At 55.6% G+C, this 57,671-nt stretch carries 48 protein-coding genes and 1 riboswitch (2 of these 49 cut by a window edge); of the genes, 21 read left to right on the plus strand and 27 right to left on the minus strand.

Translation table 11 applies throughout. From position 1 onward, the window contains the following. From gltB to QPL95_RS14850, 9 genes are all read right to left on the minus strand, one after another. On the minus strand, positions 1–2,444 hold the 5' portion of the coding sequence (gltB, locus tag QPL95_RS14810) for a glutamate synthase large subunit (protein WP_303291769.1). The gene continues 2,005 nt to the left of window position 1, outside the view; only the first 2,444 of its 4,449 coding nucleotides appear in the window; it begins with the start codon at positions 2,442–2,444; its stop codon lies beyond the left edge, outside the window. Between the two features lie 186 nt (positions 2,445–2,630). Continuing rightward, complete coding sequence (locus tag QPL95_RS14815) at positions 2,631–4,136, minus strand: AAA family ATPase (protein WP_303291770.1); 1,506 nt, start codon at positions 4,134–4,136, stop codon at positions 2,631–2,633. Positions 4,137–4,176: 40 nt separating this feature from the next. Then, positions 4,177–5,265: a 3-dehydroquinate synthase gene (gene aroB, locus QPL95_RS14820; RefSeq protein WP_303291771.1), complete on the minus strand. Its 1,089-nt coding sequence runs from the start codon at positions 5,263–5,265 to the stop codon at positions 4,177–4,179. Then, the gene (gene aroK / locus QPL95_RS14825) at positions 5,234–5,824 is read right to left on the minus strand and encodes a shikimate kinase AroK (RefSeq protein WP_303291772.1); all 591 of its coding nucleotides are present in this window, start codon (positions 5,822–5,824) and stop codon (positions 5,234–5,236) included. The genes aroB and aroK overlap by 32 nt, the downstream gene beginning before the upstream one ends. A 125-nt stretch (positions 5,825–5,949) precedes the next feature. Next, positions 5,950–8,061: a type IV pilus secretin PilQ family protein gene (gene pilQ, locus QPL95_RS14830; RefSeq protein ID WP_303291773.1), complete on the minus strand. Its 2,112-nt coding sequence runs from the start codon at positions 8,059–8,061 to the stop codon at positions 5,950–5,952. Positions 8,062–8,081: 20 nt separating this feature from the next. Continuing rightward, a complete protein-coding gene (locus tag QPL95_RS14835) occupies positions 8,082–8,624 on the minus strand; it encodes a pilus assembly protein PilP (RefSeq protein WP_303291774.1) in 543 nt (180 codons plus the stop codon). A 2-nt stretch (positions 8,625–8,626) separates the two neighbouring features. Next, positions 8,627–9,238 carry a type 4a pilus biogenesis protein PilO gene (locus QPL95_RS14840; RefSeq protein WP_303291775.1) on the minus strand — a complete coding sequence of 204 codons (612 nt, stop codon included), beginning with the start codon at positions 9,236–9,238 and terminating at the stop codon, positions 8,627–8,629. Further along, complete coding sequence (locus tag QPL95_RS14845; RefSeq protein ID WP_303291776.1) at positions 9,238–9,801, minus strand: PilN domain-containing protein; 564 nt, start codon at positions 9,799–9,801, stop codon at positions 9,238–9,240. The genes QPL95_RS14840 and QPL95_RS14845 overlap by 1 nt, the downstream gene beginning before the upstream one ends. Next, positions 9,801–10,865 carry a pilus assembly protein PilM gene (locus tag QPL95_RS14850; protein WP_303291777.1) on the minus strand — a complete coding sequence of 355 codons (1,065 nt, stop codon included), beginning with the start codon at positions 10,863–10,865 and terminating at the stop codon, positions 9,801–9,803. The genes QPL95_RS14845 and QPL95_RS14850 overlap by 1 nt, the downstream gene beginning before the upstream one ends. Positions 10,866–11,132: 267 nt before the next feature. Between QPL95_RS14850 and QPL95_RS14855 the strand changes: the two genes are divergently transcribed. Continuing rightward, a complete protein-coding gene (locus QPL95_RS14855; RefSeq protein WP_303291778.1) occupies positions 11,133–13,658 on the plus strand; it encodes a penicillin-binding protein 1A in 2,526 nt (841 codons plus the stop codon). Positions 13,659–13,737: 79 nt separating this feature from the next. On the opposite strand, the gene QPL95_RS14860 is transcribed toward QPL95_RS14855, so the two are convergent. Beyond that, positions 13,738–15,003, minus strand: coding sequence for a malic enzyme-like NAD(P)-binding protein (locus QPL95_RS14860; RefSeq protein ID WP_303291779.1), 1,266 nt, complete (start codon positions 15,001–15,003; stop codon positions 13,738–13,740). Positions 15,004–15,216: 213 nt separating this feature from the next. Next, positions 15,217–15,438: a 50S ribosomal protein L31 gene (rpmE, locus tag QPL95_RS14865; protein ID WP_303291780.1), complete on the minus strand. Its 222-nt coding sequence runs from the start codon at positions 15,436–15,438 to the stop codon at positions 15,217–15,219. Between the two features lie 230 nt (positions 15,439–15,668). On the opposite strand from rpmE, the gene QPL95_RS14870 reads away from it, so the two are divergent. From QPL95_RS14870 to hslU, 6 genes are all read left to right on the plus strand, one after another. After that, the gene (locus QPL95_RS14870) at positions 15,669–17,840 is read left to right on the plus strand and encodes a primosomal protein N' (RefSeq protein WP_303291781.1); all 2,172 of its coding nucleotides are present in this window, start codon (positions 15,669–15,671) and stop codon (positions 17,838–17,840) included. 209 nt (positions 17,841–18,049) lie between these two features. Continuing rightward, the gene (locus QPL95_RS14875) at positions 18,050–19,792 is read left to right on the plus strand and encodes a hypothetical protein (RefSeq protein ID WP_303291782.1); all 1,743 of its coding nucleotides are present in this window, start codon (positions 18,050–18,052) and stop codon (positions 19,790–19,792) included. 140 nt (positions 19,793–19,932) lie between these two features. Next, complete coding sequence (argS, locus tag QPL95_RS14880; RefSeq protein ID WP_303291783.1) at positions 19,933–21,618, plus strand: arginine--tRNA ligase; 1,686 nt, start codon at positions 19,933–19,935, stop codon at positions 21,616–21,618. A 7-nt stretch (positions 21,619–21,625) separates the two neighbouring features. Continuing rightward, entirely contained in the window at positions 21,626–22,267 is a 642-nt protein-coding gene (locus QPL95_RS14885; RefSeq protein ID WP_303291784.1) for an SPOR domain-containing protein, read from the plus strand. Between the two features lie 62 nt (positions 22,268–22,329). Continuing rightward, positions 22,330–22,860, plus strand: coding sequence for an ATP-dependent protease subunit HslV (gene hslV / locus QPL95_RS14890; protein ID WP_303291785.1), 531 nt, complete (start codon positions 22,330–22,332; stop codon positions 22,858–22,860). An 11-nt stretch (positions 22,861–22,871) separates the two neighbouring features. Next, the gene (gene hslU / locus QPL95_RS14895; RefSeq protein ID WP_303291786.1) at positions 22,872–24,200 is read left to right on the plus strand and encodes an HslU--HslV peptidase ATPase subunit; all 1,329 of its coding nucleotides are present in this window, start codon (positions 22,872–22,874) and stop codon (positions 24,198–24,200) included. Between the two features lie 78 nt (positions 24,201–24,278). Here the strand turns inward: hslU and QPL95_RS14900 are convergent, their stop codons facing one another. From QPL95_RS14900 to QPL95_RS14910, 3 genes are all read right to left on the minus strand, one after another. Next, positions 24,279–25,520: a patatin-like phospholipase family protein gene (locus QPL95_RS14900; RefSeq protein WP_303291787.1), complete on the minus strand. Its 1,242-nt coding sequence runs from the start codon at positions 25,518–25,520 to the stop codon at positions 24,279–24,281. Between the two features lie 90 nt (positions 25,521–25,610). Further along, a complete protein-coding gene (ptsP, locus tag QPL95_RS14905) occupies positions 25,611–27,917 on the minus strand; it encodes a phosphoenolpyruvate--protein phosphotransferase (RefSeq protein ID WP_303291788.1) in 2,307 nt (768 codons plus the stop codon). A gap of 12 nt (positions 27,918–27,929) precedes the next feature. After that, positions 27,930–28,460 (minus strand): RNA pyrophosphohydrolase, encoded by a 531-nt coding sequence (locus tag QPL95_RS14910; protein WP_303291789.1) that lies wholly within the window; start codon positions 28,458–28,460, stop codon positions 27,930–27,932. Between the two features lie 195 nt (positions 28,461–28,655). Between QPL95_RS14910 and QPL95_RS14915 the strand changes: the two genes are divergently transcribed. Further along, positions 28,656–29,312, plus strand: a complete 657-nt coding sequence (locus QPL95_RS14915) for an HAD family phosphatase (protein WP_303291790.1) — start codon at positions 28,656–28,658, stop codon at positions 29,310–29,312. 85 nt (positions 29,313–29,397) lie between these two features. Here the strand turns inward: QPL95_RS14915 and QPL95_RS14920 are convergent, their stop codons facing one another. From QPL95_RS14920 to QPL95_RS14930, 3 genes are all read right to left on the minus strand, one after another. Further along, positions 29,398–30,594, minus strand: coding sequence for a class I SAM-dependent rRNA methyltransferase (locus tag QPL95_RS14920; RefSeq protein WP_303291791.1), 1,197 nt, complete (start codon positions 30,592–30,594; stop codon positions 29,398–29,400). Between the two features lie 186 nt (positions 30,595–30,780). After that, the gene (gene gcvH, locus QPL95_RS14925) at positions 30,781–31,173 is read right to left on the minus strand and encodes a glycine cleavage system protein GcvH (RefSeq protein WP_303291792.1); all 393 of its coding nucleotides are present in this window, start codon (positions 31,171–31,173) and stop codon (positions 30,781–30,783) included. A gap of 47 nt (positions 31,174–31,220) precedes the next feature. Next, positions 31,221–32,111, minus strand: coding sequence for a LysR family transcriptional regulator (locus tag QPL95_RS14930; protein WP_303291793.1), 891 nt, complete (start codon positions 32,109–32,111; stop codon positions 31,221–31,223). A gap of 114 nt (positions 32,112–32,225) precedes the next feature. On the opposite strand from QPL95_RS14930, the gene metE reads away from it, so the two are divergent. Further along, positions 32,226–34,496: a 5-methyltetrahydropteroyltriglutamate--homocysteine S-methyltransferase gene (gene metE / locus QPL95_RS14935; protein ID WP_303291794.1), complete on the plus strand. Its 2,271-nt coding sequence runs from the start codon at positions 32,226–32,228 to the stop codon at positions 34,494–34,496. A gap of 180 nt (positions 34,497–34,676) precedes the next feature. Here metE and QPL95_RS14940 read toward each other — a convergent pair whose 3' ends face one another. The 5 genes from QPL95_RS14940 to QPL95_RS14960 all read right to left on the minus strand — a co-directional run bounded on the left by QPL95_RS14940 (position 34,677) and on the right by QPL95_RS14960 (position 39,501). After that, the gene (locus QPL95_RS14940) at positions 34,677–35,282 is read right to left on the minus strand and encodes a DUF2931 family protein (protein ID WP_303291795.1); all 606 of its coding nucleotides are present in this window, start codon (positions 35,280–35,282) and stop codon (positions 34,677–34,679) included. Then, the gene (locus QPL95_RS14945) at positions 35,282–37,366 is read right to left on the minus strand and encodes a DUF2235 domain-containing protein (RefSeq protein ID WP_303291796.1); all 2,085 of its coding nucleotides are present in this window, start codon (positions 37,364–37,366) and stop codon (positions 35,282–35,284) included. The genes QPL95_RS14940 and QPL95_RS14945 overlap by 1 nt, the downstream gene beginning before the upstream one ends. Before the next feature lie 47 nt (positions 37,367–37,413). Then, positions 37,414–38,220 (minus strand): 3',5'-cyclic-AMP phosphodiesterase, encoded by an 807-nt coding sequence (gene cpdA / locus QPL95_RS14950; RefSeq protein WP_303291797.1) that lies wholly within the window; start codon positions 38,218–38,220, stop codon positions 37,414–37,416. A gap of 178 nt (positions 38,221–38,398) precedes the next feature. After that, positions 38,399–38,884: a DUF1249 domain-containing protein gene (locus tag QPL95_RS14955; RefSeq protein WP_303291798.1), complete on the minus strand. Its 486-nt coding sequence runs from the start codon at positions 38,882–38,884 to the stop codon at positions 38,399–38,401. Then, the gene (locus QPL95_RS14960) at positions 38,881–39,501 is read right to left on the minus strand and encodes an NUDIX domain-containing protein (RefSeq protein ID WP_303291799.1); all 621 of its coding nucleotides are present in this window, start codon (positions 39,499–39,501) and stop codon (positions 38,881–38,883) included. Before QPL95_RS14960 ends, QPL95_RS14955 begins: the two co-directional genes overlap by 4 nt. 419 nt (positions 39,502–39,920) lie before the next feature. Here QPL95_RS14960 and QPL95_RS18555 point away from each other — a divergent pair, with 419 nt between their 5' ends. Together QPL95_RS18555 and QPL95_RS14970 are read left to right on the plus strand one after the other, a co-directional pair. Then, entirely contained in the window at positions 39,921–40,196 is a 276-nt protein-coding gene (locus QPL95_RS18555) for a DUF6516 family protein (RefSeq protein WP_368389757.1), read from the plus strand. Then, positions 40,193–40,594 carry a MarR family transcriptional regulator gene (locus QPL95_RS14970; RefSeq protein WP_303291801.1) on the plus strand — a complete coding sequence of 134 codons (402 nt, stop codon included), beginning with the start codon at positions 40,193–40,195 and terminating at the stop codon, positions 40,592–40,594. Before QPL95_RS18555 ends, QPL95_RS14970 begins: the two co-directional genes overlap by 4 nt. Positions 40,595–40,768: 174 nt before the next feature. On the opposite strand, the gene thiC is transcribed toward QPL95_RS14970, so the two are convergent. Then, complete coding sequence (gene thiC / locus QPL95_RS14975) at positions 40,769–42,646, minus strand: phosphomethylpyrimidine synthase ThiC (RefSeq protein ID WP_303291802.1); 1,878 nt, start codon at positions 42,644–42,646, stop codon at positions 40,769–40,771. Between the two features lie 80 nt (positions 42,647–42,726). After that, positions 42,727–42,840: riboswitch (TPP riboswitch) on the minus strand. A 186-nt stretch (positions 42,841–43,026) separates the two neighbouring features. On the opposite strand from thiC, the gene QPL95_RS14980 reads away from it, so the two are divergent. Continuing rightward, positions 43,027–44,430, plus strand: a complete 1,404-nt coding sequence (locus QPL95_RS14980; protein WP_303291803.1) for a TolC family outer membrane protein — start codon at positions 43,027–43,029, stop codon at positions 44,428–44,430. Positions 44,431–44,484: 54 nt separating this feature from the next. On the opposite strand, the gene waaA is transcribed toward QPL95_RS14980, so the two are convergent. Beyond that, positions 44,485–45,738, minus strand: a complete 1,254-nt coding sequence (gene waaA / locus QPL95_RS14985; protein ID WP_303291804.1) for a lipid IV(A) 3-deoxy-D-manno-octulosonic acid transferase — start codon at positions 45,736–45,738, stop codon at positions 44,485–44,487. A 102-nt stretch (positions 45,739–45,840) separates the two neighbouring features. Here waaA and lpxL point away from each other — a divergent pair, with 102 nt between their 5' ends. From lpxL to QPL95_RS15005, 4 genes are read left to right on the plus strand one after another with little or no spacing between them, the layout of a single operon-like run. Continuing rightward, positions 45,841–46,803 carry an LpxL/LpxP family Kdo(2)-lipid IV(A) lauroyl/palmitoleoyl acyltransferase gene (gene lpxL, locus QPL95_RS14990; protein ID WP_303291805.1) on the plus strand — a complete coding sequence of 321 codons (963 nt, stop codon included), beginning with the start codon at positions 45,841–45,843 and terminating at the stop codon, positions 46,801–46,803. Positions 46,804–46,806: 3 nt separating this feature from the next. Next, positions 46,807–47,769 (plus strand): mitochondrial fission ELM1 family protein, encoded by a 963-nt coding sequence (locus QPL95_RS14995; protein ID WP_303291806.1) that lies wholly within the window; start codon positions 46,807–46,809, stop codon positions 47,767–47,769. Further along, complete coding sequence (locus tag QPL95_RS15000; protein WP_303291807.1) at positions 47,766–48,875, plus strand: glycosyltransferase family 4 protein; 1,110 nt, start codon at positions 47,766–47,768, stop codon at positions 48,873–48,875. Before QPL95_RS14995 ends, QPL95_RS15000 begins: the two co-directional genes overlap by 4 nt. After that, entirely contained in the window at positions 48,872–49,873 is a 1,002-nt protein-coding gene (locus QPL95_RS15005) for a glycosyltransferase (protein ID WP_303291808.1), read from the plus strand. Before QPL95_RS15000 ends, QPL95_RS15005 begins: the two co-directional genes overlap by 4 nt. On the opposite strand, the gene QPL95_RS15010 is transcribed toward QPL95_RS15005, so the two are convergent. Next, on the minus strand, positions 49,848–50,531 hold the full coding sequence (locus tag QPL95_RS15010) for a GDSL-type esterase/lipase family protein (protein WP_303291809.1): 684 nt from the start codon (positions 50,529–50,531) through the stop codon (positions 49,848–49,850). The genes QPL95_RS15005 and QPL95_RS15010 overlap by 26 nt on opposite strands. Positions 50,532–50,609: 78 nt before the next feature. Between QPL95_RS15010 and QPL95_RS15015 the strand changes: the two genes are divergently transcribed. From QPL95_RS15015 to QPL95_RS15035, 5 genes are all read left to right on the plus strand, one after another. Then, entirely contained in the window at positions 50,610–51,287 is a 678-nt protein-coding gene (locus QPL95_RS15015) for a YrbL family protein (RefSeq protein WP_303291810.1), read from the plus strand. A gap of 79 nt (positions 51,288–51,366) precedes the next feature. Further along, positions 51,367–52,788: a mannose-1-phosphate guanylyltransferase/mannose-6-phosphate isomerase gene (locus QPL95_RS15020; protein ID WP_303291811.1), complete on the plus strand. Its 1,422-nt coding sequence runs from the start codon at positions 51,367–51,369 to the stop codon at positions 52,786–52,788. A 142-nt stretch (positions 52,789–52,930) separates the two neighbouring features. After that, the gene (locus QPL95_RS15025) at positions 52,931–54,781 is read left to right on the plus strand and encodes a DUF3413 domain-containing protein (RefSeq protein ID WP_303291812.1); all 1,851 of its coding nucleotides are present in this window, start codon (positions 52,931–52,933) and stop codon (positions 54,779–54,781) included. A gap of 42 nt (positions 54,782–54,823) precedes the next feature. Next, positions 54,824–55,654 (plus strand): glycosyltransferase family 2 protein, encoded by an 831-nt coding sequence (locus tag QPL95_RS15030; RefSeq protein WP_303291813.1) that lies wholly within the window; start codon positions 54,824–54,826, stop codon positions 55,652–55,654. Further along, positions 55,651–56,565 carry a glycosyltransferase family A protein gene (locus tag QPL95_RS15035; RefSeq protein WP_303291814.1) on the plus strand — a complete coding sequence of 305 codons (915 nt, stop codon included), beginning with the start codon at positions 55,651–55,653 and terminating at the stop codon, positions 56,563–56,565. Before QPL95_RS15030 ends, QPL95_RS15035 begins: the two co-directional genes overlap by 4 nt. Here QPL95_RS15035 and QPL95_RS15040 read toward each other — a convergent pair. Together QPL95_RS15040 and QPL95_RS15045 are read right to left on the minus strand one after the other, a co-directional pair. Then, a complete protein-coding gene (locus tag QPL95_RS15040; RefSeq protein WP_303291815.1) occupies positions 56,562–57,290 on the minus strand; it encodes a glycosyltransferase family 32 protein in 729 nt (242 codons plus the stop codon). The genes QPL95_RS15035 and QPL95_RS15040 overlap by 4 nt on opposite strands. Before the next feature lie 35 nt (positions 57,291–57,325). Next, positions 57,326–57,671, minus strand: partial view of a glycosyltransferase family 25 protein gene (locus QPL95_RS15045; protein WP_303291816.1) — the final stretch only. Its footprint extends 425 nt past the window's final position; the window shows 346 of its 771 coding nt (coding positions 426–771); its start codon lies beyond the right edge, outside the window; the stop codon is at positions 57,326–57,328.

Consider the following 57,671-nt stretch of genomic DNA (forward strand, 5'->3'; position numbering starts at 1 on the left):
TAGTGACCATAGTCACCGCTGGTTACCGCCTCCTGAAGCTTACCGACCACATCCGGATTGAAAGCGTGGTATTCCTGGCCGTGCATGTATTTCAGCAGACCACCAGGGGACAGCGGCTTACGGGGCTTCCAGGCCAGGGCTGCAAGCAGTTCCTGGTCCTGCTGGAAATCGTAGAAATCAGCCCCCTGAATTCGGCTGGGCACGCCTTTGAAACACAGATCCACCACGTTATCCGCCAAGCCTATGGCCTCGAAAAGCTGAGCACCGCGGTAAGAGGTGATGGTTGAAATGCCCATCTTGGACAGGATTTTTAACAACCCTTTGTTGATGCCCTTACGGTAGTTGTTTTTGGCTTCGATCGGATCCATCAACAGCTCACCGGTGCGGATCAGATCGTTGAGCACCTGGTATGCCAGGTACGGATACACAGCCGTAGCGCCAAACCCGAACAGCACCGCAAACTGGTGTGGATCACGAACCCAGCCACTTTCAACAATGATGTTGGAATCGCAGCGCAAGCCATTAGCAACCAGATGGTGATGCACAGCCGCTGTCGCCATGACCGCATTTACCGGAAGATCACCTTCGGTCAGGTCTTTATCGCTGAGAATCAGCAGTACCTTGCCGGCACGCACAGCATTGGCCGCCTCGTCACAAACCCGGCGCACCGCCTGCTCCAGCCCTTCTTCAGGACGATAACTCAGGGCAATTCGGGCAACCTCAAATCCGGGGCGCGTGTTGTTCGCCAGTTTCAAATATTTGGCAGGTGACAGAACCGGGGTCGTCAGAATAATCCGGTCAGCGTGCTCTGGCGTTTCCTCGAAAACGTTCTTCTCGGCGCCCAGGCAGGTTTCGAGAGACATCACGATAGTCTCGCGCAGCGGATCAATCGGCGGGTTGGTCACCTGCGCGAACTTCTGACGGAAGTAGTCAGCTACGTGGCGCACCTTGCTGGAAAGCACCGCCATGGGCGTGTCATCACCCATTGAGCCAACCGCTTCCTGAGCACCTTCGGCCAGCGGCCGCAGGACCTGATCACGCTCCTCGAACGAAACGTTGAACATTTTCTGGTGCACCAACAGCTCGTCGGCATCCATCAGCTTGAACTCAGGGGTCTCCTGGTTCAGCGTGGTTTCCACCCGCAGCGCGTTCTCTCTCAACCAGCGCTTATAGGGCTGAGCGGTTTTCAGGCGCTTGTCGATATCCTGAGTGTGCAAAACCTCTGCCGTTTCCGTATCGATCGCCAGCATCTGGCCGGGCCCTACCCGACCCTTCGCCACCACGTCATCCGGGGTATAGCTGTAGGTACCCACCTCAGATGCCAGGGTGATGAAGTCATCCTTGGTGATCACCCACCGCGCTGGCCGCAAGCCGTTTCTGTCGAGCATACAAAGGGCATAACGACCATCCGACATGACCAGGCCTGCCGGCCCATCCCAGGGCTCCATGTGCATGGAGTTGAACTCGTAGAAAGCACGGAGTTCCGAATCCATGGTGTCGACGTTTTGCCACGCTGGCGGAACCATCATTCTGACCGCCCGGAAAAGATCAACGCCACCGGCCAGCAGTATTTCCAGCATGTTATCCATACTGGAAGAGTCGGAACCGGTCAGGTTTACCAGCGGTTGAAGAGTTTGCAGATCTGGCAGGTCCGGGGAGCTGAACTTTGCTGCACGGGCGATTGCCCAGTTCCGGTTGCCATCAACGGTGTTGATTTCACCGTTGTGCGCCATAAAGCGAAACGGCTGAGCCAGCGGCCACTTGGGCATGGTGTTGGTTGAGAAGCGCTGGTGGAAAACACAAATGGCCGTTTGCAGATCAGGGTCACCGAGATCCTTGTAAAAATTGGCCAGGTCCGCCGGCATCATAAGGCCTTTATAAGCCAGAGTGCGGTGAGACAAGCTGCAGATATAGAATTCTGAATCGTCCGCCATGTCCCGCTCGGCATAACGCCGCCCCAGGAAAAGACCGATTGCGAACTCTCTTTCGCTCTTCCCGGCAGGCTCAACAAACACCTGTTCAATACGCGGCATACAGTCCTTGGCCATGGGCCCAAGACAGCTGTCGTCGACGGGCACTTCACGCCAGCCCATGACTTCCAGCCCCTGCTCGACCAATCTTTGCTCTATCGCAGCCCGGCCTGTCGCCGCCCGGGCTTCGTCCGGAGCTAAAAAAACCTGGCCAACTGCAAATAAGTCGCCAGGTTTTTTTCCAAACGCTGCTTCAGCAGCTTTGACCAGAAAGGCCTTTGGGCTCTGCAGCAGCAGACCACAACCATCACCTGTCTTTCCGTCAGCCGCAATGCCGCCCCGGTGAGTCATGCAGGTAAGTGATTCAATGGCCGTTTTCAACAGCTTATGGCTGGCCTCGCCCTTCATATGGGCAATCAGGCCAAAACCGCAGTTGTCCCTGAATTCATCGGGATGATACAAGCCTGTAGTCATAAGCGTTCTCTCACGTAGAAATGCTTTCCTGCTAGCGCATTCCGCACCAAGATAGTGCACAAAACGTGCTAACACCGAAAAAAAGGGGGAAGGGATTCTACGGACGTATAAATACCTATGCAAGATCTTTTTGAAATTCGCAGGTATTTATCCAATTCGGCGCACCAATTCGGTGCGCATGCCCGCTCAAAAGCTGTCGTATGCCCTGATCCAGGGCTGGTCGATCCTCAGCGCACCCGGAAGGGTCAAGGCGGCGGACTCCGCAGCCTCCCGAGTTGCATAAGTTCCGAAGACAAGCATGAACCAGGGCTCACCTTTACGCTCTCCAAGGCTGTAGCTCAGGTTTTCATTGCCCGGCAACCGATCAAGCACGTTAAGCACTGTCTGCTCCTGATTACCTGCGACCAGCTGCAGCGTCCAGCCCGTTCTCTGTCGCAGCCGCTCAATCGCAACAAAGCGCTCTGGCCGCACCGGCTTAAACGCGGGTTCTGGATCCGGCTCTGGCTCTGGCTCTGGCTCTGGCTCTGGCTCTGGCTCTGGCTCTGGCTCTGGCTCTGGCTCTGGCTCTGGCTCTGGCTCTGGCTCTGGCTCTGGCTCTGGCTCTGGCTCTGGCTCTGGCTCTTCAGCAATTGGACCGGGTTCCGGCAACGGTTCCAACTCTTTCAGCGGCTCAGGCTCCAGCTCAACCGGCGAAGCATTGGCGTCAGCTCCCGCGACCGCGCCAGGCTCCAAGTCCGGGCCAATAGTGATGCTTTTTCGAACGGGTTCAGGCGCCTGAGCAGAGCCCGGCTGATTCTGCACTGCCGCATCATACTGACTGGACACCAACCACCAGGACGCGCCCAACAGCACAACCGCAAGTGCGGGCCAGCGCATACTCTCCAGTGATGGCATGCTAATCCGGGCAGCCGAGCGAGGCGGAGCTACCATGTCGAGCCAAATTCCCGGTGTGACTCGCTTGAGCCGACCAAAACTGCCCTGGCTCAGCACATGAATCTGTTTCAGACGAAAAGTCGACAAGAGCTCATCCTTTGAGCCACCAGCCCGGTGCACGCGAGGCTCAAGATAGGCGGCAATGTCATTGCGGGTCAGAGGAGGAAGCAAAAAATGATGAAGGTACCCGGAATCCGCATCCCGGGAAAACGCCTGATTCACTGTATCCGAGCCTGCAAACACGGGCACGGCAGCAACCGCCCGGTTGGCCGAAACAAACGCCGACAGCAACAGGTTCAGCACGTCAGGCGCAACACGCTCAGCATCGTCAATCAGCAGAACTTGCCGCTGGCCACGCTGAGCACGGGATTCTGACCACTTGAAATACCGATACACCGCTTCACGCGGCTCAAGCCCTTCGGGTGTGCCCGAACGAGAGAATCGCCTCAGGTCACGAGCGAGCGCGGCTGAGCTGGTCAGAGCTGACGTTGGAATCCTGTGAAATTCCAGCCTCGCCGACTCACTGCGAACCAGCTCCGCCAGCAACCTGGTTTTTCCAGAACCCGGTGCGCCAGTTACAAGCAAGGCCATATCGCCAAAGCCACAAAGATGGCGCAAAGATTCCAGGACGTGCTGGCGCATTGCATCCGGAAAGAACGGCGCATCCATCTCTAACGGATTTTCCCGCAAACCGTAGCGCTGCTGCAGCCTGGGGAACAGCCCACCGCCCTCGAGACTGTTTAAAGTGTCCTCAGCCACACATCGTCCCTGTATCTAATGTTTCAACAAACCCAATACATCAGCGGATAAACGCCGTTAATGTCGCCCGGAGATTGTCCGGGCGCGCGCCTGCGGTCACCCAGGCATCCCCCAAGGCCCGCAACAGCACCAGTCGAAGCCTGCCATCCACGTTCTTTTTATCAACAGCCATCAAGTTCATGAAGTCGGCTTCTGTCATCCCTTCCGGCGCCCGCTCAGGCAATCCACCACGTTGGATAAGACGGTCTGCCCGATCTTTGTCTGCCTGGCTAATTGCACCCTCACGAAACGACAGATCTGCCGCCATCATCATTCCGGTGCCGACCGCCTCACCGTGTAACCAGTTGCCGTAGCCCGCATAGGTCTCGATGGCATGTCCGAAGGTATGGCCGAGGTTAAGGATGGCTCGCAAGCCGCCTTCCTTTTCATCCAGGGAAACCACCTCGGCCTTGCACAGGCAGGAACGGTAAATTGCCTCACCCAGCGCCGCGGCATCCAGATCCCGCAGGGCATCGATGTGCTGCTCCAACCAATCCAAAAACGACTCATCGCGGATCAGCCCGTATTTGATGACCTCGGCAAGCCCGGCAGACACTTCGCGAGCGGGAAGCGTTGACAGGGTGTCGGTATCAATAAGAACGGCCTGGGGCTGATGGAAGGCCCCAACCATATTCTTGCCCAGCGGGTGATTAATGCCCGTTTTACCACCAACAGAAGAATCTACCTGGGAAAGCAGTGTCGTGGGCAACTGGATAAACGGTACGCCACGCTGATAACAGGCAGCCGCAAAACCAGCCATATCACCGACTACACCGCCTCCCAACGCTGCAATTGTCGTTTGGCGGGTGTGGCGATTTTCCAATAGACCATCAAATATGAGGTTCAGTGTCTGCCAGTTTTTGTACTGCTCACCGTCCGGTAAGGTAACGACATCAACAACTTTACCCGGAAAGCATGCCCTGGCCTTTTCCAGGTAGATTGGTGCGACCGTCTCGTTGGTCACAATCATCACCTGACTGCCACTCACCCACGGGGTCAGATCGAAAGAACCCAGCAACCCCTGGCCGATAATGATGGGGTAGCTACGCTCACCCAGGTCAACTTTGAGCTCTTTGAGTACCTTGTACATGCTGACGACCTTCCTTCCGCCTTTGCCTTCTGTGTCTCGGGGTTTTGGGAGTTATTCTGTTTACCAGCTGACGCACAACCAGCCTGGGGCTCTTTCGATCGGTAAACATCACGATATCGGCCAGCCTGGTATACAGCGGATCTCTTATCGCAAACAACCTTCGAAGCACCCCTTCCGGATCATCGTTCTGCAGCAAAGGCCGGTTGCGATCTTTTCGAGTACGTTCAACCTGCTGTTCTATGGATGTTTTCAGATAAACAACCACCGCATTCTTACGCAGTAATGGATGATTTTCCGGGCGCATCACGGCACCGCCGCCGGTTGCCAGCACCAGGTCGGCCTCAACCGTCATTTCGTCAAGAATTGCCGTTTCCCGCTGCCGGAAGCCGTCCTCACCTTCCACATCAAAAATCCACGGAATGTTTGCCCCGCAACGCTCCTCGATCACCCGGTCAGAATCAAGAAAACGATAACCGAGTTCTCTGGCAAGCAGCCGGCCGATAGTGCTTTTTCCGGCCCCCATGGGCCCAACCAGAACAACACGTTTGGGCAAAGACATAATTTCCGCTCAACAAATTTTCAGGCGGGTGAGAATAGCACAGGGCGAACCAATCCATAAGCTTGCCATGCCCCGGACACAAAAAAGCCGCCGGAGTCAGCGGCGGCTTTTTTGATCAGAACCCGTTACTGAATAAGATCGTTCTTGATGATCTTCGGGGTAATGAAGATCAACAACTCGCTGCGCTCATCGATCTTCTCGGTGCGCTTGAACAGCCGGCCAAGGTAAGGAATATCACCAAGGAAGGGTGTTTTGGTTGTTTGAGTAGCCACTTCTGACTGGAAGATACCGCCCAGAACAACGGTTTCACCGTTCGCGACCAACACCTGAGTTGTAACCTGGTTGGTGTTGATTGAAGGGATACCCGCTGTCACTTCGCCACGGGAGTCCTGATTCACAACGAGATCCATGATGATCTTGTCGTCAGGGGTAATCTGCGGTGTTACTTCCAGAGAAAGTACAGCTTCTTTGAAAGACACGGAGGTTGCACCGCTTGAGGAGGCTTCCTGGTAAGGAATTTCTTCACCCGATTTGATGGATGCACTCTGGCGGTCCGCTGTGACGACACGCGGCTGTGAAACTACCTCAGCACGACCGTCACTTTCGAGAGCGGAAAGCTCCAGATCAACCAGGAAGTCATCACTGCCCCAACCAATCGCGAACGAAGACGCGCCTTCACCGGAGACACCAAGATCCACACCCAGTGCACCCGGGAATGAAATGGTGTTACTGCCGCCGCTGGCTGCCTCTCTGGCCTCGCCCAGCGTGCCCAGGGACCCACCAATGGTGACGACGTCGTTACCATTTACATCGTAGGCTGCGCCACCCCAACGAACACCCAGGTTCTCAGCGACGTTGGTCTGAGCACGAACAATGCGTGCTTCAATAGAAACCTGACGCACAGGAACGTCCCAGGTGCTAACCAGCCGACGAATCTCTTCGAGCTTGTCGGCACTTTCGCGAACGGTAATCGTATTCGTGCGCTTGTCCGAAGAGACAAAGCCCCGCGAAGAAATCAGCTCGGCATCCGCCTGAATCAGACTGACGATCTCATCCGCTTTGGCATAGTTCACCTGAATGATGTCCAGGCGCACCGGTGCCAGTTCGGCGATCTGCTTGTTGGTTTCAAGCTCCAGCTTCTCGCGGGCTGCTATTTCTTCAGCGGGCGCTACCAGCAAAACGTTACCGATCTGACGCTTGTCCAAACCCTTGGTTTTCAGGATCAGGTCCAGGGCCTGATCCCAGGGCACATTCTGCAGGCGCAAGGTGATGCTGCCGCCGACGGTATCACTGGCCACCAGATTAAGGCCGGTGAAATCTGCAATCAGCTGAAGCACAGAGCGCACTTCAATGTCCTGGAAGTTGAGAGACAGCTTTTCACCCGTGTACGGGAACTTCTCTTCACGGCGCGTTTCAGCCTCTTCCTGGGAAAGCTCTTCAACGCTGACCGTGAACTCCCGGCCAGACTGGTAAGCGATGTAGTCATATTCACCCTGGGGGCGAATTTCCACCACGGCATTACCATCTTCAACGAAGGTATCGATGCGGGTAACCGGTGTAGCAAAGTCCGTTACATCCAAGCGACGACGAAGGTCCGCCGGGACATCCAGATCCGGCATGGTCAGGCGAATACGCCCACCAAGCTCAGTCAGGTTAACCGCTGACGAGCTGCTACCCAGATCAACAATAACGCGACCTTCCCCGGCTTTCCCTCTGCGGAAATCAACACCCGCCAGCGCATTTGCTGCCGCAGACGTTGAGGCTGCAGTTTGCGGCGCATTGGTTGTACCCACTGCCGAAGCCGCTGCATTGCCACCGATTGTCATAACCAGAGAGTTGTTATTGCGTACCGTTTCATGGGGCACCAACTCCACCAGATTGAAGATCAGGCGCGTGCGGTCTTTCGTCTCAACCACAGTCACGCTCTGGGCGTTGCCGGTGCCCAGCGGAATGCTCCGCTGGTTAATCGCACTGGTCGCGCCTTTCAGATCGACGGTAATCCTGGCCGGTCGCTCGATGGTGTAGCCCGTTGGTTCTGGCGGGGTACCATCGAATTTCATGGTGACTTCCAGGCGCTCACCTGGTAGCGACGAAAACGATACGTCTTGCAGCGTGACCGCGCTGGCCAGGCTGCTCCATAACCCTATGGCAATCACGCCTACGCAGACATTGAGTTTTTTGAACATCGCTAGCCTCGACCCTAAAACTGTTTGTTCGTGCATGTTTCTAGTCTTCATCCTTCTGCCGCTCCCCAGCCTTAGCCTTCATCCAAAGACAGGGAACGCGGGCGTTCAACCCATCCACCCCGGCCATTCGGAACGATTTCGATCAGCTCGATGCGGGTTTCGCTGACACCCACAATACGGCCGTAGTTCTGACCCATATAATTCCCGGTACGCACTCTGTGAATACCACCGGCATCATCCCGCACCAGGGCGAAAAGATTTCCGCCAACGCCCTCCAGCGTGCCTACCATGGCCAGAGACTTCAGATCAAAGTTCTCAAGCACTTCTCTCGGTCGGTCCAGGTCAGGCTCAACATCCGTTACTGGCTCTTCATCTACCATCGTAAGCTGGACATCAATGGGCGGTTCGAACGGCGCTCTGCGATCAGCCGCTGAATAACTGAATGCCTCGTATGCCTTGAATTCCGGCAAGGGTTCAACGTGCCCACGGGGCTTTGCCCGTGTATCCGCCATAAACTTGTCCAGGTCTGCAAAACCGTCTCCCTGGGAACAAGCCGTCAACAAAGACGCCAGACACACACCCAGCCAGGCTCTTCCTGCATGCTTTCCTGCCATGCTCACTCTCCAGCCCGGTAGCGGTAGGTGCGGGCAACAACTTGCATATCAAGCTGATCCCCATCCCCGCCGATTGGTTTAATAGTTAAATCATGCAGCGTAACGATTCGTGGAAGACTCGCCACACTGCTCACAAAAGACGCCAACTCGTGGTAGGAACCGGAAACCCGGATATTGATCGGCAGCTCGGAGTAGAAATCCCGGCGCTGCTCGGGCTGAAGCGCCACTTCCTGCAGACTAAGACCGTTACCCAGCGCCGTGTTGGTGATGTCTTCCAGCAAACCAGGCACTTCGGTTTCACTTGGCAACTGACGTACCAGAGCCCCGAAGGTTTCTTCCATTTCGATCATCTGAGCCTTGAAAACATCAAGATTGGCGACTTGATAGGCTTTCTGCTCGTATTTCTGCTTGAGCTCCTGCTCCTGCTGGGCCACCCGGTCAAGCTGGGTGTACTGATCCTTGATGAAGAACCAGTAGCCGCCACCAAGAATCAGGCCAAATACGATCAGAGCCACGATGGCTTTTATCGGTGTCGGCCAGATGCCTGCGTTATTGATATCAAGATCATTGATATCGAATTCATTAAGGCTTTTGAGTGAGTCCGCGAGGCTCATTATTTATCCTCCCCTTCGGGCTCTGGCGTTTTCTGCTGTACAGAGAGATTGAACTGACTGTACCCGGCACGACGATTGTCTGCGGCCGCCACATTGGTGAGATTGGGGCTGGTGAACCATTCCGACTCTTCAAACTGACGCATCAAATTGGAAATACGGCTGTTGGATTCCGCCATACCCACAATATCGATCCGTTCGCCGGTCTTCTTGAGATCCGAATAGAACAAGCCATCTGGCAGTGTCCGAACCAACTCATCAAACACCCGCACAATCACCGGGCGTTTGCCCTGAAGGTCCTGAATAACCTGCATGCGCGCCAGCAGTTCGTCACGCTGGCGCTTGAGGCTTTCAATCTCGGTGATCTGCTTATCGAGCTGTTTGGTCGCCGTCTCAATGTAGGCGTTACGGGACTGCTGATACGCAATTCGGCTGTCGGTATCTGATTTCCACAAGAACACCAGACCACCAGCAACGATAACTGCGCCCAGGATCATGACCACAAACTGTTTCTGCTTCTCCGCCCGAAGTTCTTCACGCCAGGGCCTGAGGTTAATTTTTGCCATCAGTCGAAACTCCTCATTGCCAGACCACAGGCAATCATCAACGACGGGGCATCATTGCTCAGCGAGGATGCATTCACCCGGGAACCAACGGCCATGTTCGCGAAAGGATTGGCCACCAGGGTTGGCGTGCCAGTCTTCTCTTCCACCATTTCAGTCAGGCCTTGAATGGAGGCGGTACCACCGGCCAGAACCACGTAATCCACCGCGTTATATTGGCTGGCACCGAAGAAGAACTGAAGTGCGCGGGCAACCTGCTGAACCACCGCCTCACGGAACGGTGTCAGCACCTCGGCATCGTAGTCGTCCGGCAACCCGCCTTGTTTCTTGGCAAGACCCGCTTCTTCGAGTGAGAGGCCGTAACGCCGCTGAATTTCCTCAGTGAGCTGTCGGCCACCAAAAATCTGTTCGCGGGTGTAAACCGTTTTTCCTTCGGCCAGGACGCTAAGCGTCGTCATAGTTGCACCAATATCAACGATGGCAACCACAAGCTCCTCACCCTGAGAGTCAAGCTGAGGTTCGATCAGCTTGTATGCCCGCTCGAGCGCATACGCTTCAACGTCGACGATCTTGGTCGTCAGCCCCGCGATTTCCAGAGCGTCTTCCCGAACGTCAACATTTTCCTTTCGACACGCAGCCAACAGCACATCGACCTGATCCGGGTTACTCTCGGACGGCCCCTGCACTTCGAAATCGATAGCCACTTCATCAAGGGGATAAGGAATGTACTGGTCCGCTTCCAGCGCGATCTGATCTTCCATCTCAAACTCGTTGAGACCGGAATCCATCTGAATCACTTTCGTGATAACCGCGGAACCGGATACCGCAACAGCAACTTGCTTGACCCCGGTGCGGGATTTTGACGCGACGCGCTTGAGCACTTCGCCCACCGCCTCTACGTCTGTGATGTTTTTCTCGACAACTGCGTTGGCCGGAAGAGGCTCAACAGCATAGCTTTCGACCTTGTAGCGGTCACCATGCTTCGACAGCTCGAGTAGTTTTACCGAACTGGAGCTAACATCAACTCCCAGTACGGAACTGGATTTTTTTCCTGGCAATCCGAACACGCGCTCACCCTGTACCTGGTTGAATACACCCGGCGTTGGAGCTCCCGAACTCTGTCCGGTAAAGACAGATACTCCGAGAGCGTTCTCTTAGTTTTAAGCAACTTATTTGTTTGCTATCTGTTTTTTATGTAAGAGAATTTCTTATTCATTCCGTCTACAATGCAGCCTCCTGGAACTTCGGGAGACATTGCATGCTGGAAGGCCGCCAAACCTTCCTAAAGCAATTTCTCAAATAATAGACCTATATCCAACAGTTGTCAGAAAAAAATGTCTCATTTGCTGCGTACATCTCGCGTTTTTGCCTGGTTCATTCTTACCGGCCTGAGTGTCGCCATTATTATTTCCGCAAGCCTTTACCTTTATTTGCGGCCTGGCCTGCCTCCGGTTGAACAACTGCTGGACGTCAAATTGCAAACCCCTTTAAGGGTGTATAGCAAAGACAACAGATTAATAGCAGAATTCGGTGAAAAGAGAAGGGCACCTGTCACAATCGAACAGATCCCTACACTTCAGTTACAAGCCTTCCTGGCGGCTGAAGACTCAAGGTTTTATGAGCACTTCGGGGTGGACATCAAAGGCCTGACGCGGGCTGCCATCGAACTCATCTCCACCGGATCCATTCAGTCCGGGGGCAGTACCATCACCATGCAGGTTGCAAAAAATTACTTTTTGTCACGCGACAGAACGTTCATTCGGAAATTCAGTGAGATACTTCTATCACTTCAGATTGAACGTGAACTTAGCAAAGATAAAATTTTCGAGCTGTACCTCAACAAGATCTACCTCGGAAATCGCGCCTACGGCATCGCGGCCGCCGCTCAGGTTTATTACGACAAACCGGTAAACGAATTGTCGCTCGCCCAAATGGCCATGCTGGCCGGCCTCCCCAAAGCGCCATCCGCCTATAACCCACTGGCCGACCCGGAGCGCGCCCTGATTCGCCGGAACTGGATACTCGGCCGGATGAAAGAACTGAGCTACATTACCGAAGACGCCTGGTCTCTGGCGGTCGGGGCACCCCTGAGCGCCAGCTACAACGCCCGTGAAACCGAGGTGGATGCTGACTACATTGCGGAAATGGCCCGCGCCGAAATGGTTCGCAGGTTTGGGGACGAAGCGTATACCGATGGTTACAGCGTCACGCTGACTGTCGACGGCCTGAAACAGCAAACGGCAACCCAGGCACTGCGGGCCGGGCTTGAAAGCTATGATCGACGCCACGGCTTCCGCGGCGCCGTTGGCCAGATCGACATCGATGGCAAGTTGGCCGCCGAGCTGTCCGAGCAGATCGCCAACTATCCACGCGTCGAGGGCCTTATACCCGCCGTGGTTACCGCCATTGACGACGAACAAGGCAAGACAAAAGTACATACGCGCCTGTTTGGCCCGGCCATCATGGACTTTGAGACCATGACATGGGCTCGCCGCCATCGCACAGAAAGCCTCACAGGCCCGGAACCCAAAAAACCATCGGACGTTGTCACCGCCGGCGATGTCATTTATGTCAAAGCACTAGAGCCACCGAAAGCTGACGAAAGCGAGAACGACACGGAAGCTGAAGAGGCCGGCGGCCTGCAGGGCGATCTGAGCGTTGCATTAGCACAGGTTCCTCGAGTGGAAGGAGCTCTCATTTCTCTCGACGCCCAAACCGGCGCAATTGAGGCTCTGGCAGGCGGCTACAGCTTCAATCAAAGCAAATACAACCGAGCAACGCAGGCACAACGGCAACCGGGCTCCACGTTCAAACCCTTCCTGTATCTGGCCGCCCTGGAGAACGGCAGAACACCGGCCACCATCTATAATGATGCACCGATAGTCTTTGAAGATTCGGAGCTGGAAACCGCCTGGCGACCACAAAACTCTTCTGGTCAGTTTTACGGCCCCACTACCTTGCGCGAAGGCCTGTATCGGTCACGAAACCTTGTTTCAATCAGGCTGCTCCGGGAACTTGGCATCGGCACCACCCTCAACTACCTGAAGCAGCTGAAACTGCCAACCGACAATATGCCATCCAACCTGTCACTTTCGTTGGGAAGCGGCCTGCTCACACCCATGGAACTGGCACGTGGCTTTGCCGTTATCGCCAACGGCGGCTATGACGTGCAGCCCTACCTGATCGAGAGCATCCGCGAGCCCGATGGAACGCTGGTCTATGAAGCGCCGGAGACCCTCCTTTGCGACGCAGACTGCGAACAACTTGAACAGAATCAAGGCAGTCAGATAGCCAGCCCTGAAGACACCCCTGAAACAGAGGGCATGCGCCTGCCCGCTTCCGCGGAACCGGAAGGCCCGCGAATCATGCGGAGACTGGCCGATAGCCGCTCCGTCTATATGATGCACTCCATCATGCAGGACGTTGTTCAGCGAGGCACTGGCCGCCGCGCCACCGCACTGGGCCGGAACGATCTGGCTGGTAAAACCGGCACCACCAACGAACAGAAGGACACCTGGTTTGCCGGCTACAACCACAGCCTGGCCACCACCGTATGGGTAGGCTTTGACCAGCCAGCACCGTTAGGCCGAAGCGAGTACGGCGCCAGCACCGCGCTGCCCATCTGGATTGACTATATGAAGGTGGCACTTGCAGACACGCCCTCATCCACAATGCCGCGCCCGAACGGCCTGGTGAGCATTCGCATAAACCCGGAAACCGGCGATCGTGCGCGACCGGGTGAAGAAGGCCTGTTTGAACTGTTCAAGGAAGAAGAGGCCCCAGCCCCTCTCTCTGCAGAAGAAAACGGCAGCACCGAAAACGGCGACCAGTCTGGAAGCTTTTCCCGCCAGATCTTCTAAACAACCAAATTTTATCCGAACCATAAAAAAACCGGCGGGATCACCGCCGGTTTTTTTATGAAGCCGAACTACATCACATTCAGATGATGTCGCTCATAGACTTCAGCGGGTAGTGCGCCGGGTATGGCAGACGCGCCACACCGGAATCTACCGCAGCGCGAGCAACGGCTGCTGGCACCACTTCCAACAGACGAACATCCATCGGCTTCGGAATGATGTATTCCTTACCGAATGCGAGACTGTCTACACCGTAAGCCGCACAGATTTCCTGCGGAACAGGCTCCTTCGCCAACTCACGAATAGCGTTAACCGCAGCCACCTTCATTTCCTCGTTGATGGCGGTTGCACGAACGTCGAGCGCGCCACGGAAAATGAACGGGAAGCCCAGCACGTTGTTAACCTGGTTCGGGTAGTCAGAACGACCGGTTGCCATGATCAGATCATCACGGGTCGCCAGCGCGACTTCCGGGCTGATTTCCGGATCCGGGTTGGAGCAGGCAAACACAACCGGGTTCGGAGCCATCTTCGCCAGCTGTTCAGCGGTCAGAAGATCCGGACCAGACAGGCCCAGGAACACGTCAGCGCCATCGATGGCATCGTCCAACGTACGCTTGTCTGTGTCGTTTGCGAACATTGCTTTGTACTGGTTCAGATCATCACGACCAGAGTGGATCACACCCTTACGGTCGAGCATGAAGATGTTCTCAGAGCGAATACCGCAGCTGATCAGCAGCTTCATACAAGCAATAGCGGCCGCACCTGCACCCAGGCACACCACTTTCGCATCTTCAATGTTCTTGCCTTGCAGCTCGAGGGCATTGATCATGCCGGCTGCAGTCACGATAGCGGTGCCGTGCTGGTCATCGTGGAAGATGGGCACGTTGCACTTTTCGATCAGCGCGCGCTCAATTTCAAAGCACTCAGGTGCCTTGATGTCTTCGAGGTTGATACCACCAAAGGTATCCGCGATGCGCTCAACCGTTTCAATAAACGCTTGCGGGCTTTCGGAATTGACTTCGATGTCGAACACGTCGATTCCAGCAAAGCGCTTGAACAGTACACCCTTGCCTTCCATTACCGGCTTGCTCGCCAGAGGCCCGAGATTACCCAGGCCCAGGATAGCGGTACCGTCAGAAATCACGGCGACCAGGTTACCCTTGGCTGTGTACTTGTATGCGTTCTCGGGGTCCTTCGCGATCTCGCGGACCGGTTCGGCAACCCCAGGGCTGTACGCCAGGGAGAGATCGCGGGCAGTTTCGGTAGGCTTGGTGATTTCAACACTCAGCTTACCCGGCCGCGGTTTGGCGTGATATTCAAGGGCTGCTTCTTTCAGATCTTGAGACATTGCCACTGTTCCGTTAGTCACGTTTAAAGGTAAAAGCCGCCGGACCCTGCCCGACGGAGCGCGACATTATGGCGCGCCCGCCCCAAAACGACAACCCACTGGCGAACATTTTATGAACAGTCAATAGTGCATTTTGCTTATGCCGAAGGCAGGCAGCCGAAATCAGGACATAAAAAAAGCGCCCGTAGGCGCTTTTTTTCATTCCGGTATCGATCAGTCCTTCTTGGCACCGATGCGACCACCGAAACGCTTGTTGAACTTGTCGATACGACCACCGGTGTCCATAACCTTCTGCTTGCCAGTGTAGAACGGGTGACACTGGGAGCATACGTCCAGCTGCAGGTCGTGGCCAACAGTAGAACGGGTATTGATCACGTTACCGCAGGAACAGGTAGCAGTGATGGCTTCGTACTTAGGGTGAATACCTTCTTTCATGGCGAACCTCTTTCGGGCATGCCGCTACCTGATCACCGTCGGATTAGACCGTTGTTGTGCCAGGCACCGCAATTTTGAATCAATTGAAAGACCGCGCAATCACGCCCGGCCAGAAACAGACCGCGAATCTTACTGGCAAACTTGGCCACAGGCAAGTATCTTCCGGGCAGAGAACCTCAGCAACACCCATGCCCGCGCCACAACGCCCGATTTCAGGATAAGCAGATACCGTGACACAGCCACAGACCGCACGCATCGCCTTAAACCGCCCCCTGCGCCGGCTGTTCGATTATCTCATGCCCGACCATCTGAAACTGACCCCCGGCCAGCGGGTAAAGGTGCCGTTCGGGCGCCAGACCCTGACCGGCCTGGTGGTGCAAACCGGCGTACAACCACCCGACGGCATCACCCTTAAACCGGTACTAGAAGCCCTGGAACCCTGGCCGGCCCTGCAAGACAACACAGTAAAACTGCTGAGCTGGGCAAGCGATTACTACCAGCACCCACTTGGCGAATGCCTGTTTACCGCCCTGCCCCCCGCACTTCGGCGAGGCCGACCTGCCCAGCAAAAGCAGGATGAACACTGGTGCACGACCACCGCCGACCTAGCCCTGCCTGGCAATGCACATCGACAAGTCGCTCTTTTCAACACCATCAAAGCATCGCCGGGGATCAGCTCCAGCGCCCTCGTACAGTCAGGATACAGCCGAGCGCAAATCCGGGCACTGGAACAAAAACAACTGATCATTCAGGGCGGCGAAAGCACCGCGCACACTCAAGCCGCAGAAGACACGCTGCCGGCGCCTGTGTTGTCTGAGGCACAACAAAAAGCAGCCGCAGAACTGCCGGCGAACACCAATCGGTTTTCAGCCACCCTGCTGTTTGGCATAACCGGCAGCGGCAAAACCGAACTCTACTTGCACTACCTCAAAACTCACCTGAGCGGCGAAGAACAAGCGCTGGTACTGGTGCCGGAAATCAACTTGACGCCACAAACCCTGGCCCGATTCCGCCGTTATTTCGGCAACCGCATTCAGGTTTGGCATTCCGCCCTCAACGACGCGGAACGCCTCGCCACCTGGCTGAAAATCCGCAACGGCGAACCGGTTATCCTGATCGGCACCCGCTCCGCCGTGCTACTGCCGTTTACCGATCTTCGCACAATTATTGTGGACGAAGAGCACGACAACTCCTACAAACAAGGCGAAGGCTTCCGTTACTCTGGACGAGATGTCGCCGTGTACCGGGCACACCTGAATCAGTGCCCGGTGATTCTGGGGTCGGCAACGCCGTCACTGGAATCCTGGCATAACGCCCGCCAGGGCAAATACGGCCTGGTGCAACTGCAGGAACGGGCCGGCAACGCCAAGCCACCCGAGCTCACCTTGCTGGACATTCGCAGCCGCCCCCTGGAGGCCGGGCTTTCTCGCCCAACCCTGAATGCCATCAAAGAAACCCTCAGCCGCGGTGAACAGGCGCTGGTCTTCGTCAACCGCCGAGGCTTTGCGCCGGTGGTGATGTGCTTCGATTGCGGCCACATTGAAGAGTGCCCTCGTTGCGATACCCGCCTGACCTTCCACCGGAAGGACAGAGCCATGCGCTGTCACCACTGCGACTTTCAGATGGCCGCCAGCCATACCTGCCCCAAGTGCAAAAGCGAAAATTTCAAACCGGTTGGCCAGGGTACCGAACGCACCGAAGACACCCTGGCCGAACAGTTTCCCGACACCCCCATTATTCGGGTAGACCGGGACAGCACCCAACGGAAAGGCAGCATTCAGGCCATTCTGAAAAAAGTAAACAGCGGTGACCCCTGCATACTCGTCGGCACCCAGATGCTGGCCAAAGGCCACGACTTCCCCAACGTCACCCTGGTTGCCGTTGTCAACGCCGACGGCGGACTGTTCAGCGTCGATTTCCGCGCCCCGGAACAGATGATCCAGACCCTGCTGCAAGTGAGCGGCCGCGCCGGTCGCGGCGAAAAACCCGGCACAGTGCTGATTCAGACCTGCCACAGCGACCACCCCCTACTCACAGCCCTGTGCAACGGCGACTACACCGCCATTGCCGATCAACTGCTGGCCGAGCGCGAAAGCGGCCAGCTGCCACCCTTCAGAGCCATGGCCATCCTTCGGGCAGAAGCCGACACCATGCAAAGCAGCCTGCAACTTCTCGATACCCTCAATCCCATGACCAAGGTACCCGGCGTTGAAACCTGGGGCCCGCTACCCGCGGTGATCGCCCGCAAGGCCGACCGGCATCGAGCGCAGCTGGTGCTGGTCAGTGACAGCCGAAAACACCTCAACCATTTGCTCACAGGCCTTTGCCAACACCTGGATCAAACAAAGCTGTCCGGCAGCACCAAGTGGGTAGTGGATGTAGATCCGCAGGAAACCGGGTAGGCAATATTAAAGTGTGAACCAGCGCATACGCTGCAAATGGTTACAATGTTTTTCAGAATTCCGGAACCGTAAGCGTTCCATTTCAATTGACTGTGCTATGATTTTCAGCAATCTATCTGATAATGCTCAAAACCAACAAAGGTTGCGAATCCCGACCAAGGAATCCGTAGCTAAAAGGCTTTTGCTGTAACGAACACTGGAGATAAAAAATGTCAGGGAAATTTCTTGCGCGTGCGTCGGCGTTGTCGCTGGCTGTTTTTTTGGCGGCTTGCGGGGGTGATGATAACTCAACCCCAATTGTTAACGTCACCCCAGGAGGCGGGACCGATAACCCAGGAAGCTCACCCTCTACTGGAAACCCAGACAGCACCGACCAAGTGGCCATAGCCTTGGGAACAGGGAGCGCAAGTTCTTTCATTGAGGGACAGTTCTCCGCAGGCCCAGCATCAATACCGGCTGGAGGAAAAAGCATTTTAGAACTCTCAATTGTTAATGCATCCGCCGGAAATGTTCTGCTGGCCGGAGAAGAGGTATCGGTTGACTTCACCTCGAGGTGCATTTCATCTGAAGAGTCGAGCATTAACACTCCAGTAACAACCACATCCGGCCTAGTGGAAATCGAGTACCAGAGCAATGGATGCGCAGGAGATGACGTAATAACTGCAAGCGTGGGTAATGCGACAGCCCAGGCAACAATAACTATTGAAGCCGCCAGCCCATATAGCGTTTTAAGCAACGCGCCAGCTCCCGAATCTATAGCGCCCGTCGGTAATGCAAACTCTTCTCGCCCATCTACATCTACTGTTACATTTAATGTTATCGATGAAGACGGAAACCCGGTTCGAGGCGCGGAAGTCAGTTTTGCCTTAAGTTATTCAGAACGAGCGAATCCAGCGGTCGAAGATGTTCGCTTGGATCGGCCAAACACGGTTTCGGGTCCGGGCGGCGAAGCGACTGTTCGGGTGCGCGCCGGAGAACAAAACACTGTCGTAAGAGTAATCGCCACCATCGTTCGGGAGGATGGAAGTTCGGTAGGTGTTTCGTCCCCACCAATATCCATAAATACCTTCTTGCCTGACCAGGACAGCTTCTCATTGAGCATTAGTAATTTCATGCCTAATGCTCAGAACTACAATAATCAGACCACCGAGATCACCATCAATGGTGGAGATCGCTTCAATAATAATGACTTAGCCGAAGGCAATGCTGTCGTTAACTTCGTTGCATCTGGAGGCTCGATAGATAGTTACTGCGTATTAGATAGTAATGGAATTTGTACGGTTACCTGGCGCAGTTCCGATCCGCGTCCCGCCAATGGCCGAGTTGCGATTTTGGCCAGAACTGTAGGTGACGAGAGCTTTCGCGACTTGAACAGCAATGACCAATTCGATAATGGTGAGTTCTCACCAGAGCCGGGAATTGCTTTTGAGAAAGGCGAAGCTTATCTAGATTTTAATGCTGACAGGACATTTACCGCGGGCGTAGATCAATTTTTTGATTACAACGGAGACTCAAATTACAACGCTGCCGATGGTGTCTATGACGGCTCGGCGTGCCTAAGTCCAGACACAAACAACTGCACAGATGGACCGACAACAGTTTGGGATCAAGGGCTGATTGTTATGGCAAGTGACTCAGGCATCAATGGAGCCATAGCGCCAGGCGGCTCACCAGACCAGTTTTGCTTAGCGGTTTCTGCCACTACTAAAGCTGGGCAGCCCGTACCACTACCAGTGGGCACGACCATCGATTTCGAAATTACGGATGGCACAATCCTATCTTCCGTGACGTCATTCGAGCTAGGAAACTCCTATATTTCAGGAAATTCAGTAGATGCTTGCGTGCTTGCAACTGAGGATACAGACCCAGCAACTACAGCTCTGCTCAAAGCAATAGTAACGCCGCCTGCCCCATACTCAGGCTCGCCCATAGAATTTTCATCAACCTTGTAACTTCGACCTCGCTAGATACAGCCCGGCCTCAGCGCCGGGCTTTTTGCTTACACCCCAACTTTCCGCGATAATACCCCCCTTCTTTTTTAACGGGCGCCCTGCCCTGCATCCACTCTCCTGAAAACCGAGTCATCTGACGCATGAAAGAGACCGTATCCGAGCTTCTCCAGTCCGCACTGGCGGCCCTGCAATCCGAAGGCACGCTGCCCGCAGACCAGACCTTTACGCCACAGATTGGCAACACCAAGGACAAGTCCCACGGGGATTACGCCTGCAACATTGCCCTGATGGCCGCCAAAGCGGCCGGGTGCCCGCCACGCAAACTGGCGGAAGCGCTGGTGGCCGCGTTGCCGGAAAGTTCTGCGGTGGAGAAGGTGGAGATTGCCGGGCCCGGCTTTATTAACTTTTTCATGAGCACCGCCAGTGCGTTTGGCGTAGTGAATACCATTCTGGATGAGGCCGAGCAGTTCGGTCGCAACAACTCCGGTAACCGAGAGAAGGTGCAAGTGGAGTTTGTGTCTGCCAACCCCACCGGCCCGTTGCACGTGGGCCACGGCCGTGGGGCGGCCATCGGCGATTGCCTGTGCCGCCTGCTGGAAGCCAACGGTTACGATGTTACCCGTGAGTTTTACTACAACGATGCCGGCGCCCAGATCAACAATCTGGCCCTGTCAGTTCAGGCCCGGGTAAAAGGGCTGACACCGGAACACGAAAGCTGGCCGGAAGATGGCTACCGGGGTGATTACATCACGGACGTTGCCAACGCCTACCTGGCCGGCGAAACGGTTGTTGCCGACGACCGGGAAGTCACCGCCAAGGCGGACCCTGAGAACCGCGATGCCATCCGCGAATTCGCCGTCGCTTACCTGCGCCGGGAACAGGATCTGGACCTGAAGGCCTTTGGGGTTCAGTTTGATGTCTACTTCCTGGAATCGTCCCTGTACGAAGACGGCAAGGTCGAAGCCACGGTTGAGCGCCTGAAAGCCAACGGTTTCACCTACGAAGATGGCGGTGCCATGTGGCTGAAAACCACAGAATTCGGCGACGACAAAGACCGCGTAATGCGCAAGCAGGACGGCGGTTACACCTATTTCCTCCCGGATGTGGCCTACCACCTCGACAAATGGCAGCGGGGCTTTACCACGGTCATTAACGAACAGGGCGCGGACCACCACTCCACCGTGACCCGTGTACGCGCGGGCCTGCAAGCGCTGAAAGCCGATATTCCCCAAGGCTGGCCAGACTATGTGCTGCACCAGATGGTGATGGTGACCCGCTCCGGCCAGGAAGTGAAAATCTCCAAGCGCGCCGGCAGCTATGTCACCATTCGCGATCTGATCGACGAAGTCGGCCGGGACGCCACCCGGTTTTTCCTGGCCGCTCGCCGGGTAGACTCCCAGTTGACCTTCGATATCGATCTGGCTCGCTCCCAGACCAATGAAAACCCGGTGTATTACATTCAGTATGCTCATGCCCGCATTTGCAGCGTACTGCGCAAGCTCGCGGCTGAGGGCGTTGAGCGTGGCCTGAACGAATGCGTGGGTGACCTGAGCCTGCTGACTCTGGACGAAGAAAAGGAACTGGCCAACCAGCTGGCGAAATACCCTGAGCTGATTGCCAACTCCGCAGCCCAGCGTGAACCTCATCACCTGACCCATTACCTGAGAGAGCTGGCCGGTCTGTTCCATACGTACTACAACGCCCACAAGGTGCTGATTGAAGACACCGCGCTGCGGGATGCCCGCGTGAGCCTGTACCTGGCGGTGCGCCAGGTGATCGTTAACGGCCTGGATTTACTGGGCGTCAGCGCGCCAGAGGAGATGTAAACACCCCATGGCCAGAGACTACGCCAAGAAAGACCGCCCCGCTGGCAAAGGCGCCGCAGCGCCCAGAAAAAAAGCGGCCCGGCCAGCTAATACAGCAAAGCCCAAACGGAGCGCGCCTTCGCACTCTCAGCATGGCGGGCTCTCTCTGAAGTGGATTTTGTCTCTGGCCGCTGTCGGTGGTTTTATCGGTTTTATTGTGTATCTGAACACGTTGCCAACCGGCCAGGACGCTCTCTCGCAAAACCCTCAAGCCAAACAACAAGCCCAACCAAAAGCAACAGAAAAGCCAAAGGCCACACCGGCACAGAAGCAAGAACGGGACTTCCGCTTTTATGACATGCTGCCGGAATCGGAGGTGGTGCCGCCAAAAGTGGAGGAATACACCCCTGGCCCGGCTAAACAGGCTTTTGACTACGTGGTTCAGTCCGGCTCGTTCCGCAGCAAGGAAGATGCCGAACGTCAGCGCGCGCAGATTGCTTTTCAGGGCCTGCGGGCCCACGTTCAGCACATTGTTCAGGACAACGGCAGCGAATGGTACCGGGTGAACGTAGGGCCCTTTACCTCCCGCAGCCAGATGAACGCCGCCGTCGACAAGTTGGTCACCATCAATATCCAGCCCCTCGTTCGAAAGATTCCGAAAGAAGGTTGAATTCAATACAACCGCCTCCATAACGTCTGAAGACCGATTTTCATCAGGCAACTGGAGCCAAAATGACTACGATAGTTTCCGTCCGGCGTGACGACGAAGTCGCCATGGGAGGCGATGGCCAGGTTTCTCTGGGCAACACCGTCATGAAAGGTAATGCCCGTAAGGTTCGCCGCCTTTACAACGGCCAGGTGATTGCAGGTTTTGCCGGCGGCACCGCCGATGCCTTTACCCTGTTCGAACGCTTTGAAGCGCAGCTTGAAAAACATCAGGGCAATCTCACCCGTGCCGCTGTGGAACTCGCCAAAGACTGGCGCACCGATCGCGCACTGCGCAAACTCGAAGCCCTGTTGGCCGTGGCGGACAAGACGGCGTCGCTGATCATTACCGGCAACGGTGATGTGATTGAGCCGGAGCAGGGCCTGATCGCTATTGGCTCCGGAGGTCCGTTTGCCCAGGCCTCCGCCCGGGCCCTGTTGGAAAACACCGACCTGAGCGCCCACGAGATTGTCGAGAAGGCTCTGGAAATTGCTGGCGACATCTGCATCTACACCAACCAGAACCGCACTCTGGAAGTGCTGCCCATCAAAGACTGACCGGAGCGACCATGTCTGCTATGACTCCCCGTGAGATTGTCCACGAACTCAACAAACACATCGTGGGCCAGCAAGAAGCGAAGCGCGCTGTGGCCATTGCCCTGCGCAACCGCTGGCGTCGCATGCAGCTGGACAGCAGCCTGCGCGATGAAATCACCCCTAAAAACATTCTGATGATCGGCCCTACCGGCGTAGGTAAAACCGAAATTGCCCGCCGCCTGGCCAAACTGGCCGATGCACCGTTCCTGAAAGTGGAAGCCACCAAGTTCACCGAAGTGGGCTATGTCGGCCGCGATGTGGAGTCTATTATTCGCGATCTTGCAGACATGGCAGTGAAAATGCTCCGCGAACAGGAAATGAAACGCCATGAGAACAAGGCGTTGGACGCGGCCGAAGACCGCATTCTGGACGCCTTGCTGCCACCGGCTCGCGATTTCAATGAAGACAGCCAGCGCAACAACGATTCCGCCAGCCGCCAGATGTTCCGCAAAAAACTGCGGGAAGGCGAACTGGACGACAAGGAAATCGAGATTGATCTGCGCAGTGCCGGCGCCGGAGTTGAGATCATGGCGCCTCCCGGCATGGAAGAAATGACCAACCAGTTGCAGAGCATGTTTTCCAACCTGTCGTCAGACAAGCGGAAGACACGCAAGATGCGGGTAGCCGATGCCATGTTGCGCGTGAAGGACGAAGAAGCCGCCAAGCTGGTCAACGAAGAAGAGATCAAGCAGAAAGCCCTTCAGGCCGTTGAGCAGAATGGTATCGTGTTTATCGATGAGATCGACAAGGTTGCCAAGCGCTCGGAGAACACGTCTTCTGATGTATCCCGGGAAGGTGTACAGCGGGATCTGCTGCCGTTAATTGAAGGCAGCACGGTGAGCACCAAGTACGGCGCTATACGGACAGACCACATTCTGTTCATTGCCTCTGGCGCATTCCACCTGTCGAAGCCCTCCGACCTGATTCCGGAACTGCAGGGCCGCCTGCCGATTCGGGTGGAGCTGCAAGCGCTGACTCCGGACGACTTCAAGCGGATTCTGACCGAGCCGGACGCCTCACTGGTGCAGCAATACGAAGCGCTGATGGGCACCGAAGGCGTGAAGCTGACGTTCGCCGAAGACGCCATTGCCCGCATCGCAGAAGTGGCCTTCAAGGTGAACGAGACCACCGAGAACATTGGTGCACGCCGCCTGCACACGGTGCTGGAACGGCTGCTGGAAAGCTTGTCGTTTGATGCCGGCGACCAGGTAACCGATGGTTTTGAAGTGACCGCAGACTACGTGGATGAAAAGCTGGGCGAACTGGCTGAAGACGAGGACTTGAGCCGATACATTCTTTAACGGCACGTGCCTCAACAAAAAAGGCCGGATGACCTCCATCATCCGGCCTTTTTTACGCCTGAACGTTAGGCTAAAAGACTACTGTGCTTTGGAAAACAACTGGCTAACGTTGCTTAGCCCGCTGGCCAAGATGCCTTTCTCCGCCTGTTTCCTGCGACCCTTGGCAACGTAGAGCGGCAACATTTCACCATACAGGCTGGTACTGATGGTGCGCTGTTCGTCTTCAAGGCGGTCTCTGCGTAACTTGACACCGTATTTCGCGAGTTTGGGCTCAAGCTCATCCGCGCGTTTGAGCAGATCCCGCCGAGTCATCTGATAGGCATGCTCACACACCATTCTCCGGCTCTGGAAACTGAACACGTTGGAAAAGAAGAGCTTGGCGTCGTCCCGGGTCGGCTCGAACAGCAGGATATCTTTATCCGGATAGTCCCGGGCATACTGAGCGATGCCCGACTGCATGCGTGAATAAACCATGGTGCGGAACATCTGCGACAGCAGGTTCGGCATGCCTGAATGGGTCAAGTCACCCGCTTTCATAGAGCCGGCGCGGACGGCTGCGCTGGCATCAATGGGCACCTGGGGATTTACGGCGAACACCAGGTCTGCGCCGTCTTCGAAGGCTACCGAGGCGTGCAGGCCTTTTCTTAACGTGCCATCGACATAGTAGCGGCCATCGATATCGACCGGCACATACAAGCCGGGCGATGAGGTGCTGGCCTGAACCGCCTTGGAAATCGGCACATGGTCAAAGCCGGGCGCACCAAAACAGACGGCCTCGGTACTCTCAACGTCCGCAGCCACAACATAGAGGCTGTGCTTGAGCTGCCGAAAATCGTTGGTTCGACCAAGCATGGTAAAGGCCCGGCGCAGGTATTCGTGCAGACCCTCGTTATCAAACAGGCCAGCTGGTGCGGCCTGGGCCAGAATGGTCATGGCTTCCAGCAGGCTTTGATCGTAGGGGTTATTGATAAACCGGCTAATGGCCGTGCCCAGCAATTTGGGCACTGACAACAAACGGCTGCCGATTTCTCGAATGGCGGGCCGATAAAAGACTTCCGGGTGAAATGGGTGAACTTCCGCTTCGTTGCGCACGAATATCCGGCACAACTGGGCCGTCGTCACCTGGTTCGCCAGGTTCGCGGCGACAAAGGAACCGGAGTTCACACCCACATAGACGTCAAGATTATTGAAATCGAGACCATCCAGGGCTTCGTCCAAGGCTCTCAGGGCTCCGATCTCATAGATGCCACCCAAAGGCCCCCCGCCCCCCAGGGCAAGGCCGATTCTCGGTTTTGGCTTGAGCTCGGTTGCTGTTGTCATGGCCTGTCCTTTGTAGGTACTGCTTTAAATTTTACGGTTGTAACCTACCAATGGATTCTAGAGTGCGCACCCTATAACCGTAACAAAGCGTCAGGTTACGGCCTGCTCTGCCATTGCAGCACTGGATGTTTTTACCGGGCGCAGGTAACGGCCGAACCCGGCATTTCTGAGCGCCAGGTCTACGCAACTTTTAATCACGTGGGGGGAATCCAGCAGCAGCACGTCTTCGAGCAGTTGAATGGCCCATTCGCGATCAATGCTACGGATAACCGACTTCACTTTCGGCAGACTGGCGGCGTTCATTGAGAGCGAATCGTAGCCCATCGCCATGAGCAACAAGGCACCACCCGGATCCCCTGCCAGCTCACCGCAAATGCCCACCGGCTTGCCGACGGAATGCGCATCCTGGGCTATGCGCACCAGCGCCTGTAACACCGCAGGATGATAGGAATGGTAAAGCTGGGCAACCCGCGGGTTGTTACGGTCCACCGCCAGCAGGTATTGCGTGAGGTCGTTGGAACCCACGGACAAAAAGTCGACTCGCTCGGCCAGTTCCCGAATCTGGTACACCGCCGCTGGCACCTCAACCATCACGCCCACCTTGGGCATGTGGATGTCATAACCTTCTTCGCGCACTTCGTGATAAACCCGATAAATCAGATGCAGCGATTCCTCAACCTCGGAAATATTGCTGATCATCGGCAGCATGATTTGCAGATTATTCAGGCCCTCGCTGGCCTTGAGCATAGCCCGCACTTGAACCAGAAAGATTTCAGGGTGGTCAAGGGTGACCCGGATTCCACGCCAGCCCAGAAACGGGTTTTCTTCCTGGATCGGGAAATAGGTCAACGCTTTGTCGCCACCGATGTCCAGCGTGCGCATGGTGACGGGGTTGGGCGCGAAAGCTTCCAGCTGCTCCCGATAATATTCGCGTTGTTCCTGTTCGGACGGAAAGCGATCCTTGATCATGAAGGGCACTTCGGTGCGGTACAGCCCGATGCCCTCAGCACCGTGAGAGAGCGAGCGCACCACATCCGTCATCAGGCCGGTGTTTACCAGCAGGGCGACCCGATGGCCGTCGGTGGTTTCACAGGGCTTGTCTTTTAGAACTTCCAGCCCGCGGAACAGCTCGTCTTCTTCTTCGCAGATGGTCTGATAGAACGCCCTGAGATCTGCAGAGGGCGAGGCAAAAATCTGGCCCTCAAAGCCATCAACTACCAGCTCCCGGCCATCCAGCTGATTCACCGGAATATCAACCAGCCCCATGACCGTGGGCACGCCCATGGCGCGCGCGAGAATGGCAACGTGGGAGTTGCTGGAACCCTTGACCGATACCAGACCAACCAGCTGCCCCTTGGGCACCTCGCCCAGCATGGCCGGGGTGAGCTCTTCGCTGACCAGAACCGTGCGTTCGGGGTATTCCTGGTGTTTGTGCTCGCCCTCCTGCATGTGCGACAGCAAACGGCGGCCCAAGTCCCGGATATCGACCACCCGCTCCTGCAGGTAAAGATCATCCATCATCTCGAAATGGCGGATGTATTGTTGCACCACCTGTTTCAGCGAGCCCTGAGCCCATACGCCTTCACGAATCTTGTTTGCCACCTCACCGGGCAAGGCGCCGTCGTCCAGCATCCGCAGGTACACATCGAACAGCGCCTGCTCTTCCGGCCGGAGCTGTGATGCCAGGCGATTGGCAACACGCTCAATGTCTTCTCTGACCGCTTGCACGGCCGCCTGGAAAAGCTCCAGTTCTTGCTCAATGTTGTCAGTTGGTTTCTCGGGCACAACATCCAGATCGGCGGACGGATACACCACCACGCCGGTACCAATGGCCACACCCGGCGCACCCGGCACGCCACTGAAACTGACATCGTGGGCTTGCTCCCCCGTTAGAGACAGGCCACTGATGGCGCCTGTCGCCTCACTGTGGGCAATCACACCCGCCAATTGAGCAGATACCGTTACCAGAAATGCTTCTTCGCCCTCATCAAAGCACCGGGAGCTCTCGCGCTGCTGAACAACCAGCACACCGAGCACACGGCGGTGGTGAATGATGGGTACGCCAAGAAAGGAGCTGAACCGTTCCTCACCAGTTTCCGGGAAGTAGCGGTAGCGAGGATGGGAGGGGGCATCTTCCAGGTTGATGGGCTCTTCCCGGGACCCGACAAGACCAACCAGGCCCTCAGAATAGGCCAGGCTGACCTTACCCACGGAGTCTTTGTAAAGGCCCTCCGTGGCCATCAGAATATAGCGATTGGACGCCGGATCAAGAAGATAAACCGAGCAGACTTCGGTGCCCATGGCTTTCTGCACCCGCGATACAATGATATCCAGCGCCTCGTTAAGATCCCGGGCACTGTTTACCTCTTGTACGATACTTCGCAAGATGCTGAGCATGGAGTCAGTCCGTCATGTCTGATGTTCCTTCAAACGCCGGTTTGGCTCACCCTTTTGCCACTGTTCCATGTTGTGGAACAGTCTGGGAGCCAATTCTCTCAGCGCGCGTCTGTACACTTCTCTCTTGAATGAAACCACCTGCCCTAATGGGTACCAGTAGCTCACCCACTGCCATCCGTCGAATTCTGGTGAATCCGTGCCATCCACACGTACGTGTGCGTCTGGCGACAACATCCGCAGCAGGAACCATTTCTGTTTTTGCCCCACGCAAACGGGGTGCGAGTTGTGGCGAACCATCCTCCTGGGAAGCCGGTAACGCAGCCAGCCCCGGGTGCAGGTGATGATTTCCACATCGCTGGCACTGAGGCCCACTTCCTCTCCAAGCTCCCTGTACAGTGCTTCCTCAGGTGATTCGTTGTGATTGATACCACCTTGAGGGAACTGCCAGGAGTCTTGCCCTATTCGCCTTGCCCAGAGAACTTCGCCCCTGTGGTTGGCCAGAATGATTCCGACATTGGGTCTGAAACCGTCTGAGTCGATCACGGCACAGTCCTCGTAATAGTCGGTTGCCGGTCTATTTTATAACCGGCGAAAATTGTCCAAGTTGCTCTCATTCTTACAGAATCCCAAGGCTTCGGCAAACGGAGCTAATTGCGTCACTCCTGACCGCACACCACGGCAGACCCGTGATAGACTGTCGGCTTTGCTACAGAGCCTGTGACAATGGGAGGACGCGGCTTGACGCTCGCAATTTTTGATCTGGACAACACCTTGCTGGCCGGCGACAGCGACCACGCCTGGGGAGAGTTTCTGGTGGAAGAAGGCATGGTCGATAAGGAAGAGTATCGCCGTGCCAACGACCGTTTCTACGAGGAGTACCTGAACGGCGAGCTGGACATTTTCCATTATCAGCGTTTTGTGCTCGGACCCTTGTCCAGCCACAGCATGGAAGAGCTTGATTCCTGGCGCGAGGCCTTTATGGCCAAGAAGGTACAGGGAATGATGCAGGACAAGGCGGCAAAACTGCTGGCCGAGCATCGGGCCCAGGGCCACACCCTGATGATTATTACTGCCACCAACCGGTTTATTACCGAACCGATTGCCGAGCTTCTGGGCGTGGACCACCTGATTGCCACCGAGCCGGAACTGGTAAACGGCCGGTTTACCGGGGAAGTTGCTGGAACGCCGAGTTTTCAGGAAGGCAAAGTAGAGCGGCTGAATGATTGGCTGGCCGCCCACGGCGAAAGTCTGGACGGCGCCTGGTTTTACAGCGACTCACACAACGATGTGCCGCTGCTGAAGCAGGTTCAGAATCCGGTCGCCGTTGACCCGGACCCGACTCTGGAGAAATTGGCCATTGAAAGTGGCTGGCCAGTGCTGTCTTTACGGGACTGAAACACCAAACTCTGACGGATTCAAGGGGTCTGACCCTGCGGGTCAGACCCCACCCGCCTCTAACGCCGATCTCTGCCCACGCCGATCACAAAAACCCGGTCAGCGAGCGCACAAAGCAGGATTTAATGTAGTCCGTCTCCGGAATACCCGGCACAACCGGATGATCCGGCGCCTGATGACCCTGCTCCAGCAATTGCACGAAGCGGTCGATTTTACGCCCGCTGCCACGAATAATATCGATCAGCTTTTCCTGGGACAGATGCATGGAGCAAGACGCGGATACCAGCAACCCGTCGCGTTCCAGCAACCGCAAACCCAACTGGTTCAACCGGGCATAAGCCTGCTCACCGGCTTTCTGATCACGCCGACGCGGAATCAATGCCGGCGGGTCCAGCACCACGATGTCGAACTTCTCTTTCTCATCCGCCAGCGCTTTCAACGCATCAAAGGCATCGCCCTCAATGGTATCCACGTTATCCAATCCGTTCAGCTTTGCATTGTGATGAACCGAATCAACCGCGGCTGACGATGCATCAACACACGTCACCTGCGAGGCTCCGGCACACGCTGCCTGAATGCCCCAGCCACCAACGTAACTAAACACATCCAGCACCCGCTTACCCGGTGCATAGGCCTGCAGGCGCTGACGATTCATCCGGTGATCATAAAACCACCCAGTCTTCTGCCCGCCCGCCAGCGGCACCTCAAACTGCGCGCCATTCTCCTCAACCCGAAGAATGTCCGTTTCCGGCCCGTGGGCAAACTCCACATAATCAGAGAGCCCCTCCACCTTGCGCATCTTGCCATCGTTCTTCAGAACCACCACACGCGGGTGCGCCAAACGCTGCACCGCCCGCACAATCGCGTCCTTCATCAACTCCATGCCAGCGGTGGAAATCTGCACCACCACCACATCATCAAACCGGTCCACTACCAGCCCTGACAGCCCATCACTATCCCCGAACACCCAGCGATAAAACGGCTTCGGGAACAACCGCTCCCGCAACGCCAGCGCGGCTTCCATCCGATCCGTCAGCCTCTGCGGTGTCATACCATGGGCCCCATCCCGGCTGATCAGCCGGCCGCAAATCAGCGCATTCGGATTCACAAATACCGTGCCCAAGGGCTTATCATTCGACGCCCGTAACTGAGCCTGAACCCCGGCCTGGAACCCCGTCAACGGACTGCGATGGGTGTCCACCTCATTGCTGTAAACCCACAAATGGCCAGCACGAAGACGGCGCTCTGCGCCTTTGCGCAAATAAAGTACGGGGAAATCCATCGAATAGTTACCTAAGAGTGTATTCAATTAGAGGGCTACGCCATTGCTTGGGCGCCTTTCCGGGCATAGGCCTCACGAAACTGTGCGGAGCCATGGATGGCGGAGCCCAAGCGTCACATGGATGTGCCGAAGGAGCGTGTTTCGGGAGGCCTATGCCCGGAAAGACGCTTACACCAATACCTGGGACTACTCTTCCGCAGCAACATGCTGAGAATAAGCATCGGCATCCATAAGGCCATCTAGCTCACCCAAATCAGCGAGCTTCACCTTGAACATCCAGCCGTCGCCATAGGGATCTTCATTCACAATCTCCGGCTCATCCTCAAGCTTCTCATTCACCTCGATAACCTCACCGGTGACCGGACTGAACACATCCGAAGCAGACTTCACCGACTCGGCGACACCCGCCTCCTCACCGCCATTAACCGTCACGCCCACTTCCGGAACACCAATGTAAACCACATCACCCAACTGCTCCTGGGCAAAATCCGTAATGCCTACCGTAGCGGTGCCATCAGCCTCCACCCGAACCCACTGATGGGTTTCGAGATACTTCAAATCTGCGGGAATATCGCTCATGTTCTGTGTGTCCTGTTGAAACTTTTTGCGCAGTTTAACCGAACAGATTAGTTCCAGCGAATGCTACGCGCCAACTTCATGAACGCATTCAGATAATCCACCTCGACATCCCGCTCCCGAAAGCCCAGAAATATCTGTTTCGGCATACCTTCCCTGCCCAGCTGAAGCGCCCTAACCGGCATCTTCTGCGCATACTCATCCACCAACCAGCGTGGCAACGCCGACACACCACGACCCGCCGCCACCATTTGCAGCATAATATCTGTGGTCTCAATGGTTTTGTGGCGTGCGGGTGCCGCATGGGCCGGCAAGAAAAAACGGGTGAATATATCCAGCCGCTCCGGCGCAACCGGGTAGGTAATCAGTGTTTCCTTCTCAAGCTGGTCCGGCTCCACCCATTGCTCCCCCGCCAGCGGATGATCGGATGCCACCACCAACACCTGCTCATAATCGAACACCGGCACGAAGCTAACACCCGGGCGGTGCAGCGGGTCTGGCGTCACCAACAAATCAATATCGTGACCAAACAACGCCCCCATACCGCCGAACTGGAATTCCTGCTTTACGTCTACATCGACATCCGGCCATTGCTGTAAATATGGCCCTACCACTTTCAGCAACCACTGATAGCAGGGGTGGCACTCCATGCCCACGCGCAAGCTGCCGCGCTGGCCCTTGGCCACCTGCCCGACCAGCATTTCCGCATGCTCGAACTGTGGTAACAACCGGTTGGCCAGATTCAGCAATTGCTCCCCCGCCTGGGTAAACCGCAACTGCCGCCCTTCCCGGAGCCACACAGGCGTGCCCAACTGCTGCTCCAGTTTGCGAATGGCGTGACTCAGCGCCGATTGGGTCAGGTGCAACTGCTCTGCGGCCGCCGTCAGCGAGCCCTGGCGCTCGACCGCCCGGAAGATTTCGAGATGACTTCGTTCAATCATGGGTCACCTGTGAACATTTTTCATGGATAGGTGAGATATTACCATTTTTATTCATTAGATCATCAGAATAACCTTGTCCCCCTACTCACACTGACAACACCGAAGGACAAACTCATGGTGATCACACACAACCTTGGCTTTCCGCGCATTGGCGGCCAACGGGAACTGAAATTCGCATTGGAGGACTATTGGGCTGGCCGGCAAACTGAGCAGGAACTGGCGACGACCGCTGCCGACCTGCGCCGCCGCCACTGGCAACAGCAGGCCGGGCTGGATTTCGCGCCGGTTGGCGAGTTTTCGCTGTATGACCAGGTGCTGGATATGTCCGTGACTCTGGGCAACCTGCCCGCGCGGGTCGCAGGCAAAGAAGGTTCGGAACTGGATGCCTACTTCCGCGCCGCCCGCGGCCGTGGCGCCAACGACAGCCCCTGCTGCGCCACCGCCGCCGGTGAGATGACCAAGTGGTTTGATACCAATTATCACTACATCGTGCCGGAATTCACTGCTGACACCCGGTTCGAGCTTAATCCCGAGCGCCTGTTGAGCCAACTCACCGAGGCCCGTGAACAAGGTGTGAAGGCTAAACCGGTGATCATCGGCCCTGTCACCTACTTATGGCTGGGCAAAACCTCCGATGGCAGCGACCGCCTGGACCTGCTGGAGCGACTGCTACCCGCGTATGCCCAACTGCTGGACATCCTCGCCGATGCCGGAGCCGACTGGGTTCAGGTAGATGAGCCCGCGCTGGTGACAGAGCTGGACGCCAACTGGCGCTATGCGTTCAACCTGGCCTATCACCAGCTCAAGAGCAACCGCCCAAAGCTGCTACTGGCCACCTATTTTGGCGAACTCCGGGGCAACCTGCAGCTGGCTTGTGAACTGCCCGTTGCCGGCATCCATCTGGATGCGGTGAGCGCCCCAGACGAGGTCAATCGCATCGCTGACTGGCTGCCCAGCCACAAAGTGCTTTCGTTGGGAGTGATCAACGGCCGCAACATCTGGAAAGCTGATCTCTCCAAAATTCTGGACTGGCTTGAGCCTGCCCATGACAAACTCGGCGATCGCCTTTGGCTGGCGCCCTCTTGCTCGTTGCTGCACGTGCCGGTAGATGTGACTCCAGAAACCGAGCTGGATGTGGAAGTTCGCAACTGGCTTGCCTTTACCGTCCAGAAACTCGACGAACTGCAGGTGCTGGCGCAAGCCCTGAATGAAGGCCGACAAGCCGTGCAACCGTCTTTGGAGGCCAACCGGCAAGCCATCGAAAGCCGGCGACACTCAACCCGAGTGATCAACCCGGAGGTTCGGGCAGCGGTGGCGAACATCACCGAAGACCTGGGCAACCGCCAAAGCCCTTATTCTCAACGCATCGCCCTGCAACAGCAGACATTACAGCTGCCGGCCTTCCCGACCACCACCATCGGCTCTTTTCCCCAAACTCCTGACATCCGCCAGGCAAGACTGCGCTTCCGAAAAGGCGAATTGACCGCCCCAGCCTATGAGGCGCAAATGAAGGCAGAGATCGCCCGCTGCATCCGCGAGCAGGAGCTGCTCGGACTGGACGTGCTGGTGCATGGCGAGCCTGAACGAAACGACATGGTGGAATACTTTGGTGAGCAACTGGATGGCTACGCGTTTACCCGCTTCGGCTGGGTGCAATCCTACGGCTCACGCTGCGTGAAACCCCCTGTTCTGTTCGGCGATATCCACCGGCCAAAGGCGATGACCGTGGACTGGATTCGTTTCGCCCAGTCACTCACCGACAAACCCGTCAAAGGTATGCTCACCGGCCCGGTGACCATACTGAACTGGTCCTTCGTGCGTGATGACCAACCCCGCAAAGATTCCTGCCTGCAGCTTGCACTGGCTATTCGCGAGGAAGTTCAGGATCTGGAAAAGGCCGGCGTGAACATTATCCAGATCGACGAAGCCGCCCTGCGCGAGGGCTTGCCTCTGCGCCAATCCGACTGGGAGGGCTACCTGGACTGGGCGATCAACAGTTTCCGAATCGCCGCCAACGGGGTGCAGGATACAACGCAGATTCATACCCACATGTGTTACTCGGAGTTCAACGACATCATCAAGGCGATCGCCCGTATGGACGCCGATGTGATCACCATCGAAACCTCACGGTCGGACATGGAGCTGCTGGATGCGTTCAAAGACTTCGAATACCCGAACGACATCGGGCCGGGGGTATACGACATTCACTCGCCCAATGTTCCGGGCCAGCAACAGATCATCAAGCTGATGAAACTGGCGGCTGAGCGAATTCCCGCCGAGCGCCTGTGGGTCAACCCCGACTGCGGCCTGAAAACGCGGAAATGGGAGGAGGTGACCCCGGCTCTGAAGGCCATGGTGGCGGCGGCAGAGGCATTGCGAACCTGAGAAAAGGAGTCAGTGGGTGCGCTTTGGTCGGCGCACCTCGCCTTGCCAGGTTTTGTTCATGCACGGGTCTTATTTACCTGCCAACACCTTTGGCTAGCTCAGTCAGCAGCGCTCTCCCCTCAAGCTCGGCTGAGCTCACCATATTAGTAAACCAAAACCTGATGTTGGGTAGCCGCGCACTCACCAATCATTGAGGGGAACTCCGTGCTGCTTAAGGTAATCGCCATGTTCGTTGAGATAATCCTCGGTCAGCTCAGCAAAATCTTCGGGATCGCCGGGAACCTCTACGGCGGGTACCCGCATCACCTCCACTGCATTCGTTCGCTGACTCATCATCCACACCACGACTTTACCGCCAGGTGCCAGACCGAGAACCAACGTTCGTCTCGCTTTAAAGTCGGAGGTTCCATCTGGATACCAGTGTTCCACTGGCTCGCGCATTCGCTCCGGTAAATCAGAGGGCACTCGAATCAGGGTTGAGTAGTATTTCTGTTCAGCGAACGAGAACCAATGCAGCGCAATCAGATTCGGGAAAGGGTCCATTTCACCACCAGAACCCACTGGGCCGTGAGGCCCCGCCCAGCAACACCCCGTATACCCGCCCAGAGGTGCGCGCCAACTCCTAGTTCCGGATTTTTCGAGATGGGCATTGATCAGCCACATATCATAATGCTCAGGGGCGGCAGCTCGGATATTCCAATGCCCTCGCTCCTTCTCTAATGCAACACATCCAGAGAAAACAAAACTAAGAACAGACACCAAAACAACTCTTTTAACGGCCAGCATCAATGCTCCTCTACGTTAGGGTGAATCCTGCGTGTGTAGGATGCTGCTGGCGCATTAGGACTGAAATTACGACCGAGAATCAATGAGATCGGCACCTCACCCAATACGAACCTAAGTGGATTATAGTGCGCTGAGTAATGAACAAATCGATGACGAAGCAAATCTAGTTGATCTGCATTTAGTGTCAGCTCAACCGCACGACGATCCAGCGTCTCAAGCCACCTGGAGCTAATATTTTCAAGCTCCGGCGGCAAGTCCAAGTCATCCCTTCGTGGAATTTTCTTGAAGGGGACTCCAGCATCGATTGCCAGGCGATGCATCATTCGCAGAGCCACTCGGGAGTATTCTCCTCGAATCTCACGAACCATTCTTAGCGATAGCTCTACACGACCACGAGGAGCCGGGTGATCCGATTTCTTTTCGTAAATTGCCATACTCGCGTGCCCTTCTGGGCCCAGATCAGCCGGAGCCGGGTCGTGTTTTACTGAAGATCTTACCGGCATACTGAACCTACCAATCCAACCTTCCGCAAGTTTCAGTTTCCTCAGCTCATCCAAGTTATCCCATTCCATGGTTTGCTCAGGCATGTCATTTCGGTTGGGCGGAACCTCATGATACGGACTTATCAGCAGATCCTCACGCAACCGGTCAGGGTAGCCGCCTCCCACATCTGAATGTACTCCCGGCATACTTATTTCCTGAAAGTTTCCCGGAAGACTGCCGTCGGCGCCTCTAAGGCTATTCAACGCGAAGTTGTATCTATGTTCGTTGTCGGCAACAAGGTGAACGGCTGATTTTACGCTGTCCGGATCAAGATAAAGGTTAACCGGTCCGTTTCGGTTATTGCTTGCCCAGAAATCCCACCTAAACGGGTTTACAATCGCCGCAACGGTATCAAACAACCCCACAAACCGAATATCTACATCTTTTGGCCAATCTATACGAGACTCAGTGAACGCCTGACCCAGTAAACCTTTTCGCCCTTGACTAATTTCAAACGCTGCATGCCTGGCCGAAGCAGCACCTCGGCTGAAGCCAAACAAGTCGATAGTTAGTGACGATATGCCGCCAGAAATACCGCGTTCTTCAATTTGGAGGGCGACATTTCTGAACGCACTCTCCACCTGACTTATGATTCCAGTTTCCCCCATTCCTGAAATGGAGCCCAGTGTAGAGTCGCCATCACCCGTTTTCGTACCGATACCGGGAGCATAGACCCAGAAGCGGTGAGTTAGTCTATTGGTTTCCGGTGTTCGCGACTCATCATAAAGATCCCTAAGCTTCGCCACATTGCTCGGCGCATTTCCATAGCTCCCCCCCATTGACAAACCCAACCAATAGGAACACTCCTCCTCTGATATTTCTTTACGCCTGTATGATTCAACACACTCATCAGCCACACGCTCTTCCAACTCCCGCGAATTCTCGGCGTTATTCAACGTGCCATCGGTGAAGATACCAATCTCAAGATGGATTTCTTTAGGAGGTGCTTTCGTGTTGGGTGAGTCTTTGTGAGAGGAAGATTCCAATGGCTTCAGGGTTTGTGCAGGAAAGCTCATTGGTGGCGTAGGGGATGCGGATTGCTGCCTGAGCGCTTCTTCTCGCTGCTGCAACCGATACTCCATGTCAAACTGGCCAGCTGCGAGAAGGCCAACACTGCCTATGTTCTGCGCGGCCAGTTGCTGGGGCGTGATTCCGTGCCGGTTCAGTTCGTCCAAACTGCGGCGTAACTCGGAGCTGTCTCTGCTCTCGCCGGCCACCCAACGACCGGCCCCGTCACCAGAATCCCGCCAGCAAACCACCGGATCAGAGGGCTCACCGTCACAGGCCTCGTAAACGAGCCATAGCTCGCCATCGTCAATCCGGCGCACCACTTCGTCAACCAGTGCTGCCCGGTGATACCTTGAGGCGCGGCCGCCTCCTTGAGACCCAGCGCTGCGCCCGAGCAGGCGCTCAAGGTCAACTTTGTTGGCGTTGTGATTGTTGTCGAGGATCAGGCTTCTGACTTTCGAAGCGGCAAAGAAAGGCGATTCCAGCCTGGGTAGATCTGCAGCCAGCAGATCCCAGGTTTTTACTATTTTCATGGCTCGTCATCCGTTGACTGAGGGTAATCATCCTTGGGAAATCTAAATCAGTATCCGGTACTTTTCTCGTCCAGATCAAATTCAAACTGGTTCGCCCGCCGAACCTGCGTGCTGAAGGCGCCGGTTGGCTCCAGTTCGAACCATCGATAACCAGGCGCTAAGGGCTCAACTGCAAATTTGCTGGAGCCAGTAGCGAACTGAATGCAGGTAGATGGTGTCGCCAGCAGCTGCACACCATCCCGATGTTGCTGCAGCTCCTGATGAATGTGCCCCCAGAGCACGACTTTTACCTGGGGATGCCTGTCGACGATCTGCCAGAAATCATCGCGATTCTTCAGGCCGATTTTCTCCATCCAGTCAGAATGAATATCCACTGGGTGGTGATGCAGGCACACCATGGTGGGCAGCTCGGGATGCTGCGACAGCGCGCTATCGAGAAACGCCAGCTCGGCCTCTGATAACGCGCCGAACACCTTGCCCTTTACCGACGAGTCCAGCATGACGAAATGCCAGCCGCCTTGAACTCGCTGACTCTCGTTCGACTCGAATTCGGCGGCAATGGCGTTCATCCGTGCGGAGTCGTCGTGATTGCCGGCAATCCAGAGCGAGGGGCACTGAAATACCTGAAGTTGCTGACCGAAATATCGATACGCTTCGGCGGAGGCATCCTGGGAGAGGTCCCCTGTCGCCAGGATCAGATCGGGCTGACCGTGCACACGCAGTACCTCGTCGATCACGGCGGCCAGGCTATCGCGTGTGTTAACGCCCAGCAAAGCGCCGTCAGCCGAGGCCGTCAGATGCGGATCCGTCAACTGAAGCACCCGCAGTGGGCGTTGTGGTTCGGAGTTGGTCATGCAGGCCCTGTTGTTATCCATTGCAACCAGTTGAAATTACTGTCAAGTGTACGACGGCTTGGGCCAGTTTAATCCGCCACGAATGGAAGATAAGTCACATTCTGACCAGCTTCGCCTAAGATTTTGCAGTTTTTGACAACTATGACACAGGAAACGACGCCTGCAAGGTGAATCCAGGTCAGTCGATGCCCTGACCAGCGGTCCAGGCAGCGTGCTCCATGGGCAGGTGGCCAAAGCGCAGGCAATAGTCCAGCCAGTCAGCCAGAAAACCATTTACCTGAACCTTTTCATCAGGATGGTGCATAAAGCGGTTCGGATAGTCGTTCACGGGTGCAATTTGTCGCTGCCGGTAGCAACTGATGACCTCGGCCATGGCGGCGTCGTGATAGACACGCACTGTCATGCGGGGATTGTTGAGCCAGCGCCCGCTGTTATGAACCTGCTCTAACAGGAGAGTTTCGGTGAACCTGGCGGTTTGGAGCAGCTCGATACGTACCCGCCCCAGGTACTGATTCTCCCGATACAACTCGATTTCACACACAGGCTGACCATCCGCTTCGAGCTTCCTCAGTTTACGAAGCCTCTGGTAGTTGCCGTCACAAAGGGCGCCCAATTGCCGCAAATCCGGCACATAGGGTTTTGGCCGTTTTACCCACTCGGTCATGTCTGCCACTCCCGGCGCAATCTGTCGCGGTTCAGTTGCAGCCACTGGATGGCGATGATGGCGGCGGCGTTGTTGATGCGGCCGTCAGCAATCATGGCAAAGGCCTCCTCTGCGCTGACCACATGGGAAAGAATATCTTCGTTCTCGTGCTCAACCCCGAAGACTCCCCCCGCATCAGCTGTGCTGACCTGACCGCAGTAGAGGTGAATCATCTCGGTGGTACCGCCGGGAGAAACCAGGTAGTCGCAGATTTTGTCGAGGCGACTGAAACTCAGGCCGGCTTCTTCCTGCCCTTCGCGCTGAGCGACTTCTTCCGGGCTTTCGCCGTCTTCGTTCATGCCCGCAACCAGTTCGAGTAACCAGGGTGACTGGTTGCGGCCGAGCACGCCCAGACGGAATTGTTCCAGCAGTACGACTTCGTCCCGAGCGGGGTCATAGGGGAGTACGCAGGTGGCGTCGCCGCGGATGAAGAGTTCGCGGGTGAAGGTGGGCATTTCACGGCCATCGAAGCGCGGGTGGGTGAGCCAGAGTTTATCCATTCGGAAAAAACCCTGAAAGACGGTTTCGCGTTTTTCGATTTTGACGTCGCTGGCGGTGAACTGGAACGGTTTTGGCATTCGGGTTTCCGGTTTGATGTTCGGTTTTGAACGATAGCCTTTGGGGTTGCTTGGGTGCAAGTGTCTTACGGTTGGTGTAATGGTTTGGTTCTGGCCCTAGCCTGCATAGGTTGGTGCGTGGCAGTCGTTGGGTATTGCTTTCCAAAACACGCTCCTTCGGCACGTCCCTGTAACGCTTGAGCTCCGCCATCCATGGCTCCGCACAGTTTTGGAAAGCAATACCCAGCGCCCGCCCTCAACATTTGTGCAGAACGCCGTCTCTATATCGGCGATTTCTCAAGATTGAAAACACATGTTATGATCGGAACATAACTTTAGAGGTAGGCAATCCATTGGATGGATTAGAACAGCTTCTGGCCATACATGGCAGTCAGGTGCACAGGGATGATGGTTACTGGTGGAAGATTGAAGCGTGGTGCGTGCCACCAACGCGGGAGCGGCCCCATGGTATTCGGTATAACCTCACGCTCCATGACAAACACAACCGGCGCATATTTGGCATGGACAACGCCCATGCAGTGAAACCGGCAAAAACGGGTTTGAACAGCGGCAAGGTGCATGAGTTCGATCATGTACACCAAACCATGTCAGACACAGGCACACCCTACGAGTTTAAGGATTGTTTTGCGTTGCTGAGCGATTTCTTTTCTGGCGTAGATAAAACAATCTCAGACATCAACGGAGGCCGTCGATGAAAGCGCGCATTGGCATAATGCCCGAGGAGTTGATTCGAAAAAGATTACTGGCGATGGCTCAGGGGCTGTACACACCGGGGGCTGACGAGCCCCTGGTTTGGTATACCTCACTGAATGCGGTGTCTCAGGTTTTGTGCCCGGAAAACATCAGGCTTTTGCGCTTAATCGATTCGGAAAAACCTCAAACAATGACGGAGCTCGCCCGCCTGACTGGTCGTGCAAAAAGCAACTTGTCCCACACATTGAAATCCCTAAGGGACAAGGGGTTTGTCAGGCTTGAGAGGCAGAGCGGAAACACTCTTAAACCGGTGGCCTTGTTTACAGATTTTGAGATTATTTCCAGCTCGGAAATTGAGAACGAGATCCGCAGAGTGGCGCAGGACAGAGAGGTAGCCTGAGAAATACTGCAAAGGCCAGAAAGAGCCGGGGTGGTGGCCTTGTTCAGAAACGTGCGGAGCCATGGATGGCGGAGCCCGAGACGCACAGGGACGTCTCGAGTCGTTTTCTGAACAAGGCCGCCACCCCGGCTCAATGCGATCAGCCAGCAGGCTAGGCTATCAGGAACACCGAAGTCAGACCTTGTCGTAAAGCTTAGAGCCAGAGGCCACAAACTCCCGCGATTTGGCCTGCATGCCGGCATCAATCGCCGATACCTCATCAATGCCCTTCTCTGCAGCGTAATCCCGCACTTCCTGCGAAATTTTCATCGAGCAGAACTTCGGTCCACACATGGAGCAGAAGTGGGCCACTTTGGCGGATTCCTTGGGCAAGGTTTCGTCGTGGTAGGCGCGGGCGGTGTCCGGGTCCAGGGCAAGGTTGAACTGGTCTTCCCAGCGGAACTCGAAGCGGGCCTTGGACAGGGCGTTATCGCGGATCTGGGCGCCTGGGTGGCCTTTGGCGAGATCGGCAGCGTGGGCGGCGATTTTGTAGGTGATGATGCCGGTTTTTACGTCGTCTTTGTTGGGCAGGCCCAGATGCTCTTTCGGGGTGACGTAGCAAAGCATGGCGCAGCCATACCAGCCGATCATCGCCGCGCCGATGCCGGAGGTGATGTGGTCATAGCCCGGGGCAATATCCGTGGTCAGCGGGCCGAGGGTGTAGAACGGCGCCTCGTCGCAGCATTCCAGCTGCTTATCCATGTTTTCTTTGATCAGGTGCATGGGCACGTGGCCAGGGCCTTCGATCATGCACTGAACATCGTGCTTCCAGGCAATCTTGGTGAGCTCTCCCAGGGTTTCCAGCTCGCCAAATTGTGCCGCGTCGTTGGCATCGGCAATGGAACCCGGGCGCAGGCCGTCACCGAGGCTGAAGGAGACATCGTAGGCCTTCATGATTTCGCAGATGTCTTCAAAGTGCTCGTACAGGAAGCTTTCCTTGTGGTGCGCCAGACACCACTTGGCCATGATCGAGCCGCCCCGGGAGACGATGCCGGTGGTGCGCTTGGCGGTGAGTGGCACGTGGTGTAAACGAACACCCGCGTGGATGGTGAAGTAATCCACGCCCTGCTCGGCTTGTTCGATCAGGGTGTCCCGGAAGATTTCCCAGGTCAGGTCTTCGGCCACACCGCCGACTTTTTCCAGGGCCTGGTAGATTGGCACGGTGCCGATGGGAACCGGGGAGTTGCGGATGATCCACTCGCGGGTTTCGTGGATGTTCTTGCCGGTGGACAGGTCCATCACCGTGTCGGAACCCCAGCGGATGCCCCAGGTCAGTTTTTCTACTTCGTCTTCGATGGACGAGGTCACCGCCGAGTTGCCGATGTTGCCGTTGATTTTCACCAGGAAGTTGCGACCGATGATCATCGGCTCGGTTTCCGGATGGTTGATGTTGGCGGGAATGATGGCGCGGCCCCGGGCCACTTCATCCCGAACAAACTCGGGGGTGATTTCAGGCGGCAGGTTGGCACCGAAGGACTGGCCGGGGTGTTGATCCACCAGCAAGCCATTGGCCCGGGCGTCTTGCAGCTTCATATTCTCCCGGATAGCAACGTATTCCATCTCCGGCGTAATGATGCCCTGGCGGGCATAGTGCATCTGGGATACGTTTCTTCCGGGCTTGGCGCGCAGTGGCTTTCGCTCGTCCATAAACCGCAGGGGATCAAGCTGAGGGTCTTTCATGCGGCGGCGGGTGAATTCGGAGGTGTAGCCGTCCAGTTGCTCTACATCGCCTCGCTCGGCAATCCAGACGGCGCGAACCGGCGGCAAGCCCTTACGCAGATCGATAGTGGCTTCCGGGTCTGTGTAGGGCCCAGAGGTATCGTATACCACCACCGGCGGGTTCTTTTCGCCACCCATTTCAGTGGGGGTGTCGCCCACGGTAATTTCCCGCATTGGCACCCGCAGATCGGGTCGGCTACCCTGCACGTATATTTTTCGTGAGCTTGGTAATGGTTTGATTGCTGCGGAGTCTACTTTTGCGGAGTCGCTGAGGTATGCTGGTAAGTCCGTCATGAAATGCTCCCGGTTGCTCTTGTGGTATCGGGTCGCGTATGACGGAGTTGCGACAAATAGCCCTACAGGCATGGTGTCGCGGTTCATCTGGCCTTAATCCCTACGCCGGTATTATCCGGATCAGGTCGCGGGTTCTGCGTTGCAATCTCAGCCGATCGCCGGTTTCCGGCAGATCAGCACCCCGTCAAGACGCGATTCTGAATTCTGTTGCTCACAAAATGAGTGGCATTCGCAAGTGTAGAGACGGCGGCCATTATTGTCCATAATGTGCCACCAATACCTTTTGGTCACTGCCGGAGCAGCCTTACACTCTGAATGTTGACTGTTCGATTCCTGTGTCCCGATAACGGATGCTCGGAGAGAGTTCTTCAGGAGAGACAATGAAAAAACGCTTATTTCCAGGACTGATCGCCCTGCTGGCAGCCCAGCCTGCCTTTTCTCTGGATCTGATGGAAACCTACGAGAAAGCCCTGTCTTATGACTCCGGCATTGCCTCTGCCATGGCACAGTTCCAGGCACAGCAGGCAACCAGCGATGTCAGCAAGAGCGCCCTGCTGCCCAAAATCTCGGCGGTTGGGTCAGCAAGCTACACACGTTTCGAGCCCAGGAATATACCCGGGGGGGCAAACGCCGATGAGCTGACGCGGCAACTCTTCTCGGGAGACAGTTATCGAACCTACCGCTACGGCGTCGAGCTGACCCAGCCACTGTTCCGGGCTCAAGACTGGTTCAGCTACGAAGCCAGCCAGTTCCAGGCCGAGGCGGCCGAGGCCCAGTACAACCTGGCCCAGCAACAACTGATTCTGGATGTGGCAACCGCCTACTTCGATGTCCTGCGCGCCAAGGACACCGTCACAACCGCAAAAGCGACTGAAACGGCCATCCAGCGCCAGTACGAACAGGCCCGGGAACGGTTTGACGTGGGGCTCATTGCCGTCACCGAAGTCTATGAAGCGCGTGCCAGCTACGACGATGCCAGGAGCCAGCGCATCGCCGCCGACAACGACCTGAATGTGGCCAGGGAACAACTGGCCCGGTTAACCGGAGAATATCCGGACGCCATGGAAAATCTCAGGCAGAATTTTCCGCTCGGGCGCCCGGAGCCCATGGATCCGACTTCGTGGGAAGCAACCGCGGTGGAGCAAAACTGGTCTATTCAGGCGGCCCTGAGGCAACTCAATGCCAGCGAAGCCAGCCTGAAAGCGGCAAAGTCCGGTCATTTGCCAACCCTTGAGCTGAGCGCCTCCTACCAGGAAACCAGTCTGGAGAACGCCCTTTTTACCCAGCAGGAGCGCAGCCAGTCCGTTGCCTCACTGTCACTGACCATCCCGCTCTACACGGGCGGCGGCACCCAGGCCGGCGTGCGCCAACAGCGCTCACTGGTCACCGTGGCCGAGCAGGACCTGAACACCACGCGCCGGGATGTGCAGGTGAACACCCGCAGCCTGTTCCTGACCGTGAACAACAACGTGGAGACAGCCTCTGCCCTTGAGCAAACCATCATCTCCCGCCGCAGCGCACTGGATGCGACTCGTGCCGGCTATGACGTAGGCACCCGCAACATAGTGGAAGTACTGGACGCGGAACGCGCCTTCTATGTTGCCCTGAGGGATTACGCCAATGCCCGCTATGATTACGTCATCAACTCCCTGCAACTGAAGCAGGCAGCCGGCACGCTCAGCCCGCAGGATCTGATTGACCTGAACAACTGGTTGAGCGAAGGCGCCCGGGGCATTGAAGCTCTGGCGGAAGAAGATAAAACGCTGGACAACCCAGCGCAGTAATTTCGACGCTGGATGAGAGGGAACGATGCCCGGGCAGCCGAAAGGCCCCGGGCATTACAACCTTTCGATAATCCCTTCCACGACCTTGTCCAAGGCGCCCCGGTTCTTGTTCACCACCATCAGGGCTCTCGCACCAAAGGCACGGCACTCCTCGGAGTCAGACATCAAGCCACTGATTGCCTCAGCCAGATCGTCACTCCCTTCAACCATCTGCACGCCGTGATCCGCCAGCAGGCGCTCGTAAATGGTTTCAAAGTTGAACACATGGGGCCCGGAAAACACCGGAATGCCCCAGGCAGCGGGTTCGAGAGGGTTGTGACCACCCCGCTCTATCAATGACCCACCTACAAAGGCGATATCACTCGCGCCATACAGCATCATCAATTCACCCATGGTGTCGCCCAGATAAACCTGCGCACTCTGCGGGCTTTGATTTTTTGAACGACGGGCGACACTGAGCCCCATCTCTTCAGCCATGGCTGCAACTGAGTCGAAACGCTCCGGATGCCGGGGCACAATAATCAGCAATGCGTCACTGTGATGCTCAAGAATGCGCTGGTGCGCACTGAGCAGCTGCTCGTCTTCGCCTCCGTGGGTACTGCCGGCAATCCAGACTTTCCGGCCCTCAAGTGTTTTCCGGACGACAGTGGATGCCTTTCGCACATCGTCGGGGATATCCACATCAAACTTGACGCTGCCGGTCACTTCAACCCGATGAGCGGCTACGCCGATGCGCTGAAATCGTTCGGCATCCCGCTCCGCCTGAGCAGCCACCCAGCTGATGCTTTTCATGACGGCGGCCGCAAACCGCCTCACTCTTTCATACCCCCGGGCAGAGCGCTCAGACAGGCGGGCATTGATCAGAAATACCGGCACATGGCGCCGCCGGCATTGGCGGATCATATTGGGCCAGATTTCCGTTTCGAGGATAACCAGAATGCCGGGGTTTACATGATTAAGAAACCGCCGGATGGACCCCGGCGTGTCGTAAGGAGCATAGGCATAGGCTACCCTGTCCCCAAACATCTTCCGCGCCTGGGCCAGGCCGGTGTCTGTCATGGCTGTCATCAAAATGGTGGCCCCAAGATCCTTGGCAAGCAGACGCCTCACCAGGGGGCCAGCTGCAATGGTTTCACCAACGGACACCGCATGCACCCATATCACCGGGCCGGACATATCCGGCACTCTGCCCAGGCGGTGCTGCCAGTCTTTGCGCAACGCAGGCGCCTTGCGGCCCTGCCACCAGAGCCGGATCAGGATAAATGGCAAGGCCAACCGGATAAGCTGGGAATAGATAAACTGAAACACGCAGGACTCCCGGCAAAACAGTGCGTTATCATAAAGCGAAATTTGTCGAGGGGGTGCATCTTGCCCCCGGGCTAAACGTTTGTCGATGCAGGATTCACGATTTTGAAAAAGAAGTACCGCAAGCTACCCAGAAACACCGACTACTCAGCTTACCGCCATCCCCGCTGGTGGCCAACCTGGCTGGGAATGGCCGTTATGTGGCTGGTCGCTCAGTTACCCATCCGCTTTCAATGGTGGCTGGGCAAACTTGTCGGTTTACTGGCGTGGAAACTGGCCAAAAGCCGCAGACACATTACCGAAGTGAACATTCGCCTGTGCTTTCCTGAGCTTCCGGCCCAACAGCAGGCAGCCTTGGTCAGAAACGCCTTCATTGCCAACGGTATCGGCCTGATGGAGTTGGGCATTGCCTGGTTCCGCGACCCGAAAAAGCTTACAAGCATGACTCAAGTTCACGGCCTGGAGCATCTTGAGCAAGCCCGGAAAGATGGACACGGCGTGCTGCTGCTTGGCGGCCATTACAGTACTCTGGACCTCGGCGGCAGCCTGGTGACCGAATACATTGAAGCGGATGTCATGCAGCGTGATCACAACAACCCATTGACCAATGCCGTTATGACCCGGGCCCGGGGTCGGCGCTACGGCACCGTGCTTGGCTCCAAAGATCTCCGGGGACTATTCCGCAGCCTCAAAAATAACCGTACGGTCTGGTATGCCACAGACCAGGACTACGGGCGCAAAGACATCGTATTCGCACCCTTTTTCGGCATTCCGGCCGGCACCATCACCGCCACGTCCCGGATCGCGGAGCGCAGTAAATGCAGGGTTGTTCCGTTCAGCCACTTCCGCCGCGAAGACAAGCCCGGCTACGACATCTACTTTCACCCACCACTGGACGACTTTCCCAGTGGGAATGACCTGGAGGATGCCACCCGCATCAATGCCATCCTGGAACAGGAGATCCGAAAGGCTCCAGACCAATATCTGTGGATGCATCGCCGCTTCAAAACCCGGCCAGACGAAAACGACCCCGGATTTTATGGGCGGGCACGCAAGAAAAAGAGGTAGAAAGTGAGCGCAGAAACCCAGGCACCGGTCATCTGGCTGATCACGGATAACAAGCCAGGCCACAAGAACCAGCTCAAAGGGCTGGGGAACCGCCTGCGAGTGCTCACGGGCGCGGCTGTTTACTGGGTCAACGCAGAAGACTACTCCGTTCCTTTATGGCGAGCGGTGCTGGGGCTGGCTCCGGTCATGGATACCGCTCTACCGCCTCCGGCATTGATTGTTGCTGCAGGCACCGGTACACATCGTCTTCTATTGGCTTTGCGCCGCTATCGAAAGGCCCGCACCGTTATTCTGATGAAGCCAGCCTTCCCTCTCGCCTGGGTAGACGCTGCCATTATTCCGGCCCACGACGAGGTGAAAGCATCCAAAAACGTCCTGATCACCGAAGGCGTCATCAATTCGGTGACGCCCCTTGCCAGGTTAACCACCAAACCGGAAGCACTGATACTCGCAGGCGGGCCATCACCCCACTTCGACTGGGACAGCGATGCCATTCTCTCGCAGATCAGCGATCTGATTGCGCGATACCCCCAATGGCGATGGACCATCAGCGATTCACGCCGGACACCAGAAACCCTTGCGGCCCGGCTCGACGAACTGCAAGGCCCCAAGATTACCGTCATCCACCACGGCAGCACCCACGACAGCTGGTTGAACCATCAGCTGGCCGCCTCAAAGGCGACATGGGTAACCCCCGACAGCGTCTCAATGGTGTGCGAAGCTGTGACCTCCGGCGTGCCCACCGGCTTACTGGATTTGCCCGCCCGCCCGGGTAGTCGAGTCGCCAGCGGCATCAAGCGACTGGCGGAGCTGGGGCTTGTCGCCCACTGGAGCGACCACGCCAGCGTAATGAACGAGCAGGTAGAACGCCATGCCCGGCTATGGGAAGCGGACCGCGCCGCCCGCTGGTTAATTGACCGGTTTCGGGTAAGCCCCGGCAACACCCCAAAGGAGCACCGTCATTGAGAATACTTCAGGCACTTCCTGCACTTTACAGTGGCGGCGTAGAACGGGGCACCGTGGAGTTTGCCGCCGAACTGGTCAAGCGCGGCCATGAGTCTTTTGTAGTCTCCAATGGCGGGCCGATGGCTGAACAGGTGCGTGGTCAGGGCTCAACCCACATTCACATGCCCATTCACCGAAAAAGCCTCGCCTCCTTCGGCCAGATTTTACCTATGCGGCAATTACTGCAGGACCTCAAGCCCGATATCGTTCATGTGCGCTCGCGCATGCCGGCATGGATCGTTCACCTGGCCCTGAAGACCTTGCCGAACGACCAACGGCCGGCGATTGTTTCCACCTTTCACGGCATGTACTCGGTGAATCCTTACAGTGCCATCATGGCCAAAGCCGACCACGTGATTGCGGTATCGAATTGCGTAAAAGACTATGTACTCAATAACTTTCACGTTCCGGAAGACCAGCTGACGGTCATCCAGCGCGGAGTGGATGTGGATGCCTTCCGTGACCGCGCCATCAACGAACAGTGGCTGGACATCCTGCTATCTCGCTTCCCTCAACTGGCTGGCAAGAAAGTCATCATGATGCCGGGACGGATTTCCCGCTGGAAAGGCCAAATGCACTTTCTGGAGGCAATGGAAAGAATTGTCCGCCACCGCCCCGATTGCCACGGCATTATCGTCGGGGGTGCAGAACCCGGAAAGGAGCGCTTCCTTCAGGAACTGGAAAAAGAACGGAGCCGGCTGCAGCTGACCGACAAAGTGACTTTCCTTGGCCAGCGCAACGACATGACCAACCTTTACCTGTTCGCAGATGTCGTGTGCCACATGTCCACCAAGCCGGAACCTTTCGGGCGCACAGTCACCGAGGCTCTTGCCTCCGGCACACCGGTCGTTGCCTACAACCGGGGAGGGGCGGCGGAAACATTACAGGCTTGCTTCCGGGATGGACTGGTGGCACCAGATGATGCCGGGGCATTCGCCAGCACGGTGTTGGCATTGCTGGATAAACCCCGGCCAGAGATTGAGTTGCCGGAGCGGTTTTTGTTGCGGGCGCAGACGGAGGGGACTTTGGGGGTTTATGAGAAGGCTCTTCGGGAGCGCCCAAGTTGAGAATCGCATTGTTGCTGGCTACGCCCGGTAGCGGCTGGGGCGGCATGGAAAAACACTGCACCGAACTTGCACAAGAGCTTGTGGAACTGGGGCATGACGTCCACGTTCTGGCCCATAGCAACTATCAGGACAAGTTCCCTGAGCCAGTCCGCTTTCACCCCTGCCCTATGACCCTGGGGCGAAGAAACCCATGGCTTCGCTGGAAGCTCCGGCGCACGTTGCAGCATATCCGCCCAACCATCGTGCATGCCCATGGCAATAAGGCAGCCACCCTGGCCGCACTCACAAAACAGCCTCACTGGCAAACGATCGGCACGGTTCACGGAACGAAATCCAACGTCCGCCCGTTTACCTCACTCGATAAAGTCATTGCGGTGAGCCAGGCTATCTATGATCAGATTCAGCATCCCAGAAAGTATCTGATCTACAACGGGGTAAAACAACCGGACAGCTCCCCGGTCACTTTTCCCCTCAAGGGCTTCATCAAGGTTGTTGCTGCAGGACGACTCGAGCCAGTAAAGGGATTCGACAAACTCATCCAGGCCTGGGAGAGAGTCTGCTACATCACTCCTGAGGCACACCTGACAATCTTTGGGGACGGAAGCCTCAAAGGGCAGCTGAACGAGCTGGCGAAATCACATGGACTCATCAACTCAGTAACCCTCGCAGGCTTCCATACCGATATCGGGAGCATCCTTCAGAGCGCAGATCTTCTGGTGATAAGTTCTGAACGCGAAGGTTTCCCGTACATCCTGGCAGAAGCGCTTGTGGCTGGCTGCCCTGTAATCTCAACCCCAGTGTCAGGGTGCAGGGAACTGCTACCAGATACCGCTCTTGCAAGCGACACCACCACCGAAGCCATCGCGGAACTTCTATTCAGCGCCATCGAGAATATCGATGCATTGAGGGAGAGTCAGGAAGAGCTCTTCCGGTACGCGAACACACACTTGACATCCGGCGCAATGGCCGGATCTACGGTTGCGGCGTATCAGGCCTGAAGGATGACTGTTTTAACCCCGCCATAACCCGCGCTGCGACCAACTCGTGCCCGAATGCGGAAAGATGCGTTCCATCATCCATCAGCGCTCTACACCGGGCAGACCAAAGATCCTCGTACGCATCCGCGTAAACTGCATTCGATCTATCCTCAGCGATTTGGCGCAAAGCATCGTTGTACTGTTTGATTCGGGGGTTACGAGGCTCGTCGAGATTTGGAGAAGTCGCCACCAGCACAAACACTGTATCCGGAGCCGAGCTGACTACTTTCTGAATATTGCGGACATATTCCGGCAAGGGAACCTGTTCCACCGCTCCAAACCTGTCCTGAATCTGCCACTTGCGTGCCCACTTCTTGAACTTTTTCACCATCTTCCTGGCAATCTTTCGCCGGAGGCTATCCGGATAATAAAGTACGTAGGGTGCCCCTTTGAAGGTCAGCCAGGAGTCGACCAATCCGTATTGAATAAAGGCTACTGAATAGTTTGAAGCCGGATAATCCTCGTTGTAAAACAACAGCTCGCGGGTTGTGCTCATGGTATGCCCGCAGTTTTTGAGCTGCAGGGACAGGGTATCGCAGACGATTTCCGGCCAAAGCTTTACCGGGGTATCTTTCAGCCCCTCAGTATTGCAATCACCATAAGCTACCGCCCTTTTCATAAGATTTTTCCTGTTCGAACCACATGCCCAAGCCAAGCATGCATAATACGCACATTAAATCACCAACGTTGCATCAGAATGGTCACTCTGAATCTTAACAACTGTAAGCCGTTTGCTCAGGGCTATAACCGCTACTGCTTCCAACACCCGAACAACCCGGACAGGTGCGTGAAGGTTATCCGGCCAGAGAACATCAAAGCCCGTTATCGCCGTCAATCTCCGGTAAAACGAGTTCTCGGTACAGCACGACTGAACGATAACGTCCAGGAGCTGAAAGCCCACTCACAACCGGCCATCCGCAAGCTCATCAGCGCAGGAAAGGAAGCCATCCTCTGGACACACTTGCCCCGATTCTACGGCAGCGTTGAAACCACGTTGGGCACCGCCAATGAGAGCGAGATTATTCGATGCGCTGACGGTTCCGTAGCCCCGACGCTGGAATCACTGATTCGTGGCAAAAAGGTAACTCCTGAGCTTCAGGAAGCAATCAGCCGATTTGAAGCCTGGCTGGCAGATACCCGTATTCTCACGCGCAACCTTCTGCCCCACAACCTGGTCGTCACCGACCGCTCCGGCCAATCGGAGCTCTTTCTGGTGGATGGCCTGGGGGCGCCGACCATTCCACAGGCTTTGGCAGGGGTGCCCGGGTGGAGCAAGCGTTACATCACCAGAAAAATTGCCCGGTTCCATACAAGATTGGCCTGGGAGCAAGATAATCGAGGTTTATCCTGGGAAGATTTCCAACGCTTAAGATAAAACCACGCCGCGCCCCATGGTAAGATAACGGGCACTTTTATCTGCAAAACTGGCAACTTTCACAACCCGGAGTGCACATATGATTCATCCCGTCATTATGGCCGGAGGCACCGGCTCTCGCCTTTGGCCCCTGTCCAGGCAACTGAACCCGAAACAGTTCCTGAAGTTGACGGATGATCGATTGTCCATGCTGCAACTCACGGTTGCCCGGCTGGATGGTATGGAGTCTGCAGATCCTCTGCTGATCTGCAATGAAGAGCACCGTTTTCTCGCTGCAGAACAAATGCGCCAGGCGGGCTATAAAGATGCGCGGATTATCCTGGAACCTTGCGGACGCAACACGGCTCCGGCAATTGCTCTGGCCGCCCTGCAACTGACCAAAGCTGCTGGTGAAGATTCTGCCGACCCACTGATGCTGGTGCTTGCCGCTGACCACCTGATTCAGGATGTCACCGCCTTTCAACAAGGCATACAAAAAGCGGTTCCGCTGGCGCAACAGGGCAACCTTGTCACCTTCGGCATTGTGCCAAGTCATGCCGAAACCGGCTACGGCTACATTCAGCAGGGCCAGGCGCTCGAACCCGGTAGCTACAGTGTTAATCGGTTTGTTGAAAAACCCGACCTGACGACTGCCCAGGGGTACCTTGCTTCTGGCGACTATCTCTGGAACAGTGGCATGTTCATGTTCGGTGCGCGCCAATACCTCGCAGAGCTACAGAAGTATCGCCCGGAGATTCTCGCCATCTGCCAGGCGGCGGTGGACAACGCCAACGAAGATATCCACTTCACCCGCATTAACGAAAGCATCTTTGCCGATTGCCCCGAAGACTCCATTGACTATGCCGTTATGGAAAAGACCCGCAATGCGGCTGTCGTATCGCTGGACGCTGGCTGGAGCGACATCGGCTCCTGGTCTGCACTCTGGGAAGTGTCAGAGAAAGACACTAACGGCAACAGCTTTGGCGGCGACGTCATCGCCCACGATACCGAGAGCACCCTGGTGAGGGCGGAAAGCCGACTGGTTGCAACCGTCGGGGTAAAGGACCTGGTGATTATCGAAACCAAAGATGCCCTGCTGGTCGCCCACAAGGATAAGGTTCAGGACGTTAAAAAGGTGGTCGAGCGCATCAAAGGCGATGGCCGTCACGAGCATATGAATCACCGGGAGGTTTACCGTCCCTGGGGCGTTTACGACTCCATCGACAACGGCCAGCGCTACCAGGTAAAACGCATAACAGTGAAACCAGGTGCCAAGCTTTCAGTACAGATGCATCACCACCGGGCTGAACACTGGATTGTGGTCAGCGGCACGGCCAAAGTAACCAATGGGGAAAAAACCTACCTGGTGACCGAAAACCAGTCCACTTACATTCCTGTGGGCCAGATTCACTCACTGGAAAATCCCGGTGTGATAGATCTTGAATTGATCGAAGTTCAGTCCGGTTCCTACCTCGGGGAAGATGATATTGTGCGGCTCGAAGACGTTTACGGCAGAGGCTAACGCCACTTTGCACATACATTGCCAGCCAATGGAAGAGACGTACGTTAGCGGAAAGCCCGGACTTAGCTACCTAACAAAAAACCGTTAATATCGGACTTCTTTGGGGTTCCAGCTCCCCTAAATTACCGGAGTTCGAAACATCATGCGACGCCACACTCTTTCCGCGCAAAGAACCGCCTGGGCATCCTGGTTTATCTTTGCTAACGGGGTTATCGCACTTCTGATCGGGCTGCGTTACTTACCCTGGATGCACATCCCCGATACCAGCACCGCAGCCTATGTTGGGCTTCTTCTCCCCGGCCAGTTTGCATTACTGGCGTGGCTAAGCGGGCTCCCGCTCTTAGCCCTGGCCCTTATATTACCCGCCAAACGTGCACTGACCGTGTTTGCGATTATTTACGCCAGCGCGGGCATTGCGCTTCTGGCAACCGACACTGCAGTCTACTCTCTCTATCGTTTTCACCTTTCGTCCTTTGTTTTGGAGCTGGCGCTTCGTGGTGGCAGTGAAATCTTTGCGTTCTCCTGGCAGTTCTGGGCGTCCACCCTGGGCATTGTCTTCGGCATTGTCATTATTGAAACCATCATAGCCGTCCTGCTATGGCGCAGACGCCCTCGCGGTCTGTGGTTAGCAGCCAGCTTTGCAATCATGATCGGGCTGCAGGTTGGCGCTCATGCCTGGCATGCATGGGCCGACGCAAACTACGACTCCCGAGTGACCGGCATCACCCGACACGTTCCGCTTTATTATGGCGCCACCGCCAAGCGGTTCATGAATAAACACGGATGGGTTGACCAGCAAAAAGCCCGAGATAATCAGTCCGCCCAAGGGCTGGCACCTTCCAATCATACAGGGCCGCTCAACTACCCGACTCAGCCACTGCAATGCTCGGAACCTGCCCGCAAACTGAATGTTCTGATGATCGTCATAGACGGGGCTCGATGGGACATGCTCGACCCGCGCTGGATGCCCAACATTTATGAATTCGCTCAGAATAACCTGACGTTCGAGCAGCATTACAGCAACGGAAACGCCACTAAGCCCGGCATTTTCACCCTGTTCTATTCGTTGCCCGCCAGTTATTGGGACGCCTTCACCGCGAGCAAAAAACCGCCGGTTACCATCAGCAGAATGCAGGAGCTGGGCTATCAAACCAAAGTACTGGGTTCTGCCACGCTGGTAAGCCCAGCATTTGACCAGAATGTATTCTCGTCCATAAAAAACCTTCGTCTCAAAACACCTGGTAACCACCCATGGGACAGGGACCGCCGGATTACCGAAGACTGGTTGGAATTCACCGAGCATGAACTTGACCCAGCCAACCCGTTCTTCGGCTTTCTATTTTATGACACCCCCCACAACCATATGGTGCCGGACGATTACCCTGTGAAATTCCAGCCCTACTGGGAGTCCGTCAACAAGCTGCAACTCGATGCAGACTTCGACCCCGAGCTCATCAAAAATAACTACAAATCCACCCTGCACTTCGCGGACAATTTGATCGGCAGCGTTCTTGACGACCTTATGGGCCGAGACCTGCTTGATCACACCGTCGTTATGATTACCGGCGACCACGGCCAGGAGTTTAACGACTATGGGAAAAATTACTGGGGACATGGCAGCAACTTCGGCGACTATCAGCTTAGGGTGCCAATGGTGGTACACTGGCCCGGCAAACCGGCACAACGAATTGATTACAGAACCGAGAATTTTGATATAGCTCCAACGCTTATGGGTGACTTGCTGGGTTGTCAGAGCTCAGACCCAAGCCATTACGCTACCGGAAATGGCTTGCTCGAACCTCAAGAACGCCCATGGAGCATAGCCCATAGTTATATGGACTATGCGCTTTTGACGAAAGAGCTGGCCGTCGTTACCCATGCTTCTGGTAATGTTGATGTCGTAAGCCGGAGTTTGGAGCCGGTCCGGAATTATGAGCTCAAGCCCTCTATAGCCATTCGGGTTCTGGAGGAAATATCTCGGTTTTATGAATAACTGTCATATCAAGGTACGCGAATACTACTTATGAAGCTTTCTGTGATCATCAGCACCTACAACTCACCTGAGTGGCTGGAAAAAGTCCTGTGGGGATACAGCGCACAAACCCACAAGGATTTTGAGATCATCATTGCAGATGATGGTTCAAAAGGTGAAACACGTCAGCTTATTGATCGCATGAGAGATGAGACCGATCTCACGTTAACCCATGTATGGCAGGAGGATGACGGTTTTCAGAAGTGCCGAATCCTGAATAAAGCGGTTCTCACATCTCAGGCAGAGTATCTGATTTTCACCGATGGCGACTGTATTCCTCGCAATGACTTTCTTGAGGTGCATGCAACCGAAGCAGAGCCTGGCTATTACCTGTCAGGCGGCTATCACAAGCTGCCCATGGAGACGAGCAAAGCGATAACTCGTGAAGATATTCTGGCCGGGCGGTGTTTCGAACTCGAATGGCTCAAAGCGCATGGCCTTGGTTCCACGTACAAGAACAGCAAGCTCACTGCTCGTGGCTGGAAAGCCCGATTGTTCAACACCCTAACCCCAACACGCTGCCGCTTCAAAGGCTCCAATGGATCAGCGTGGAAAAAAGATGTGCTTGCAGTTAACGGCTTTGATGAAACCATGGCCTATGGTGGTGAAGACAGAGAGTTTGGAGTTCGGTTGGTTAATCTGGGCATCAAACCGAAACATGTCAGGTATAACGCGATAGTTATTCATCTCGATCATGCGAGAGGATATGTTGATCCCGATACTGTCAAGGCAAACAAGGAACACAGAATCCGGATTGAAAACCAAGGCATCACCCAAACGCCACATGGTATCAATTTACACATCGGCGAGCCCCGAAAAGGAGCGATCTCTTGATATTTTTCGTTTTCTCCTACAATCGCGGGCCTCATCTCCGAAACTGTGTCGAATCGATTGAAATCTGCGCCCCGAAACATCGCATCATCATCTATGACGACGCCAGTAATGATCCTGAGACTATTCAGATTCTGGGCGAGATCGCGAAAAAGCACGAAGTGCGCACCAGAGATGATAAAAAATCCGGCGACCAGCACGGAGCTCTCTATACGAACATGCAGAGGGCGATTGATTCCTTGGAAGAAGTCACGCTGATATGCTTTCTCCAGGATGATACGCAGCTAATACGACCTATTGATGATCAGGATCTGGAATTTCTAAACAACCAGTTCAATCAATTCCCGAATGCAGGGTTTCTAGCACCCGTCTTTCAGAAGCGAATTACTCGTCAGCGGACGCTGGATCGATTTATATATCGCGATGATCGTGAAGTTTACGTCTGCGAGCACCGTAGCAATAAACAGGTGGCAGGCGTTTATTACTCCGACATCTCCGTAACCAGGAGCGACCGCTTGCGTTCAGCCGACTGGAAGTTCGTACCGGGAGAGTTTGAGAACGAACAGCAGGCAAAACGGAGTTTTCTGGAAATGGGTTACCTTTTTGCACCGTTTGCCATGTGGCTACCCAATCCGCCTGCTTACCGAAACAAGAAAAAAAGCTTCACATTCCGGCTTGCTGAAATCGTCAATAAGGCGGGTTTTTATCCCTTCAACATAATGGACGAGGCCGCAATACAAAGGCTGCGTAGCCGGCCAACAGATCAGGTTCCAATCGCGGAAGACTTCCTGACAGTAAAAGTAAAAGGCCTTAAATCACCATGGATTTATGATCCCTTAAGGCGGTATCGACTTCTCCGTAAACTGGCGAAAATCGAGGCTTTCATCAAGCGAATCCGGCAAAATTCAGATTAGCGCCCCAAGCGCTCTCGTGCCATGGCGATCAGTGATTCTGCAGTTTCTTGATTTAACTTTAGCTCTTGATAACCGTTAGGCCGACTACTTGCAAATAGTTGGTCGCAGAAGACAGGTCCCGATCCTCTATAGGTTTCTCCGCTAAGATGCCTTGGGCAAAAAAAATGGCTTGGAAGAACCGTTAAGTCACTATAACCCATTTCTCGAACCGTCTCGGTCAAAACTCTCGGACCAACTGTTTTCCAGGCAGCAACTGGTTTATGTTTCAACTTGTACCAGACAAACTTGCTTGCCAAGTACTTGCTGGAAAGGAACTTTTCCAGTAGTTGCCCAATCAACCGATCACCAGGGCGGGAGGCAAAATAACCGTTAGCAATTAGGCCCGGGGAAATCAGTTCATTTTCCCAGCACGCAAATGCGGTGCAATCAAACAACCAGTCTGGCAAAGGAGAAAGGGCTATTGAATCAGCATCCAGAGCAAACCCCCCCTCGTTAAAAAGTATTTCCCACCGCATTAAGTCTGCCACGCCGAAAAGCTGCCCTGTTTTCCACATCGCATCCATGTGTCGTTTGGTTTGCCATGGAAATTCATCGTATTCCCGATTCCCCCACACCTTTAATGTAAACTCGGGATTCAATGACCGCCACGTTTCAAAACAGGCATCTGGGCGGCGACTTTCATCACCCACCCAAATAAAGTGAAAGCATTTTGGAATATTAGACAATTCAAACCACCTACTCAGCCATGCCAAGCCTGCCGTTAAGATTTCTTCTGACCCGAATTAAGAGATTTCCTGAACTTGAAATTATGAACCTCCCGCCGAAGTTTCCCCTTGATCAAATACCAACGCCAGCGAAGCCGCATCAAACCTTTTCTCAAGTCTTTGGTATTAAAGCCCGTGTCGATAGCAGACTCAAATTCCGGGTTGTTGGTCACGCACGCTTGCTCAACGCCAAAGCACTCGACACCGTTGTCCCAAAACTGATCCATTTCAATATCAACCGGCTCGGCCCAGGTGCCCGCATACTGCAGAAACTTCCTTGCCGCAGAGGGCCTTAAAAAGTATCCGGTGGCACTTTTATGTCCCCTGAGAAACTTGCAAACC

The organism is Marinobacter sp. SS5-14b (genome assembly GCF_030541005.1).
In the GTDB taxonomy this organism is placed as follows: domain Bacteria; phylum Pseudomonadota; class Gammaproteobacteria; order Pseudomonadales; family Oleiphilaceae; genus Marinobacter.

Coding starts and splice junctions, on each gene's coding strand:
- aroB (WP_303291771.1), bottom strand. CDS start 5,265: ATGTACAAGGTACTCAAAGAGCTCAAAGTTGACCTGGGTGAGCGTAGC.
- aroK (WP_303291772.1), bottom strand. CDS start 5,824: ATGTCTTTGCCCAAACGTGTTGTTCTGGTTGGGCCCATGGGGGCCGGA.
- pilQ (WP_303291773.1), bottom strand. CDS start 8,061: ATGAAGACTAGAAACATGCACGAACAAACAGTTTTAGGGTCGAGGCTA.
- QPL95_RS14835 (WP_303291774.1), bottom strand. CDS start 8,624: ATGGCAGGAAAGCATGCAGGAAGAGCCTGGCTGGGTGTGTGTCTGGCG.
- QPL95_RS14840 (WP_303291775.1), bottom strand. CDS start 9,238: ATGAGCCTCGCGGACTCACTCAAAAGCCTTAATGAATTCGATATCAAT.
- QPL95_RS14845 (WP_303291776.1), bottom strand. CDS start 9,801: ATGGCAAAAATTAACCTCAGGCCCTGGCGTGAAGAACTTCGGGCGGAG.
- QPL95_RS14855 (WP_303291778.1), top strand. CDS start 11,133: ATGTCTCATTTGCTGCGTACATCTCGCGTTTTTGCCTGGTTCATTCTT.
- QPL95_RS14860 (WP_303291779.1), bottom strand. CDS start 15,003: ATGTCTCAAGATCTGAAAGAAGCAGCCCTTGAATATCACGCCAAACCG.
- rpmE (WP_303291780.1), bottom strand. CDS start 15,438: ATGAAAGAAGGTATTCACCCTAAGTACGAAGCCATCACTGCTACCTGT.
- QPL95_RS14875 (WP_303291782.1), top strand. CDS start 18,050: ATGTCAGGGAAATTTCTTGCGCGTGCGTCGGCGTTGTCGCTGGCTGTT.
- argS (WP_303291783.1), top strand. CDS start 19,933: ATGAAAGAGACCGTATCCGAGCTTCTCCAGTCCGCACTGGCGGCCCTG.
- QPL95_RS14885 (WP_303291784.1), top strand. CDS start 21,626: ATGGCCAGAGACTACGCCAAGAAAGACCGCCCCGCTGGCAAAGGCGCC.
- hslV (WP_303291785.1), top strand. CDS start 22,330: ATGACTACGATAGTTTCCGTCCGGCGTGACGACGAAGTCGCCATGGGA.
- hslU (WP_303291786.1), top strand. CDS start 22,872: ATGTCTGCTATGACTCCCCGTGAGATTGTCCACGAACTCAACAAACAC.
- QPL95_RS14900 (WP_303291787.1), bottom strand. CDS start 25,520: ATGACAACAGCAACCGAGCTCAAGCCAAAACCGAGAATCGGCCTTGCC.
- ptsP (WP_303291788.1), bottom strand. CDS start 27,917: ATGCTCAGCATCTTGCGAAGTATCGTACAAGAGGTAAACAGTGCCCGG.
- QPL95_RS14920 (WP_303291791.1), bottom strand. CDS start 30,594: ATGGATTTCCCCGTACTTTATTTGCGCAAAGGCGCAGAGCGCCGTCTT.
- gcvH (WP_303291792.1), bottom strand. CDS start 31,173: ATGAGCGATATTCCCGCAGATTTGAAGTATCTCGAAACCCATCAGTGG.
- QPL95_RS14930 (WP_303291793.1), bottom strand. CDS start 32,111: ATGATTGAACGAAGTCATCTCGAAATCTTCCGGGCGGTCGAGCGCCAG.
- metE (WP_303291794.1), top strand. CDS start 32,226: ATGGTGATCACACACAACCTTGGCTTTCCGCGCATTGGCGGCCAACGG.
- QPL95_RS14940 (WP_303291795.1), bottom strand. CDS start 35,282: ATGCTGGCCGTTAAAAGAGTTGTTTTGGTGTCTGTTCTTAGTTTTGTT.
- QPL95_RS14945 (WP_303291796.1), bottom strand. CDS start 37,366: ATGAAAATAGTAAAAACCTGGGATCTGCTGGCTGCAGATCTACCCAGG.
- cpdA (WP_303291797.1), bottom strand. CDS start 38,220: ATGACCAACTCCGAACCACAACGCCCACTGCGGGTGCTTCAGTTGACG.
- QPL95_RS14955 (WP_303291798.1), bottom strand. CDS start 38,884: ATGACCGAGTGGGTAAAACGGCCAAAACCCTATGTGCCGGATTTGCGG.
- QPL95_RS14960 (WP_303291799.1), bottom strand. CDS start 39,501: ATGCCAAAACCGTTCCAGTTCACCGCCAGCGACGTCAAAATCGAAAAA.
- QPL95_RS14970 (WP_303291801.1), top strand. CDS start 40,193: ATGAAAGCGCGCATTGGCATAATGCCCGAGGAGTTGATTCGAAAAAGA.
- thiC (WP_303291802.1), bottom strand. CDS start 42,646: ATGACGGACTTACCAGCATACCTCAGCGACTCCGCAAAAGTAGACTCC.
- QPL95_RS14980 (WP_303291803.1), top strand. CDS start 43,027: ATGAAAAAACGCTTATTTCCAGGACTGATCGCCCTGCTGGCAGCCCAG.
- QPL95_RS15010 (WP_303291809.1), bottom strand. CDS start 50,531: ATGAAAAGGGCGGTAGCTTATGGTGATTGCAATACTGAGGGGCTGAAA.
- QPL95_RS15015 (WP_303291810.1), top strand. CDS start 50,610: ATGGTCACTCTGAATCTTAACAACTGTAAGCCGTTTGCTCAGGGCTAT.
- QPL95_RS15020 (WP_303291811.1), top strand. CDS start 51,367: ATGATTCATCCCGTCATTATGGCCGGAGGCACCGGCTCTCGCCTTTGG.
- QPL95_RS15025 (WP_303291812.1), top strand. CDS start 52,931: ATGCGACGCCACACTCTTTCCGCGCAAAGAACCGCCTGGGCATCCTGG.